At 57.8% G+C, this 55,143-nt stretch carries 46 protein-coding genes and 1 tRNA gene; 31 read left to right on the forward strand and 16 right to left on the reverse strand.

Annotated features, from left to right (window positions below; all coding sequences use genetic code 11):
* Together AC2FJE_RS22245 and AC2FJE_RS22250 are read left to right on the forward strand one after the other, a co-directional pair.
* A partial coding sequence (locus AC2FJE_RS22245) for a COG4223 family protein (RefSeq protein ID WP_496758347.1) occupies positions 1-1,110 on the forward strand: 1,110 nt, incomplete at its 5' end.
* A 10-nt stretch (positions 1,111-1,120) separates the two neighbouring features.
* The gene (locus AC2FJE_RS22250) at positions 1,121-2,635 is read left to right on the forward strand and encodes a heme biosynthesis protein HemY (protein WP_496761493.1); all 1,515 of its coding nucleotides are present in this window, start codon (positions 1,121-1,123) and stop codon (positions 2,633-2,635) included.
* 4 nt (positions 2,636-2,639) lie between these two features.
* Here AC2FJE_RS22250 and AC2FJE_RS22255 read toward each other — a convergent pair whose 3' ends face one another.
* The 5 genes from AC2FJE_RS22255 to AC2FJE_RS22275 all read right to left on the reverse strand — a co-directional run bounded on the left by AC2FJE_RS22255 (position 2,640) and on the right by AC2FJE_RS22275 (position 7,635).
* Positions 2,640-3,419 carry a citryl-CoA lyase gene (locus AC2FJE_RS22255; RefSeq protein ID WP_282121204.1) on the reverse strand — a complete coding sequence of 260 codons (780 nt, stop codon included), beginning with the start codon at positions 3,417-3,419 and terminating at the stop codon, positions 2,640-2,642.
* Entirely contained in the window at positions 3,416-4,603 is a 1,188-nt protein-coding gene (locus tag AC2FJE_RS22260; RefSeq protein ID WP_496758351.1) for a CaiB/BaiF CoA transferase family protein, read from the reverse strand. Before AC2FJE_RS22260 ends, AC2FJE_RS22255 begins: the two co-directional genes overlap by 4 nt.
* Positions 4,593-6,104, reverse strand: coding sequence for a tripartite tricarboxylate transporter permease (locus AC2FJE_RS22265; protein WP_058275183.1), 1,512 nt, complete (start codon positions 6,102-6,104; stop codon positions 4,593-4,595). The genes AC2FJE_RS22260 and AC2FJE_RS22265 overlap by 11 nt, the downstream gene beginning before the upstream one ends.
* 1 nt (position 6,105) lies before the next feature.
* The gene (locus tag AC2FJE_RS22270) at positions 6,106-6,588 is read right to left on the reverse strand and encodes a tripartite tricarboxylate transporter TctB family protein (RefSeq protein ID WP_058275184.1); all 483 of its coding nucleotides are present in this window, start codon (positions 6,586-6,588) and stop codon (positions 6,106-6,108) included.
* 69 nt (positions 6,589-6,657) lie between these two features.
* Positions 6,658-7,635: a tripartite tricarboxylate transporter substrate binding protein gene (locus tag AC2FJE_RS22275; RefSeq protein ID WP_058275185.1), complete on the reverse strand. Its 978-nt coding sequence runs from the start codon at positions 7,633-7,635 to the stop codon at positions 6,658-6,660.
* A gap of 108 nt (positions 7,636-7,743) precedes the next feature.
* Here AC2FJE_RS22275 and AC2FJE_RS22280 point away from each other — a divergent pair, with 108 nt between their 5' ends.
* The 11 genes from AC2FJE_RS22280 (at position 7,744) to AC2FJE_RS22330 (ending at position 19,428) form a co-directional block, all read left to right on the forward strand.
* Positions 7,744-8,412: a response regulator transcription factor gene (locus tag AC2FJE_RS22280; protein WP_282154090.1), complete on the forward strand. Its 669-nt coding sequence runs from the start codon at positions 7,744-7,746 to the stop codon at positions 8,410-8,412.
* Entirely contained in the window at positions 8,402-9,769 is a 1,368-nt protein-coding gene (locus tag AC2FJE_RS22285) for a sensor histidine kinase (protein WP_058275187.1), read from the forward strand. Before AC2FJE_RS22280 ends, AC2FJE_RS22285 begins: the two co-directional genes overlap by 11 nt.
* Complete coding sequence (locus tag AC2FJE_RS22290) at positions 9,748-10,752, forward strand: ABC transporter substrate-binding protein (RefSeq protein WP_282171102.1); 1,005 nt, start codon at positions 9,748-9,750, stop codon at positions 10,750-10,752. The genes AC2FJE_RS22285 and AC2FJE_RS22290 overlap by 22 nt, the downstream gene beginning before the upstream one ends.
* A gap of 142 nt (positions 10,753-10,894) precedes the next feature.
* A complete protein-coding gene (locus AC2FJE_RS22295) occupies positions 10,895-11,992 on the forward strand; it encodes an MHYT domain-containing protein (protein WP_282171101.1) in 1,098 nt (365 codons plus the stop codon).
* A 139-nt stretch (positions 11,993-12,131) separates the two neighbouring features.
* Positions 12,132-12,965 (forward strand): FAD binding domain-containing protein, encoded by an 834-nt coding sequence (locus tag AC2FJE_RS22300; RefSeq protein WP_496758358.1) that lies wholly within the window; start codon positions 12,132-12,134, stop codon positions 12,963-12,965.
* Between the two features lie 14 nt (positions 12,966-12,979).
* The gene (locus tag AC2FJE_RS22305; RefSeq protein ID WP_109313028.1) at positions 12,980-13,474 is read left to right on the forward strand and encodes a (2Fe-2S)-binding protein; all 495 of its coding nucleotides are present in this window, start codon (positions 12,980-12,982) and stop codon (positions 13,472-13,474) included.
* Complete coding sequence (locus tag AC2FJE_RS22310; protein WP_496758361.1) at positions 13,471-15,888, forward strand: aerobic carbon-monoxide dehydrogenase large subunit; 2,418 nt, start codon at positions 13,471-13,473, stop codon at positions 15,886-15,888. Before AC2FJE_RS22305 ends, AC2FJE_RS22310 begins: the two co-directional genes overlap by 4 nt.
* 103 nt (positions 15,889-15,991) lie before the next feature.
* The gene (locus AC2FJE_RS22315) at positions 15,992-16,858 is read left to right on the forward strand and encodes an AAA family ATPase (protein WP_282121211.1); all 867 of its coding nucleotides are present in this window, start codon (positions 15,992-15,994) and stop codon (positions 16,856-16,858) included.
* A complete protein-coding gene (locus AC2FJE_RS22320; protein WP_282154097.1) occupies positions 16,858-18,045 on the forward strand; it encodes a vWA domain-containing protein in 1,188 nt (395 codons plus the stop codon). Before AC2FJE_RS22315 ends, AC2FJE_RS22320 begins: the two co-directional genes overlap by 1 nt.
* 11 nt (positions 18,046-18,056) lie before the next feature.
* Entirely contained in the window at positions 18,057-18,869 is an 813-nt protein-coding gene (locus tag AC2FJE_RS22325; protein WP_496758366.1) for an XdhC family protein, read from the forward strand.
* 106 nt (positions 18,870-18,975) lie between these two features.
* Positions 18,976-19,428: an SRPBCC family protein gene (locus tag AC2FJE_RS22330; RefSeq protein ID WP_058279316.1), complete on the forward strand. Its 453-nt coding sequence runs from the start codon at positions 18,976-18,978 to the stop codon at positions 19,426-19,428.
* Between the two features lie 103 nt (positions 19,429-19,531).
* Here the strand turns inward: AC2FJE_RS22330 and AC2FJE_RS22335 are convergent.
* Positions 19,532-19,618, reverse strand: a tRNA-Leu gene (locus AC2FJE_RS22335).
* 198 nt (positions 19,619-19,816) lie between these two features.
* Between AC2FJE_RS22335 and AC2FJE_RS22340 the strand changes: the two genes are divergently transcribed.
* Positions 19,817-20,800 carry a complex I NDUFA9 subunit family protein gene (locus AC2FJE_RS22340; RefSeq protein WP_496758368.1) on the forward strand — a complete coding sequence of 328 codons (984 nt, stop codon included), beginning with the start codon at positions 19,817-19,819 and terminating at the stop codon, positions 20,798-20,800.
* Here the strand turns inward: AC2FJE_RS22340 and AC2FJE_RS22345 are convergent, their stop codons facing one another.
* The gene (locus AC2FJE_RS22345) at positions 20,801-21,604 is read right to left on the reverse strand and encodes an undecaprenyl-diphosphate phosphatase (RefSeq protein WP_108860464.1); all 804 of its coding nucleotides are present in this window, start codon (positions 21,602-21,604) and stop codon (positions 20,801-20,803) included.
* A gap of 229 nt (positions 21,605-21,833) precedes the next feature.
* On the opposite strand from AC2FJE_RS22345, the gene AC2FJE_RS22350 reads away from it, so the two are divergent.
* From AC2FJE_RS22350 to AC2FJE_RS22380, 7 genes are all read left to right on the forward strand, one after another.
* Positions 21,834-23,267, forward strand: coding sequence for an NAD(P)-dependent oxidoreductase (locus AC2FJE_RS22350; protein WP_496758371.1), 1,434 nt, complete (start codon positions 21,834-21,836; stop codon positions 23,265-23,267).
* A 26-nt stretch (positions 23,268-23,293) separates the two neighbouring features.
* Positions 23,294-23,728 (forward strand): GFA family protein, encoded by a 435-nt coding sequence (locus AC2FJE_RS22355; protein ID WP_109313051.1) that lies wholly within the window; start codon positions 23,294-23,296, stop codon positions 23,726-23,728.
* The gene (gene gltB, locus AC2FJE_RS22360) at positions 23,725-28,257 is read left to right on the forward strand and encodes a glutamate synthase large subunit (protein ID WP_496758373.1); all 4,533 of its coding nucleotides are present in this window, start codon (positions 23,725-23,727) and stop codon (positions 28,255-28,257) included. The genes AC2FJE_RS22355 and gltB overlap by 4 nt, the downstream gene beginning before the upstream one ends.
* A gap of 161 nt (positions 28,258-28,418) precedes the next feature.
* Complete coding sequence (mtgA, locus tag AC2FJE_RS22365; protein ID WP_496758375.1) at positions 28,419-29,153, forward strand: monofunctional biosynthetic peptidoglycan transglycosylase; 735 nt, start codon at positions 28,419-28,421, stop codon at positions 29,151-29,153.
* A gap of 58 nt (positions 29,154-29,211) precedes the next feature.
* A complete protein-coding gene (gene fzlA, locus AC2FJE_RS22370) occupies positions 29,212-29,877 on the forward strand; it encodes an FtsZ-binding protein FzlA (RefSeq protein WP_058275204.1) in 666 nt (221 codons plus the stop codon).
* A gap of 78 nt (positions 29,878-29,955) precedes the next feature.
* Positions 29,956-30,993 carry a tRNA epoxyqueuosine(34) reductase QueG gene (queG, locus tag AC2FJE_RS22375; RefSeq protein ID WP_496758377.1) on the forward strand — a complete coding sequence of 346 codons (1,038 nt, stop codon included), beginning with the start codon at positions 29,956-29,958 and terminating at the stop codon, positions 30,991-30,993.
* A 72-nt stretch (positions 30,994-31,065) separates the two neighbouring features.
* A complete protein-coding gene (locus AC2FJE_RS22380) occupies positions 31,066-33,069 on the forward strand; it encodes a hydantoinase/oxoprolinase family protein (protein WP_496761494.1) in 2,004 nt (667 codons plus the stop codon).
* A gap of 27 nt (positions 33,070-33,096) precedes the next feature.
* On the opposite strand, the gene msrA is transcribed toward AC2FJE_RS22380, so the two are convergent.
* Both msrA and msrB read right to left on the reverse strand, forming a co-directional pair.
* Positions 33,097-33,606: a peptide-methionine (S)-S-oxide reductase MsrA gene (gene msrA / locus AC2FJE_RS22385; protein ID WP_058275207.1), complete on the reverse strand. Its 510-nt coding sequence runs from the start codon at positions 33,604-33,606 to the stop codon at positions 33,097-33,099.
* Positions 33,603-34,052 carry a peptide-methionine (R)-S-oxide reductase MsrB gene (gene msrB, locus AC2FJE_RS22390; RefSeq protein WP_058279328.1) on the reverse strand — a complete coding sequence of 150 codons (450 nt, stop codon included), beginning with the start codon at positions 34,050-34,052 and terminating at the stop codon, positions 33,603-33,605. The genes msrA and msrB overlap by 4 nt, the downstream gene beginning before the upstream one ends.
* 145 nt (positions 34,053-34,197) lie before the next feature.
* Between msrB and AC2FJE_RS22395 the strand changes: the two genes are divergently transcribed.
* Entirely contained in the window at positions 34,198-34,719 is a 522-nt protein-coding gene (locus AC2FJE_RS22395) for a glutathione peroxidase (protein ID WP_496699971.1), read from the forward strand.
* Here AC2FJE_RS22395 and AC2FJE_RS22400 read toward each other — a convergent pair.
* Positions 34,695-35,582: a DMT family transporter gene (locus tag AC2FJE_RS22400; RefSeq protein WP_282171090.1), complete on the reverse strand. Its 888-nt coding sequence runs from the start codon at positions 35,580-35,582 to the stop codon at positions 34,695-34,697. The two genes, AC2FJE_RS22395 and AC2FJE_RS22400, sit on opposite strands and share 25 nt — an antisense overlap.
* 169 nt (positions 35,583-35,751) lie before the next feature.
* On the opposite strand from AC2FJE_RS22400, the gene AC2FJE_RS22405 reads away from it, so the two are divergent.
* Positions 35,752-36,960: a BCCT family transporter gene (locus tag AC2FJE_RS22405; RefSeq protein WP_496761495.1), complete on the forward strand. Its 1,209-nt coding sequence runs from the start codon at positions 35,752-35,754 to the stop codon at positions 36,958-36,960.
* Between the two features lie 182 nt (positions 36,961-37,142).
* A complete protein-coding gene (locus tag AC2FJE_RS22410) occupies positions 37,143-39,038 on the forward strand; it encodes an amidohydrolase (protein WP_496761496.1) in 1,896 nt (631 codons plus the stop codon).
* 99 nt (positions 39,039-39,137) lie between these two features.
* On the opposite strand, the gene AC2FJE_RS22415 is transcribed toward AC2FJE_RS22410, so the two are convergent.
* The 4 genes from AC2FJE_RS22415 to AC2FJE_RS22430 form a co-directional block, all read right to left on the reverse strand.
* Positions 39,138-39,425: an HU family DNA-binding protein gene (locus tag AC2FJE_RS22415; protein WP_039533371.1), complete on the reverse strand. Its 288-nt coding sequence runs from the start codon at positions 39,423-39,425 to the stop codon at positions 39,138-39,140.
* A 130-nt stretch (positions 39,426-39,555) separates the two neighbouring features.
* The gene (locus tag AC2FJE_RS22420) at positions 39,556-41,019 is read right to left on the reverse strand and encodes an AMP nucleosidase (RefSeq protein ID WP_496758392.1); all 1,464 of its coding nucleotides are present in this window, start codon (positions 41,017-41,019) and stop codon (positions 39,556-39,558) included.
* On the reverse strand, positions 41,016-42,818 hold the full coding sequence (ade, locus tag AC2FJE_RS22425; protein ID WP_496758394.1) for an adenine deaminase: 1,803 nt from the start codon (positions 42,816-42,818) through the stop codon (positions 41,016-41,018). Before ade ends, AC2FJE_RS22420 begins: the two co-directional genes overlap by 4 nt.
* A 144-nt stretch (positions 42,819-42,962) precedes the next feature.
* The gene (locus AC2FJE_RS22430; protein ID WP_108860449.1) at positions 42,963-43,838 is read right to left on the reverse strand and encodes a LysR family transcriptional regulator; all 876 of its coding nucleotides are present in this window, start codon (positions 43,836-43,838) and stop codon (positions 42,963-42,965) included.
* A 118-nt stretch (positions 43,839-43,956) separates the two neighbouring features.
* Between AC2FJE_RS22430 and AC2FJE_RS22435 the strand changes: the two genes are divergently transcribed.
* Positions 43,957-44,712, forward strand: coding sequence for a class II aldolase and adducin N-terminal domain-containing protein (locus AC2FJE_RS22435; RefSeq protein ID WP_496758400.1), 756 nt, complete (start codon positions 43,957-43,959; stop codon positions 44,710-44,712).
* A gap of 22 nt (positions 44,713-44,734) precedes the next feature.
* On the forward strand, positions 44,735-45,724 hold the full coding sequence (locus AC2FJE_RS22440) for a sterol desaturase family protein (protein ID WP_496699977.1): 990 nt from the start codon (positions 44,735-44,737) through the stop codon (positions 45,722-45,724).
* Here the strand turns inward: AC2FJE_RS22440 and AC2FJE_RS22445 are convergent.
* Entirely contained in the window at positions 45,721-46,662 is a 942-nt protein-coding gene (locus tag AC2FJE_RS22445; protein ID WP_472722444.1) for a GlxA family transcriptional regulator, read from the reverse strand. The two genes, AC2FJE_RS22440 and AC2FJE_RS22445, sit on opposite strands and share 4 nt — an antisense overlap.
* A gap of 78 nt (positions 46,663-46,740) precedes the next feature.
* Here AC2FJE_RS22445 and AC2FJE_RS22450 point away from each other — a divergent pair, with 78 nt between their 5' ends.
* From AC2FJE_RS22450 to AC2FJE_RS22460, 3 genes are read left to right on the forward strand one after another with little or no spacing between them, the layout of a single operon-like run.
* Positions 46,741-47,901: an acyl-CoA dehydrogenase family protein gene (locus tag AC2FJE_RS22450; protein WP_109313076.1), complete on the forward strand. Its 1,161-nt coding sequence runs from the start codon at positions 46,741-46,743 to the stop codon at positions 47,899-47,901.
* Positions 47,902-47,917: 16 nt separating this feature from the next.
* The gene (locus AC2FJE_RS22455) at positions 47,918-49,933 is read left to right on the forward strand and encodes an acetate--CoA ligase family protein (RefSeq protein ID WP_496761497.1); all 2,016 of its coding nucleotides are present in this window, start codon (positions 47,918-47,920) and stop codon (positions 49,931-49,933) included.
* Positions 49,930-50,709, forward strand: coding sequence for a carnitinyl-CoA dehydratase (locus tag AC2FJE_RS22460; RefSeq protein WP_108860445.1), 780 nt, complete (start codon positions 49,930-49,932; stop codon positions 50,707-50,709). Before AC2FJE_RS22455 ends, AC2FJE_RS22460 begins: the two co-directional genes overlap by 4 nt.
* A gap of 6 nt (positions 50,710-50,715) precedes the next feature.
* Here AC2FJE_RS22460 and AC2FJE_RS22465 read toward each other — a convergent pair whose 3' ends face one another.
* Positions 50,716-51,348, reverse strand: a complete 633-nt coding sequence (locus tag AC2FJE_RS22465) for a class I SAM-dependent DNA methyltransferase (RefSeq protein WP_496758404.1) — start codon at positions 51,346-51,348, stop codon at positions 50,716-50,718.
* A 90-nt stretch (positions 51,349-51,438) separates the two neighbouring features.
* Between AC2FJE_RS22465 and AC2FJE_RS22470 the strand changes: the two genes are divergently transcribed.
* Positions 51,439-52,284 carry an SDR family oxidoreductase gene (locus AC2FJE_RS22470; protein WP_496761498.1) on the forward strand — a complete coding sequence of 282 codons (846 nt, stop codon included), beginning with the start codon at positions 51,439-51,441 and terminating at the stop codon, positions 52,282-52,284.
* 269 nt (positions 52,285-52,553) lie between these two features.
* Positions 52,554-54,755, forward strand: coding sequence for a catalase/peroxidase HPI (gene katG, locus AC2FJE_RS22475; protein ID WP_496758409.1), 2,202 nt, complete (start codon positions 52,554-52,556; stop codon positions 54,753-54,755).
* Positions 54,756-55,143: the final 388 nt, after the last annotated feature.

Raw genomic sequence — 55,143 nt, forward strand, 5'->3', positions numbered from 1 at the left:
GAAGCCGAAGCCGAAGCCGAAGCCGAAGCCGAAGCCGAAGCCGAAGCCGAAGCCGAAGCCGAAGCCGAAGCCGAAGCGGCTGTGGAACTGACTCAGGAAGAGAACTCCGCGCCGCCGGAAAAATCGCATCGTGAAGAGTCGCAGCAGGAAGAAAAACGCAGTGGATTCGTCCCCGCTTTGCTCGGCGGTGTGATCGCTGCGGGAATCGGGTTTGCAGCGGGCAGCGCGGGCTTGTTCGGATCTGGCGATACAGATGCGCTTACGACGCTTGAGGCGAAGCTCAACGATCAGTCCACTCAGATCGAGGCACTGACAAAATCCCTGTCCGACACATCTGGCGTCGACAGCAAGATTGCAGCGCTGACCGATCAGGTGACACCGATCACAACCGATCTGGATACGCTCAAATCCAGTGTCGATGAACTGGCGGGCAAGATTGATCCTTTGGCCAGTCGCCTAAGTAAAATTGAAAGCGACGCGCTGACTCAAGGCGCGTCCCCCGAAGCGTCGGCAGCCTTTGAGGCCGAACTGAAAAAATTACAGGACTCACTGGCGGCGCAGCGGGCCGAAGTAGAAAAAATGGTGTCGGACGCACAAACGCTTGAGGCGAAAGCCTCGGCAGAGGCTCTGGCAGCGACCAACGCGGCGATCCTGTCGCGCCTGCATGGTCAACTGGATGCTGGTCAGCCTTACGCAGACCTTGTCGCCGAACTGAAGGTAGGCGGCGTTGATGTGCCTGAGGCGCTATCCGGCCCCGCCGATAAGGGTGTTGCAAGCGTGTCGACCTTGCGGGCATCGTTCTCACCCGCTGCGCGAACCGCGTTGGCGGAAGCACGGGATGCGGACAAAGCCACTGGTCTGGTGGCGTTCCTGCAGCGACAGACCGGGGCGCGTTCGGTCACCCCACAAGATGGCGATGGTCCGGATGCGATCCTGTCTCGTGCCGAGTCGGCTCTGTCCAGTGGCGACGTCTCAACGGCCCTGACCGAACTTAAATCCCTGCCCGAAGCGGCGCAGGCAGCTATGGCTGATTGGGAGCAGGCAGCCCAGGCGCGGGTTTCCGCGGTGGATGCCGCCAATGCGCTTCAGCCTAGCGTGAACTCGAACTGAAGGACCTGCCATGCTGTGGTCACTGTTTAAGATTCTAGTTTTTGTTGCGATTATCGGTCTTCTGGCCGTGGGTGCGGGTTCCCTCATGGAAACCAGCGGTGGTATACAGATCACAGCCGGCGGGACGGAGTACACTTTGGGGCCGTTGCAATCGGTCATCGCACTGGGCGTTCTGGTTTTTGCAGTTTGGCTTTTGTTCAAGCTGCTGACCCTGTTGATCGCCACGCTGAAGTTCCTCAACGGAGACGAAACCGCACTCTCGCGCTATTTCGATCGTAGTCGCGAGCAGCGTGGGTATCAAGCGTTGTCCGATGGTCTGATGGCGCTGGCATCGGGCGAAGGGCGCGTGGCTTTGAACAAGGCCACCAAGGCAGAGCGGCTTTTGAACAAACCCGAGCTGACCAACCTGCTGGTGGCTCAGGCTGCCGAGATGAACGGTGACACCCAAAAGGCGGCTGACACCTACAAAAAGCTGGTGACGGACAATGCAACCCGCTTTGTCGGTGTGCGCGGTATCATGAAACAGAAACTGGCCGAAGGGGATGACGAAACCGCCCGCAAACTGGCCGAAAAAGCGTTGGCCATGAAGCCGCGCCATCTGGAAACACAGGACATTTTGTTAGGTCTTCAGACCAAGGCGCAAGATTGGGCAGGCGCGCGGTCGACATTGACTGCCAAGTTGAAATCCGGTCACCTGCCGCGTGACGTGTTCAAGCGACGTGATGCTGTGCTGGCCCTATCCGAGGCCAAAGAGATACTGGACGAGAACGCCACGGTCGAACAGCAAGAGCGCGCGATTGAGGCGAACCGCCTGTCTCCTGATCTGGTTCCTGCGGCCGCAATGGCAGCGCGCGCTTACATTGAAAAAGGCAAACCGCGCAATGCGACCAAAATAGTGAAAAAAGCGTGGGAGGTGCAGCCGCACCCCGACCTCGCCCATGTCTTTGCAGAGATTGCGCCGGATGAAACGCCACATGAACGGATCAAACGCTTTACTGCGCTGACCCGCATTCACCCTGAGAATATGGAAACCCGTCTGATTTTGGCGGAGCTGAACATCGTGGCCGAAGACTTCCCCGAGGCGCGTCGCGCACTGGGCGATGTGGTCGAAAAGCAGGCGGATGCGCGCGGTTACACGTTGATGGCCGCTATTGAACGGGGCGAGGGGTCCTCGGACGCGGTAGTACAGGGTTGGCTGGCCAAGGCGCTGACTGCACCGCGCGGGCCACAATGGGTCTGCGACAATTGTCATGACATCCAGCCCGAGTGGGCTCCGGTCTGTCAGAACTGCAGCAGCTTTGACACGCTCAGCTGGCAAACACCGCAAACGCCGGAAATCGCAAGCGCGACGGGTGTCCATATGCTGCCTCTGATTGTTGGTGCGTTGGAAGACAGCAGCGAGCCGGAAGCTGAGGTCGAGGTTGAAGTGGAAGACGTCGAGGAACCGGTTGATCCCGAGATCATCGAATTGGATGTGGAACCAGTCCGCCCCGACGTCGAACCCGTGGTCGAGAAACAGGCCTGACGCGCTATTCCTCAGGCGAGTTCCTGACATAAGTCCAGCGGTACGTCGGAGGTGTGGGGCCTTTGTTGCGGCCACCTTGCTGCATTTGCTCCCACGCATGTGCCAGTATGCCGACTGACCGGGAGAGGCAAAACAAACCACGCGCAAGCGGTGGTTCGAACCCAAGCTCTGCGTAGATGACAGCCGTGGCCCCGTCGATGTTCATCGGGACGGATATGCCTTTGCGGCGTGCAAGCTCTGCCTCGATATCCAACGCGATTTTCCGGAAACGTCCGTCACACGCGCCGCGTTCTACGGCCTCAGCGACCAGAGCCATCAGTCGCGGTGCGCGTGGATCGGTCGGTGTGTGAAACCGGTGGCCGAAACCCGGCAGTATCTTTCCGTGGTCGTCGATCCAGTCGTCAATCGCTGCACCGATCCCGCCCGAGTGGGACCCGACAAAGTGATACAGCTCAACCGCCTGCTCACCGGCGCCGCCGTGGATGTCGCCCAGCATGTTCACCGCGCTGGCCATTGCGTTGTTCAAAGGCAAACCGCAGGTCACTGCCATCCGGGCCGTCGCAATAGAAGGTGCCTGTGGTCCATGATCCACCGCGGCAACCAGGGCCGCTTCGAACAGATTTGCCTGCGCGGGTAACGGGCGGCTGCCGCGAACCAGAAACCAGATCATTTCAGCGAAACTGAGGTTGCCGATCAGGTCCTCGATGGGTTCACCGCGCAGGGCGATGCGCCCGGGTTCCATGTCAATGATGGATGTGCTCCACCAGTCGGAAACATCGCTCATATCACACCATCCTTGGCCAACTCCTTGATCTCATCCGGTGACAAGCCAAGTTCGGACCAGATTGAATCGTTGTCCGCGCCCAATTCCGGCGGTGAGACTTTCGGCATTTTTCGCTGCCCGTCCATCACCACGGGGCTGCCTGCCAGCTGCATGTCCTCACTGTGCACCGGTAGCGTGCCGATCAGTCCCCGGCTGGCCAACTGCTCATCGGCCAAAGCCTCAGGCACCGTCAGAACCTGCCCGGTGGGTACGCCCAAGCCATTCAGTTCGCTGACCCACTCGCTCGCGGGACGCAATTTTAGGGATTTCTCCAGCTCATCCCGCAAAGCGTGGCGGTTTCGTTTGCGATCTTCGCGTGTTGTATAGTCAGGGTCATCCAGCAAGTCCTCGCGGCCAAGATGCCGGGCGAGGGCTTGCCATTGTTCATCGCGATTGGCGGCGATGTTGATCGGGCTGTCGGATGTGGCGAAGGTACCGGACGGTGCCGAGGTTGTGTTTTCATTGCCATGCGCGCCGGGCATCACACCGCCGACAAGGTAGTTGGACACAACCCATCCCATGGTCGAGATCACGGCCTCGGACATGGCAATATCCAGAAACGCGCCACGGGGATTTGCGTTCAATGCGGCACTCACCGCAAAGGCGGCCGTCAGCCCCCCGACCGTATCAGCCAGCGGATAGCCAACGCGGTAGGGTGCCGTGTCCGCCGCGCCGGTGATCGACATGACCCCGCTGATGCCCTGAACGATCTGGTCATAGGCCGGGTCGTCGCGGCGCGGACCGTCCTGCCCGAACCCGCTTATTGCGCAATAGATTAAGGCAGGGTTTTCGGTACGCAGAACGTCATACCCCAGACCCAACCGATCCATCACGCCGGGCCGGAAATTTTCAACCAGAACATCCGCCGTTTTCACAAGCTGCTTTAGCAGAGCCTTGCCTCGACTGGATTTCATATCCAGCGTGACCGATTTCTTCTGCGCGTTCTGCGCCAGAAAACTGACCCCCATACCGGCGTTGTTCCGGTCAGGATCAGCCCCCAATACACGGGCCAGATCACCGCTTTTGGGGCGTTCGACCTTGATCACCTCGGCCCCCATGAGGGCCAGTTGGTAACAACAATACGGGCCGGCCAGCACGTTTGTCAGATCAAGGACCCGAACACCCCTAAGCGGTTCAGTCCCCATCAGCCACACCAGCGGCCCGCGCCCGTGCACGACGTGCGCGGTAGCTGGGCAGCAGAACCAGCAGGACGGCAATGGCAAGCAGTCCCAAGGTCATCGGACGTTCCCAGATAAACGCGATGCCATCATACAGCTGCATCGAGCGCGAAAAGTTATCCTCCATCATGCCGCCAAGGATGAACCCGATCAGCAGGGGTGCCAGCGGATAGTCAGCGAACTTCAAGGCCGTTGCGCATACGCCGAAACCCACCAGGATCAGCAATTCGGTGGCATTGTTCTGCCCGATATAGGCCCCCATCAGTGTGAAGAACAAAATGAACGGGATCAAATAGTTGCGCGGAACGGCCAGCACTTTGGCGATGTAGGGGATCAGCGGCAGGTTCAGGATCAGCAGGACGAGGTTGCCAATGAACATCGACATGATCACCGCCCAGAAGATCTGAGGCTCATCCAGCATAAGACGCGGGCCCGGGGTGACGTTCAGGGCAATCAAGGCACCCAGCAGGATCGCGGTCGTCCCGGATCCGGGAATACCCAGTGTCAGCAGCGGCACGAAAGATCCGGTGCAAGCCGCATTATTCGCCGATTCAGGCGCGGCCAGGCCTTTGATCGAACCTTTGCCGAATTCCTCCTGCTCATCCTTGGGGGCAATGTTCCGTTCCACCGCATAGCCGAGGAAACTTGCAATTGTCGCGCCCGCGCCGGGCAGGACGCCGATAAAGAAGCCCTGCACCGATTGGCGACCGATGACCGGGGTGATGGCCTTCGCCTCGGCCTTGGTAATGCGCAGATCCTTGATCTTGCCGTCATCACCTTTCAGGTCCTTGGGTTTAAGCACCAGGAACAACGCTTCGGGCAGGGCGAACATCGCCATGGCCAGGGTGATGAAGCCAAACCCGGATTGCAGGTCCATGATGCCCATTGTGAAACGCGGAAGATTGAACAGCGCCCCCTCTCCGACGGTGGCCATGATCAATCCCATGGTCGTCATGATGATGGCCTTGGCCACTTGCCCCGAACCGGCAAAGGCTGCGATGGCCGAAAGACCTACCACCATCAGCGCGAAGTATTCGGCGGAATGGAACAGCAGAGCGACCGAAGACAGTGCCGGAGCAAAGACCATCAGCAAAATGGCACCGATCGTGCCGCCTGCGAAACTGGCGATTGCTGCGATGGTCAGGGCCTTGCCCGCCTTGCCCTGCCGGGCCATTGGGTAACCGTCAAAGCTTGAGGCCACGGTGCCCGCGACCCCCGGCGCGTTCAGCAGAATGGACGAGGTCGAACCGCCGAAGATCGCGCCATAGTAAACGCCTGCCAACAGGATCAGTGCGGCGGATGGATCGCCCATCGAAATAGCAACCGGGATCATGATTGCGATGATCGACATTGGGCCCAGACCCGGAAGCATGCCGATAAACGTGCCGATCAGACAGCCCGCGACAACCATCAGCAGGTTTTGAATTGAGAATGCCGTTTGCAGGCCGATCAGAAGTCCTTCAAGCATGTCAGCCTCCGAACACGCCCGGCAGGGGGCGCATATAAATTCCAAGAACTTCCTGAACCAGATACCAGACGGATCCGGTTGCCACGAACGCGACAGGCAGCATGATGTGCCACTTGCGTTCACCCAGAATGAAAGACCCGAGGATCAGGAAGCTGGATGTCGCGATCAGAAAACCGACCGGGCGCAGGCACAGGGCATAGACAACCATGAGCACCAGAAGAGAAATTGCCTGACCCAGATGATATTCCCCAAGTCTGCGGTAATCGATATCGGCCTCTTTGACCTCGCTCTTTTCAAAGCCAAGCAGGATGATCGAACACGCGACCACGCCTAGAATAGACAGCACCTTTGGAAATGTGCTGGGCCAGATCGGATTTCTCTGCATGAAAGGAGGAAGACTTCCGTCCATCGTGAACCAGGCGGTGTACCCATACGTTAGGCAAACACCCAATAAAATAAGCGCGATCCAGCGATCCAGCGCCATAACGTCCCCTCCCCTGTATCTTGGTTTTTTGGGACGGCAGAGCGACCAAACGCTCTGCCGTAGATTGCCTCAGAGGAAGCCCAGCTTCTTCATCAGGTCGCTGATCTGCTGTTCCTGACCTTCCAGAAACGCTTCGAAATCGGCACCCGAGTTGTGGATGTTGACCCAACCGTTACGGGCACGAACCTCTTCCCATTCGGGCGTGTCGTACATCTTGGCGATGGCTTGCTGATAGGCAGCCAGCTTGTCCTCGGGCAGGCCGGGGGCAGCAAAGAATCCACGCCAGTTCACGAAAGTGGTGTCGATGCCCTGTTCCTTCATGGTCTGTGCGTCAGGTGCTGCATCGACCCGCTCTTCTGCGGTTACGCCAATGATTTTAACCTCTCCCGCGTTGGCCAGATCGACAGCTTCGGAGAAACCGGTCGACAGTGCGGCGATCTCACCCGACAACAGGGCAGCCATAGCTTTTCCGCCCGCATCATAAGGGATGTATTTTACGCCCAGCGCGTCCTTGCCTGCAGCTTCCATGACCATTGCGGCGACCAGATGGTCCATACCGCCAGGTACCGAGCCGCCACCAATCGCGGTTGCGCCCGGGTCAGCGTCATAGGCGGCCAGCAGGTCCGCCATCGAGTTGATCGGGCTATCTTTGCCTACAACAATCGCTGCGTAGTCGCCGATTGTGCCCGAGACCAGTGTCAGGTCACGGAAGTTATGCGGGAACACACCGGTCAGCGAGCGGATCACGATGGGCGTCGAGTTGACCATCAGCGTGCCGTGGTTGCTGTCCGCGTTTTCAATCAGGAAGCCGATGGCTTTACCGCCGCCGCCGCCCGACATGTTCTCATAAGATGCCGTGCCGACCAGACCAGCATTGGTCAGGGCCTCGCCAGTTCCGCGGGCGGTACCGTCCCAGCCACCGCCGGCGCCGCCGGGGATCAGAAAGTGGATGCTGTCGACGACTTCTTCGGATGCGGCAGGTCCAACCAGACCAATTGCTGCAACAGCTGCGATCAGGGCCCGACGGCCCAGGTTAAATGTTGTCATTATGTCCTCCCATTTGACAACTGGCCGCTCAGCGGCACAGATTATCCTGCACCTAAACACGCCAACCTGACATCAACCTGTCATGCAAAAAGAAACTGATTTTCGCCCATGAAATTTCTGCTTGTCGAAGACAATCTCGACCTCGCGAACGCGATCAGTTCCCGCATGCAGCTGGATGGTCATGTTGTTGATCACGCAGCAAATTTAGAGGATGCGCGCGCCTTTGTTGCGACCGAAGAATACGACCTTATCCTGCTGGATATCATGTTACCCGATGGGGATGGCCGCGAGTTCCTAAGGCAGCACCGCGCAAGCCGTTTGGACACGCCGGTGATCGTTCTGACTGCGCGCAGTCAGGTTTCGGATCGAATCGGTTCGCTTGATCTGGGGGCGGATGACTACGTCACCAAGCCTTTCGATCATGCGGAACTTGAGGCCCGCTGCCGTGCTGTTCTGCGTCGGAAGTCCGGAAGCTCAAAGTCGACGATTGAAGTTGGCGGAATTATCTTTGATCCGGTTGCTGGTCATTTGACCGTCGATGGTGTCACGCTCTCCCTACGCAATCGCGAGTTGAGAATGATCGAGCTGTTCATAAACGCGCCGGGTCAGGTGTTTTCCAAGCAGAAGCTGGCGGACAGGTTGTTTTCTTATGATGACAACGTGTCGGACAACGCGATTGAGGTCTATGTCGGACGCCTGCGCAAGCATCTTGAAAAATCCGGCATGAAAATCACTACGTTGCGCGGGCTGGGATACAGGTTGGATCATGACGACTAGCCCAACTGTTTCGGGATCACTAAGAAATAGGCTGGTGTTGACGCTGATCGGCGGAGCGGCGGTCCTGGCGATCCTATTGTTCCTGACGGTGCGCAGTTATGCCGCAAAAGTCGCCCAACAGGGACAGGACGATATATTGGGGGCGTCCGTCTCGTCGATCCTTGATGCCGCAGCGCTTAGGGATGGTCACCTAGAGGTGGACATCCCCTATGCCGCGTTTTCCATGCTCAGCACGCCGTCGGATGACCGGGTGTTCTATGCCATTTATCAGGATGGAGAATTCTTGTCCGGATATGAGGATCTGAGCCTCGCAGACGGCCCGATTGAAGGCAGGTGGGCCTTTCAAACCGGTCAGGTCCGCGGCGAGCGTGTCCGACAGGTCAGCGCCAGCCGAACGCTGGTCGGTTTGGGCCGCCAGACCGAGATTGAGGTCGCGTTGGGGCAAACGCAGGACGCGTTATCCGACACGCTGGATCAGATTTCACGCAATGCAGCGTATTTGGGGATCGGGTTCTTTCTGCTGACCGCCGCGCTGTCATTCTGGGTGACATCATCAACGATCGGCCAGTTGAACAAACTGACGACCTCGGTCACACGCAGAGGTCCGCAGGATCTAAGCCCGTTCAAGAAACCCGTGCCAAAAGAGATGGCGCCGCTGGTGACGTCGCTGAATTCGCTCATGGGTCGTCTGGACCAATCGCTTAGCCAATCCGAGGACTTTATCGCCGAAGCCGCGCACCGGGTGCGAACGCCGCTTGCCACCGTCAGGTCTTATGCCGAGGCGACCCTTCACCGCGTGGAACGGGAAGACAACCGCGAAGCCTTGAAGGCCATGGTACGTGCCATCGACGAAAGCTCGCGCGCGGCAGGGCAGTTGCTGGATCACGCGATGATCACCTTCCGAGCGGATCATCTGGAACGGGAAGAGATTGATTTGGTCGTACTGATCCGCGATCTGGTGCAGCGCCTGATCCCGATTGCCGAAATGAAGGAGCTGACGCTTTCATTGTCGGGTGAGCCCTCGGTTCCTTACTCGGGCGACTCGATCCTGATCCAAAATGCTGTGCGAAATATGGTCGATAACGCGATGAAATACGCACCATCTGACAGCGCTGTTGAGATCACGATCATTGCACATCCCGAACCCCAGATTCAGGTGCGCGACTCGGGTCCAGGCTTTCCGCCTGATGAAATCGACACGCTGACGCGACGGTTCGAACGCGGACAGAACGCGGTTGGGACCATCGGGTCCGGTCTGGGGTTGACGATCGCACAGGATGTGGCAACGGCGCATGGGGGCGCATTGATCCTAAAGAACCGGTCAAAGGGGGGCGCATGCGTTATCTTATCGCTCTAGTTTTGTTGGTGGCTCCCTGCCTCGGATGGGCCGACGATTGGGAAGACCGTCTGGTCTTTAATGAAAGCGCCGAAGGTCCGCGCCTTCGGGTGATTTCCAGCACCGATACTGTTTTGTTCGCGCCGGTGATCGAGGGGTTTGTTGCGGAGAACCCCCGGATTAGTGTCGAATACCTCGTTTCCGGAACCGCCGACATCAACCGTCGAGTCCGCGCAACGCCCGATGCCTTCGATGTGATCATCTCGAGCGCGATGGACCTGCAGTTGAAACTGGCAAATGACGGCTTTGCCCTGTCTATCGACGATGTGCCCGTCCCGCACTGGGCGCAATGGCACCACAGCCTTTTCGCATTCACCTCGGAACCCGCGACAATCGTGATAAACCGAACCGCGTTTGAAGGGCAGCCCATCCCCCAGACCCGGCAAAGCCTGATCGAGGCATTGCGGAAACGACCCGAAGAATTTCGGGGCAAAGTTGGCACCTATGACGTTCGCCAATCTGGTCTGGGATATCTGTTTGCAACCCAGGATGCGCGCGCGTCTGAGACGTATTGGCGCTTGATGGAGGTTATGGGCGGCCTGGATGTCCGGCTTTATTGCTGCTCGGGCGAAATGATCAATGACCTAGCGGATGGCTCGATCCTGGTTGCTTACAATGTTCTGGGCAGTTACGCCGCCGTCCGAGCCGAGGGCAAAGACGCCCTTGAGGTCGTGTTACCGTCTGATTTTCAAACAATTATGATGCGCACAGCGATGGTTTCGAAAGCCACGCCAGAACCCAAAGCAGCTGAGTTGCTGCTGCGATACCTCGTAACTGAGCGGCCAGCAGTGGCTGAAGAGGCCAGCCCGCTTCCTCTTTTGCAGCCGAGTGATGGTTCTGACGGGCGCGAGACAATCGGACTTGATCCCGCGTTACTGACCTTTCTTGACGGGTTGAAACGAACAAAGTTTCTTTCTGCATGGGAAGATGCCGTTATTCAGTAATAAGACCGTCACCTAAGCCTGGTGGGTCGGTAAAAACCGAAACCAGCGCCGATGCTGTTGTAATTCCTTTTCAACATCAATTGTCGCAATCAATTCCGTTTGCTAACGTCACCCACGCGTCGGGGAGGGCGTGTAAATCCAAATGTTGGACTATTCTCATAACGCTTGGCTTGTGGCGGCGTCTCTCGCTGTTGCGATGATGGCAGGATTCACCGGCCTTTATCTAACGCATGGGGCCTCAAAACTGGACGATCAGAAACGCAAACTGGTCGTGGCGTTGGCTGCGATCATTCTGGGCGGTGGTATCTGGTCGATGCATTTCGTGGCCATGCTGGGCCTGCAACTGCCGATCCTGTTTTACTACGATGCTTTGATCACCCTGATCTCAGCGCTGGTCGCGATCCTGATGGTTGGTCTGGCGCTGCTGATCCTACATTTCCGCCCCCGCACGATGGGTACAATTGTCGGTGCAGGCGTGATCGTGGGTTTGGGGATTGTTGTTATGCACTACGTCGGCATGGCCGGGATGGAGCTGTGCCGCCCCGTTTACAATCTTTGGGACGTGGTGATTTCGACCCTAGCCTCGGTCGTTCTGTCGGTGCTGGCAATCTGGGTTGCCTATGATAACCGAACGCAACGCAACATTCTGCTGGGAACGGTGTGTTTCGGGTTGGCGGTCTTCACCATGCATTTTGTCGCCACCGGCCTGACTGATTTTGTCGCAAGCGATACCGCCGGTCGCGCCGGGCCGGCGCTAAACAATCAGGTGCTGGCGATGGGGGTCACTGTTTCCGTGTTCCTGATCTGTGGTGCATTCCTGCTAACGGGCATCACCTTCATCGAACCTGCGGCAGCAGACATATCGCCCAGCGCGCCGGAACCTGCCCGGGAGCCAGAGCCCACATTGCGGGCCGGGGTTCCATTTGAGCGGGAAGGACAAACCTTTTTCGCCCAGCCGTCCAATATCGCAGCCATCCGGGCCGAAGGGCACTACACCGTTCTCTATATGAACGCCGAGAAACTGTTTTGCCCGTGGTCCATTACCGAAGCTGAATCGCGCTTGGCGCCTGACGGGTTTTTGCGGGCTCATCGCAGTTATCTGGTGAATCCCAAACAGGTCTCGCGGTTCGAGAGGCACAAGGACAACGGCACCTGCTATTTCGATAGTGTCGATGCGCTAGCCAAGGTGCCGGTCAGCCGATCCCGCCTAACGGACATTCGCGAGGCGCTGGGCCTTTGATCGCAGCTCGTGCAGCGCATTCGCATTTCGTGAAATAAGCTGCGCTCTCCGTTTCCACTGGCTGGAGCGGATGGCTTCAGCGTCCTTTCCTTACCGCAGGTCCCCCAAGGCATACCGCTTGGACCCAGGGAGGAAAAACATGATACCAGCCGGATTTGAGTATCACCGGCCAGGCGATATCGCCTCGGCCATTGGCATTTTGCAGGAACACGGAGATGAAGCGCGCGTGATCGCGGGCGGGCACAGCCTGATCCCGATGATGAAGCTGCGCATGGCCGAAATGGGCCACCTAGTCGATCTGCAAGCTATCGAGGAGCTGAAGGGCATCGAGGTTGGTGCCGACACGGTTTCGCTTGGCGCAATGGTGACCCAGCATGAGCTGATCACTCATGACGGCTTGGCTACAGCCATTCCGTTGATCCGAGAGGCCGCGCTGCAGATCGCGGATCCTCAGGTGCGATATGTGGGAACTGTTGGTGGGAACGTCGCCAATGGTGATCCAGGCAATGATATGCCGGGGTTGATGCAATGCCTGAACGCGACGTTCGAACTGTCTGGCCCCGATGGTCGCCGCAGTGTCGCTGCGCGTGAGTTTTATGAGGCCGCTTACTTCACTGCGCGTGACGATGAGGAAATCCTGACCCGGATTTCGATCCCGGTGCCGGGCGCGGGTGTGGGTCAGGCCTATGAAAAGCAGAAACGCAAGATCGGTGATTATGCGACAGCGGCAGCTGCCGTGATGGTTGGCAATGGTCAGGCCTCGGTCGCGATGACCAATCTGGCGGACACACCCGTCTGGTCTGAAAGCGCAAGCAATGCGCTGGCGGATGGGGATGTCAGCGGTAGTGTCGCCGCGATGCTCGAAGCCATCGACCCGGTGGCCGACAATCGTGGTCCCGTCGAATTCAAGAAACACGTGGCCGCTGTGATGCTGCGCCGCGCCATCGAACGCGCGCAAAGTCGCGCGGATTGAGGGGAGGAACAACGATGTCAAAAATGCACGTAAAACTCACCGTGAACGGCAAGCAGGTCGAAGGTCTGGCCGAGCCGCGCACGCTGTTGATCCATTTCCTGCGGGAAGATTTGAAAATCACAGGCCCGCATATCGGATGCGAAACCAGCCATTGCGGGGCCTGTACCGTGGATATCGACGGCAAGTCCGTCAAGTCCTGTACGACCTTTGTGGCACAGGTGAACGGGGCCGATATCACTACTGTCGAAGGGCTGACCAATGACGACGGCAGCCTCGGGGTTCTGCAAGAGATGTTCCGCGAACATCACGGGCTGCAATGCGGCTTTTGCACGCCGGGCATGATCACCCGCGCGCATCGTCTTCTGCAAGAAAACCCGAACCCGACCGAGGAAGACATCCGCTTTGGCATGTCCGGCAACCTGTGCCGCTGCACCGGATATCAGAACATCGTCAAGGCGATCGCGGCATCTGCCGACATGCTGAACGCTCAGAAGGAGGCTGCGGAATGAACGACCAGACTCTGACCCCCGAAGAACGCGTCGCCAACCTCAAAGGGATGGGCAGTTCGCGCAAGCGCGTCGAAGATGTGCGCTTTACCCAAGGCAAGGGCAACTACGTCGATGACATCAAGATGGACGGGATGCTGTTTGGCGCCTTTGTCCGCTCTCCCTATGCCCATGCCCGCGTCGTCAGCGTGAACAAAGAGGCTGCGCTGGCGATACCTGGCGTTGTTGCTGTTTTGACTGCCGAAGACCTTGCGCCATTGGGGTTGCATTGGATGCCGACGTTGGCGGGCGACAAGCAAATGGTGCTGGCCGATGGCAAGGTTCTGTTCCAGGGTCAGGAAGTTGCTTATGTCATCGCTGAAAATCGGTATATCGCTGCGGATGCGGCCGAGTTGGTCGAGGTTGACTATGAAGAGCTGCCCGTTCTGACCGACCCGTTCGAAGCGCTAAAATCAGATGTCGTCCTGCGCGAAGACCTTGCGGGTCAGACAGAGGGTGCCCACGGTCCGCGTAAACATCACAATCACATCTTCACGTGGGAACAGGGCGACAAGGACGCGACCGAGGCTGTTCTGGGTGAGGCAGATGTCGTGGCCGAAGAGATGGTTTATTACCATCGGACCCACCCATGCCCGCTGGAGACATGCGGCTGTGTTGCCTCGATGGATAAGGTGACCGGCAAGCTGACGCTCTATGGCACTTTCCAGGCCCCGCACGCGATCCGCACCGTTGTATCGCTGATCTCGGGTCTGGCAGAGCACAATATCCGGGTTATCAGCCCCGATATTGGCGGTGGCTTTGGCAATAAAGTCGGCGCCTATGCAGGCTATGTCTGCTCGGTCGTCGCCTCGATTGTCACCGGCCAACCGGTGAAATGGGTTGAGAACCGGATGGAAAACCTGATGTCCACCGCGTTTGCCCGCGACTACTGGATGCAAGGCAAGATAGCTGCCACGAAAGACGGCAAGATCACCGGCTTGTGGTGTCATACCACAGCGGATCATGGTGGATTTGACGCCTGTGCCGACCCGACCAAATTTCCGGCTGGTTTCATGAACATCTGCACTGGGTCATATGACATCCCAACTGCTTATCTGGCTGTGGATGGGGTTTACACCAACAAGGCACCGGGCGGTGTTGCCTATCGTTGTTCGTTCCGGGTGACCGAGGCTGCGTATTTCATAGAACGGATGATCGAGGTACTGGCCATCAAGCTGAACATGGACGCGGCCGAGTTGCGCCGGATCAACTTCATCAAGGCCGATCAGTTCCCGTATCAGTCCGCGCTGGGCTGGGAGTATGACTCGGGCGATTACCACACCGCTTGGGACAAAGCGCTGAAGGCCGTGGACTATGAAGGTCTGCGGGCGGAACAGGCGCAACGGATCGAGGATTTTAAGGCTGGTAAGACTCGCAAACTGCTGGGCATCGGCCTGACGCATTTCACCGAAATCGTCGGGGCCGGACCGGTGAAGAACTGTGACATCCTCGGGCTGGGCATGTTCGACTCGTGCGAAATCCGGATTCACCCGACGGGTTCCGCCATCGCGCGGCTGGGGACAATCAGCCAGGGTCAGGGCCACGCCACGACCTTTGCCCAGATCATCGCCAGTGAGATCGGCCTGCCAGCCGATGACATCACGCTGGAGGAAGGCGACACCGACACCGCGCCTTATGGCCTTGGGACCTACGGGTCTCGGTCCACACCGGTTGCCGGTGCTGCGACAGCCATGGCCGCGCGCAAAATCCGCGCCAAGGCGCAGATGATCGCGGCCTATCTGCTCGAGGTGCATGACAATGATGTCGAATGGGATGTCGATCGGTTTGCCGTCAAAGGCGCGCCTGAGCGGTTCAAGACCATGAAAGAGATCGCTTTTGCCGCTTACAACCAGGCTATTCCGGGGCTGGAACCCGGTCTGGAGGCCGTCAGCTACTATGACCCCCCAAATATGACTTACCCTTTCGGGGCCTATATCTGTGTCATGGAGATCGACGTGGATACTGGGGAATGGGATGTTCGGCAGTTCTATGCGCTGGACGATTGCGGCACGCGGATCAACCCGATGATCATCGAAGGGCAGGTCCATGGCGGTGTGACCGAAGCGCTGGCCATCGCGATGGGGCAGGAGATTGCCTATGATGAGATGGGCAACGTCAAGACCGCAACGCTGATGGACTTCTTCCTGCCAACGGCTTGGGAGACGCCGAACTACACCACCGATCACACGGTCACGCCATCTCCGCACCACCCGATCGGTGCCAAGGGCGTGGGCGAGAGCCCAAATGTCGGCGGCGTGCCTGCGTTCTCGAACGCGGTACATGATGCGTTCCGGCCCTTTGGGTTGGTGCAAAGCCATATGCCGCATGATCATTGGCGGATCTGGAAGATCGCCAACGGGTTGGGGATGCACGGGTAAACGGTTTCGAACCGGCTGTTGCCGGTCCGACCGAACGGAGGGGGTTCTACCCCCTCCGAACCTCGCCCGGAATTTTTGGCCAGATGAAGATTGGATCCTGGTTTTGACTTTGAGTGACGTTCAGAACGGATTGGCCGCGCAGGGCTATGTTTCCGATGACCGGTTGGCGATGGCGCTGCATTTGGCACAGCAACTTGGGCGGCCATTGTTGTTGGAAGGTCCTGCTGGCGTTGGAAAGACCGAAGTGGCAAAGGCCCTGGCCGCGTGGCAGGACGCCCGGTTGATCCGGCTGCAATGTTATGAAGGGCTCGATGCCAGTCATGCCATTTATGAATGGAACTATCAGCGCCAGCTTCTGGCGATCCGAGCGAGCGAGGCGCAGGGTGGAACGAGTGAAACACAGCTTTTCTCAGATGAATATCTGCTGAAACGACCCTTATTAGAGGCTATTTCACAAGATGCCCCTCCGGTTCTGCTAATTGATGAAATTGACCGGGCCGACGAAGAATTCGAAGCGTATCTGTTGGAAATCCTCTCGGATTTTCAAATCACAATTCCCGAACTGGGTACAATCCCGGCGCGTTCAAAGCCCATCGTTATTTTGACGGCGAATGGCACGCGGGACTTGTCCGATGCATTGCGCCGCCGGTGTCTGTACAGTTTCCTCGACTACCCATCGCGTGAAACCGAAATGGCGATCCTGAAAGCCCGCATGCCTCAAGTTGAAGGGCAGTTGGCGCGCCAGATTGTTGGCGTTGTGCAGGCTTTGCGCAAAGAAGACTTGGAGAAGACTCCGGGCATTGCCGAGATGCTGGACTGGGCGGCAGCCCTTTCAGGATTGGGTGTCAACGACATGGCGCAGTCCCGCGAAGAGGTTCAGGCGACTCTTGTCTGTCTTCTGAAAACCGCAGCCGATTATGACGCGGCCCCGCCTGAAGTGATGGATCGCCTGATTGGAAAGGTGGCGTGATGCAGGTCACCCGGTTCCCTTCTCGTGCCTCTGGTCTGGCGGATCGCATGTCTGGCTTCATTGCACATTTGCGGATGAACGGGATGCGCGTCGGACCGGCTGAGACCGGGGATGCATTGGCGGTGCTGGCGGAAGTAGAGGCGACGGATTTGCCGCAGGCCAGACAGGCGCTGTGTGTCTTGTTGGCGGGTGACGCAGAGGACTGGCGACGGTTTGATGATCTTTTCGATGCATATTGGCTAAATGCAGGGAAACAACGGACCGGAGTGGCGCAAACCGCGCATGTTCGGGTGCAATCCGCCAAGCCGATGATCTGGCAGCAAGAAAGCCATGACATTCAGGAGTCCAGTTCCGATTCGGATCAGGACGCAACCCCTGATGCCGGCGACGGGGAGGCCGTGGGGAGAGACGGTAAGCTGATTGCGACCCGAACGGCCAACCTGTCGCGTCGGGATTTGCGTGAACTGATGGATGAAGACGCACTGAAGCAGGCCGAACAAGCGGCGACAGCGCTGGCGCGCGCCATCCGCGACCGCCGCTCGCGCCGGCGGAAAAAAGCGCTAAAGGGGCCTGCTCTGGACATGCGCCGAATACAGCGCGCTAGCCTTGCACGGGGCGGTGAGCCGATGGAACTGTATCGTCGCGCCCGCCCACCGCGTCCGATGCGGATCGTTGCACTGTGCGATGTAAGCGGATCAATGACTGTATACTCGCGCGTCTTTCTGGCTTTCCTGAAAGGCTTGATTGGCACAGGAACCGAAGCGGACGCATATTTGTTCCATACGCGCTTGATGCGCGTCACGGATGCGTTGCGCGACCACGATTCACTGCGCGCAGCAGGGCGGTTGTCGCTGATGGCCGAAGGGTTTGGCGGGGGCACGGATATCTCGGGCAGTCTTGAGCATTTTCTGAATGGGTATGGCGCGCGCGCACTGAACGGTCGGACCATCGTACTGATCCTGTCTGACGGGTATTGCAGCTCGGACCCGCAAGCGCTGGGCGTTGTATTGGCCCGGATTCGACGCAAGGCCCGGCGGATCGTCTGGCTGAACCCGCTGAAGGGCTGGCACGAATACCAGCCCATTGCCGCCGCAATGCAGGCAGCTGAGCCGTATCTGGACGCGCACCTGCCCGCAAATACGCTTGAGGCGCTGGCGGCGCTGGAACCGCAATTCCGTAAGCTGTGAAAGGAGCCCACATGGCAAGCTTCGACATATTCGACACGATTGAGCAGCTGCGCAAAACTGATGAAGCCTTTTGCGTGGCCACGGTGTTGCGGACTGCGGATGCAACTTCGGCGAAAGCCGGGGGCAAGGCTGCGATTACAAAAGATGGACGGATCCTGGGCAATTTGGGCGGGGGCTGCGTTCAACGTGCGGTTCGATCCTCGGCCCAGCAGGCGTTGGCCAGTGGTTCGCCGCAAATGATCCGGGTCAAACCTTCGGAAAAGGTGGTGAACATGGCCGATCCTGATGGCATTCAGACGTTCAAAAGCGGTTGCCCGTCCGGCGGCACTGTCGATCTGCTTGTCGAGCCGTATCAGCACGCACCGCGATTGGTGATTTTTGGCGAGTCGCTGATTGCAGAGGCACTGGCAGTCCATGGGGCACTGGCTGGGTTTCGCGTGTGTCTCAGTGACGCGTCAGAGACAGAAGGTGACTTTCAACGGTTCACTCTGGATTCCGTCCAAAACCTAGGGGTTGAGCCGCGGGACTTCGTTGTCGTGGCTTCGCAAGGACAGGGCGATGCCGCCGCCCTGGCCGCCGCTCTGCAAACGGACGCCAAGCGGGTGTCGATGGTGGCCAGCCATCGCAAGGCCGAAACGCTGGTGGCCAAGCTGATATCGCAAGGTTTGGACCCGATACGAGCTGCGCGGCTGAAGTCACCGGCAGGTCTGAACATCCACGCGATCGACCCGCATGAGATCGCCGTGTCGATCCTGGCTGAAATTGTGCTTTGGCGAAACAGTGACAAATCCAAAACGGAGTCCCATGATGAGAAACGTGCTTAAACGCCTGAGGTCCCTGTGGCCCGCGCGTCCCGAACAAACTCCGGAAGAGGCGACAGAGACCGCGCTTCTGGTATATCCAAGATGCTGTTGAACAAAGGAAAGTTGAATGGAACTGAGTGACGAAGTCCGCATCTCTGCGCCGCGGGATGTGGTTTACAAGGCTCTGAATAATCCCGAAATCCTGCAGGAATGCATCCCAGGGTGCGAAGAGCTGATCCAAAATTCACCCGAAGATCTGGAAGCCAAGGTGGTCTTGAAGATCGGCCCCGTCAAAGCCCGGTTTGCGGGCGCTGTGACGCTGGACACTGCCAATGCACCGGACGAGTTTTCCTTGACCGGGGAAGGCAAGGGCGGTGCCGCCGGATTTGCCAAGGGTGGTGCAGACGTGACGCTGACTGAAGATGGGGACGAAACCGTTCTGGCTTATACAGCCAAGGTCGAGGTTGGTGGAAAAATCGCCCAGCTGGGCAGCCGCCTAATCGCTGGTACGGCGAAAAAGCTGTCGGGCAAATTTTTTACCCGGTTTGGCGAAGTTGTTTCAGAACAATCCGTCACTTAAGGCGCGTGACAGGGCCGGTGAATGGACCGGCCCGCGTCAGATCACATCCCACGGAAACTCAATTCCGGTAAGAGAATATCAGTGGTTTGATTTTAAGGAGATTTGGTGCCCAGGAGAGGACTCGAACCTCCACGTCCATACGGACACTAGCACCTGAAGCTAGCGCGTCTACCAATTCCGCCACCTGGGCAGGTGTCGTGGAGGGGCGTTTAAGCCCACTGGCTGGAAGGGTCAACCAGATTCGGGAAGATTTTTGAAAGTTTTTTTCGCACATCCAAATTCAGTTTGAATTGGTTGGTCTTTTCACTGACGCGCGGCGTTATTGCGCCTTGTTTGACAAGCCTCAGAGCGCTAGATCGATAGAGGACCCACAAGCAGGAGCCATCTCATGTCGAAAATGGTCACGATTTACGGCGGATCGGGATTTGTCGGCCGGTATATTACGCGGCGCATGGCAAATGAAGGGTGGCGTGTCCGGGTGGCGGTGCGGCGCCCGAATGAGGCGATGTTTGTCAGGCCCTATGGTGTGGTCGGCCAGGTCGAACCCATTTTGTGCAACATCCGTGATGATGCCTCGGTCGCGGCGGCGATGCATGGGGCAGATGCGGTGGTGAATTGCGTCGGTGTTCTGAACGAGCTGCGCAAGAACGCCTTTGACGCGGTGCAGGCTGATGGAGCCGAGCTGATCGCGCGTTTGGCGGCCGAACAGGGCATTTCCCGGATGGTTCATATCTCAGCCATCGGAGCGGACGCCGAGTCCGACAGCGAATATTCGCGAACCAAGGCGCATGGTGAGGCCGGTGTGCTGACCCATATGCCAGATGCAATTATTCTGCGGCCGTCTGTGATTTTCGGAACCGAAGATCAGTTCTTTAATCGTTTTGCCGGGATGACCCGGATGGGACCTTTCCTGCCGCTGGTCGGAGCCGAAACCAAGTTCCAGCCGGTCTATGTGGATGATGTGGCCAAGGCCGCTGTTCAGGGTGTCCTGGGCCAAGCTGAAGCCGGTGTGTATGAGCTGGGCGGACCCGAGGTGAAAACCTTCCGCGCACTGATGCAGCAGATGCTTGATGTGATCCACCGACGCCGAGTGATCATCGGAATGCCCTTCTTTGTGGCCCGGATCATGGCGGGCGTGTTGGACATCTTGAAGTTCGTCAGCTTCCAACTGTTCCCGAACCACATCCTGACGCGCGATCAGTTGAAAAACCTGCGCCGCGACAATGTTGTGTCCGAAGGGGCCAAGGGGTTCGCGGATCTTGGGATCGAGCCAGCGACGTTGGAATCGGTGCTGCCAGATTACCTTTGGAAGTTTCGCCCATCGGGTCAGTACGACGACATTCAGAACTCGGCCAACAATCTGCGGACCTGATCAGCTATAGGCGATTACAAGCAGGATGGCGCCCAGGATCACGCGGTAGATGACATAAGGTGTAAAGCTGACACTACGCAACAGGCGCATCATCAGGGCCAGGGCCAGCAGAGCTGAAATAAAAGCAAAGAATGCCGCGATTGCCCCGTCTCGGGCCAATTGGGCGTCTGCTTCGCGGATCACGTCTACCGACAACAAAACGCCTGAGGCAAGAATCGTCGGGATCGACATCAACATCGCGATCCGCGCGCCATCCTCTCGCGTATAGCCCAGTTGGCGCGCGCCGGTGATCGTAATGCCTGATCGGGATGTTCCGGGTATCAGGGCGAGAACCTGCCACAGCCCCATGATCAACGCATCGCGCAGACCCCATTCGCTTGCTTCTTTGGTCTGTGGCCCTTTTTGATCGACCCAATACAGGACAAGGCCAAAAACCAGCATGGTCCAGCCAATGACCGCCATTGACCGGAAGGCCTCGATCAGGCCGGTTTTGAACAGGATAGCCCCGACAACCACTGTGGGAATCGTGGAGATGATCAGACCCATGGCCAGCTGCGCCTGTGGTGTGTCGACCCGGCCGGTCAACGCCCGGGGAAGACCGGAGACGGCCTGTTTCACATCGGACCAGAAATACAGAACCACGGCACCCAAAGTGCCCACATGCACGGCCACGTCGATGGCCAGACCTTGATCGTCCAGCCCGGTCAGGCTGGGCAGCAGTATCAAGTGACCAGATGAAGAGATCGGCAAAAACTCAGTGATACCCTGAATAATCGCCGCGAGAATCAATTGAAAAAGACCCATCTGCCCCGCCGTGTTGTGGTCACGTCTTTGTTTGCCCAATGGGTATAAGTGCTCTGTGGAAAAGGAAAGCGTGCATATAGGTCCGAATCGGAACTAAAAATCGCATTTAAATTCAAACGACCACTAAATTTCTCTCCAGTTTTCGAAATTAGGTCAGTACAGTTGACTTTTCATCCGATGTCGCATCTCTTAAAGAGACGTGACCAAGCCAATTCATGGAGTTTGACCCGTGGCCAAGCAACCGATGCTGAAATTTGTGCAGATCGACCGCGTCATGCCCGAAAAGCGTGCCGCCGATGACCGCAGAGAAGATTTTGATGAAATCTACGCCGAATTCGCAGCAGAAAAAGCCAAGGAACAAGCCAGCAGATGCAGTCAGTGTGGTGTTCCATACTGCCAGTCGCATTGCCCGCTGCACAACAATATCCCTGACTGGCTGCACCTGACCGCGACGGGGCGTCTGGAAGAGGCCTATCAAACCAGCCAAGCCACTAACACATTCCCCGAGATCTGTGGCCGAATCTGCCCGCAGGACCGTCTGTGCGAAGGCAACTGCGTGATCGAGCAATCGGGCCACGGCACGGTCACTATTGGCACGATTGAGAAGTACATTACCGACACCGCCTGGGACAAAGGCTGGGTGAAACTCACCGCTCCTGTTGCCGAGCGCAGCGAAAGCGTTGGCATCATCGGTGGCGGCCCCGGCGGCCTGGCTGCCGCGGACATGCTGCGCCGGGCGGGCATTCAGGTCACCGTCTATGATCGTTATGATCGCGCAGGTGGTCTGCTGATGTACGGCATTCCGGGGTTCAAGCTGGAAAAAGACATCGTGCAGCGCCGCAATGACCTGCTGGCCGATGGCGGAGTCGAGTTTGTGCTGAACTGCGATGTGGACGCCGCCAAGTTCGAAGAAATCCGCACCAAGCATGATGGGGTGATCATTGCGACAGGTGTGTACAAATCGCGCGATCTGTCCATGCCCGGCAGCGGTCTGGCTGGAATCGAAAAAGCCATCGATTTCCTGACTGCCTCGAACCGCAAAAGTTTTGGCGATGACGTCGAAGATTTCGACAATGGCCGCTTGAATGCCGAAGGCAAGAAGGTGGTGGTTATTGGTGGCGGTGATACCGCGATGGATTGTGTGCGGACCTCGATCCGGCAAGGTGCCACGTCGGTCAAATGCCTCTATCGCCGTGACCGGGCGAACATGCCGGGTTCGCAGCGCGAAACTCAAAACGCCGAGGAAGAAGGCGTGGTGTTTGAATGGCTGAGCGCGCCAAAGGGCTTTACCGGCGACGGCACCGTTGCAGGCGTGATGGTGCAGAAGATGCGTCTGGGTCAGCCCGATGCGACCGGCCGTCAGGCACCAGAGGTGATCGAAGGCGCGGACTATGTCGAAGATGCCGATCTGGTGATTAAGGCGCTGGGCTTTGAGCCCGAGGATCTGCCCGCCCTGTTCGGCCAGCCCGACCTGCCCGTTACCCGTTGGGGCACCGTCAAGGCAGCGTTCGAGACTGGCGCGACCGAGATGGACGGCGTCTATGCCATTGGTGACATCGTGCGCGGTGCCTCATTGGTGGTCTGGGCCATTCGTGATGGTCGCGACTGCGCCGATGCGATTATTGATCGCTTCAACGCCAAGGCTGCCATCGCAGCCGAATAACCCTAGCCCAGCGACAGGAGGGTCTGATGCCCGAATTGCAAGGTCAATGCATGTGCGGCGCGGTCACGGTGACCGCAACCCCGGCGCGGGATTCGCTGGGTGCCTGCCATTGTGATCAATGCCGTCGCTGGACCAGTTCGATGCTGGTAACCTTCGCGGCCGAGCCCGGCTATGCCGCCTTGGGACCGGTCAAGACCTACACCTCGTCGGAATGGGCCGAGCGGGCATTTTGCTCGGACTGTGGTTCGGCGCTGTGGTATCGGATCACTTTGCCGGGCGAGATGCACGGACAAACCCAAATGGCTGCCGGTCTTTTTGACGACACCGGCAACCCGCTGAAACTTGAACTTTACATAGATAAAAAGCCCGAGGGCTACGCGTTCGCAGGAGAGCGCCGGCAGATGACCAAAGCCGAGGTCGAAGCCATGTATGCCCTGCCGGAAGAAGGAGACAGCCAATGACCAAATATGATGCCGATTGGGTGCGGGCGGAAGAAGCCAAGCGCAAATGGATGGCCGAAAATGGTCTCTATTCCGAGGATGAAGAGCATTCTTCATGCGGCGTAGGTCTTGTGGTTTCGATTGACGGCAAAGCGTCGCGTAAGGTGGTGGATGCCGGGATCGACGCGCTTAAAGCAATCTGGCACCGCGGCGCGGTGGACGCAGACGGCAAAACGGGTGATGGCGCGGGTATCCACGTGCAGATCCCGGTTCCGTTTTTTTATGACCAGATCCGCCGCACCGGGCATGAGCCGCGACTGGATCAACTGATTGCGGTTGGTCAGGTCTTTTTGCCGCGCACCGATTTCGGTGCGCAGGAGCAGTGCCGGACCATTGTGGAAACCGAAGTCCTGCGTATGGGCTATTACATCTATGGCTGGCGTCATGTGCCGGTCGATGTGACCTGCTTGGGTGAAAAAGCCAACGCCACCCGCCCTGAGATCGAGCAGATCCTGATCTCGAACTCAAAAGGTGTGGATGAAGACACGTTTGAGCGTGAGCTTTATGTGATCCGTCGCCGCATCGAAAAGGCGGCATTGGCTGCCGGGATTTCAGATCTGTATCTTGCCTCGCTCAGCTGCCGATCGATCATCTATAAGGGCATGATGCTGGCCGAGCAGGTCGCGGTGTTCTACCCCGATTTGATGGACGAGCGCTTTGAAAGTGCCTTTGCCATCTACCACCAGCGATATTCGACCAATACGTTCCCGCAGTGGTGGCTGGCACAGCCTTTCCGCATGCTGGCCCATAACGGCGAGATCAACACGCTGAAGGGCAACATCAACTGGATGAAAAGCCATGAGATCCGCATGGCCAGCGGCACCTTTGGTGACTATGCCGAGGACATCAAGCCGATCATCGCAGGTGGTTCGTCGGATTCGGCGGCTCTGGACTCGGTATTCGAAGTTCTGGTGCGTGCGGGTCGTTCGGCCCCAATGGCGAAAACCATGCTGGTGCCGGAAAGCTGGTCCAAGCAGGCGGTCGAACTGCCGCAAGCCTGGCGCGACATGTATTCCTACTGCAACTCGGTGATGGAGCCGTGGGACGGCCCTGCCGCACTGGCGATGACTGATGGTCGTTGGGTCTGTGCGGGTCTGGACCGGAACGGTCTACGCCCGATGCGGTATGTCGTAACGGGTGATGGCCTGGTCATTGCAGGGTCCGAGGCCGGGATGGTGCCGATTGATGAGGCCACTGTGACCGAAAAAGGCGCCCTTGGCCCGGGTCAGATGCTGGCCGTCGATATGAAGAAGGGCAAGTTGTTCCGCGACACGCAGATCAAGAACAAACTGGCCCGTGCGCTGCCATTTGGCGAATGGGTCGGCAAGATTCACGATCTGGATGCCACGCTGGCAGGCGTGACCGAAACCCCGATTTTCTCGGGTGAAGAACTGCGCAAGCGTCAGATTGCAGCGGGTTATTCAGTAGAAGAATTGGAGCAGATCCTCGCCCCGATGGCGGAAGATGGCAAAGAGGCGCTGGCCTCGATGGGTGACGATACGCCCTCGGCGGTTCTGTCCAAGCAATACCGCCCGCTCAGCCATTTCTTTAGGCAGAATTTTAGCCAGGTGACCAACCCGCCGATCGACTCTTTGCGCGAATACCGCGTGATGTCGTTGAAAACGCGGTTTGCGAACCTCAAGAACGTGCTGGATGAGGACAGCAGTCAGACCGAGATTGTGGTTCTGGAAAGCCCCTTTGTCGGCAACGCGCAATGGGACAAGCTGGTTGAAAGCTTTGATGCACCGCTGGCCGAGATCGATTGTAGCTTTGAGCCCGGCCAAGGCGCACTAAGCGACGCATTAGCCCGTGTTAGAGCCGAAGCAGAAGAGGCCGTCCGATCTGGCGCTGGGCATCTGGTTCTGTCCGATATGAACTCGGGCGAAGGTCGTGTGGCGATGCCCATGATCCTTGCCACAAGTGCGGTGCACTCGCACCTGACCCGTCAGGGCCTGCGGACGTTCTGTTCGTTGAACGTACGCTCGGCGGAATGTGTCGACCCGCATTACTTTGCCGTTCTGATCGGTTGTGGTGCGACAGTGGTGAACGCCTATCTGGCCGAGGATTCGCTGGCCGACCGTATTGATCGCGGCCTTTTGGACGGGAGCCTGACCGAAAATGTCGCCCGCTTCCGCGAAGCGATCGATCAGGGCCTGTTGAAGATCATGGCCAAGATGGGAATCTCGGTAATCTCGTCCTATCGCGGCGGCCTGAACTTTGAGGCCGTTGGCCTGAGCCGAGCGATGGTGGCCGAATACTTCCCTGGAATGACCAGCCGGATTTCCGGCATCGGGGTTACCGGTATTCAGACCAAGGCCGAGGAAATCCACGCCAAGGCATGGGTCAATGGTCTGGACGTGCTGCCCATCGGTGGGTTCTACAAAGCGCGGAAATCGGGTGAGACCCACGCGTGGGAAGCGACCTCGATGCATATGATGCAGATGGCCTGTAACCGGGCGTCCTATGAGCTGTGGAAGCAATACTCGGCCAAGATGCAGTCGAACCCGCCGATCCATCTGCGTGACCTGATGGATTTCAAACCGCTGGGCAAACCAATCCCGATTGAAGAAGTGGAATCGATCACTTCGATCCGTAAACGCTTTGTCACGCCAGGCATGTCGCTGGGCGCGCTGTCGCCCGAGGCGCATAAGACGCTGAACGTTGCGATGAACCGGATCGGTGCGAAATCCGACTCCGGCGAGGGTGGCGAAGACCCGGCGCATTTCGTGCCGGAGCCCAATGGCGACAACCCGTCGGCCAAGATCAAACAGGTCGCCTCGGGCCGCTTCGGTGTGACAGCCGAATACCTGAACCAGTGTGAAGAGCTGGAGATCAAGGTCGCCCAGGGTGCAAAACCCGGTGAAGGCGGCCAGTTACCGGGCATGAAGGTCACCGACCTGATTGCACGTCTGCGTCATTCGACCAAGGGCGTGACCCTGATCTCGCCGCCACCGCACCACGATATCTACTCGATCGAGGATCTGGCGCAGCTAATCTACGACCTGAAACAGATCAACCCGCGCTGTAAGGTGACGGTAAAACTGGTGGCGTCTTCGGGCGTTGGCACGATTGCCGCCGGTGTGGCCAAGGCCAAAGCGGACGTGATCCTGATCTCGGGGCACAATGGCGGCACCGGGGCATCTCCGGCGACCAGCATCAAATACGCCGGTCTGCCGTGGGAGATGGGCCTGACCGAGGCACATCAGGTTCTGGCGATGAACAACCTGCGCGACCGCGTGACCCTGCGGACCGATGGCGGCTTGCGTACCGGTCGTGACATCGTCATGGCTGCGATGATGGGGGCCGAGGAATACGGTATCGGCACCGCTGCTCTGATCGCGATGGGCTGTATCATGGTGCGTCAGTGTCAGTCGAACACCTGCCCGGTCGGTGTGTGTACGCAGGACGAATCCCTGCGGGCAAAATTCACCGGCAACGCCGATAAGGTCGTCAACCTGATCACCTTCTACGCACAGGAAGTGCGCGAGCTGCTGGCCAGCCTCGGTGCGCGGTCGATTGACGATATCATCGGACGGGCAGATCTGTTGGCGCAGGTCAGCCGCGGTTCAGCGCATCTGGATGATCTGGACCTCAACCCGCTGCTGATCACCGTCGATGGTGCCCATAACATCGTCTACAACCGCGACAGAGATCGCAATGCAGTGCCCGATACGCTTGATGCGGAGATTGTGCGCGATGCTGCACGGTTCCTGAAAGACGGTGAGAAAATGCAGCTGTCCTATGCGGTTCAGAACACGCATCGGACCGTGGGCACGCGAGTGTCCAGCCATATCGTGCAGAATTTCGGGATGCGGAACACGTTCCAGCCGGACCACTTGCACGTGAAACTGCAGGGCTCGGCCGGTCAGTCGCTTGGGGCCTTCGCGGCCCCGGGTCTAAAGCTCGAGGTGTCGGGTGATGCCAACGACTATGTCGGTAAAGGCCTGTCCGGGGGCACAATCGTCGTGCGTCCGCCGCAGGTCAGCCCCCTGAAAGCGGACGAGAACACCATTATCGGCAACACCGTTCTTTACGGCGCAACCGATGGACACCTGTTTGCGGCTGGCCGCGCGGGTGAGCGGTTTGCGGTTCGGAACTCGGGCGCCACTGTGGTGATCGAGGGCTGTGGCTCGAACGGCTGTGAATACATGACCGGTGGTATCGCGGTGATCCTGGGTGGCATCGGTGCCAACTTTGGCGCAGGCATGACGGGCGGTATGGCTTATCTGTACGACCCCGAAGGCAAGGCCCGACAGCTGATGAACATGGAAACGCTAGTGACCTGTCCGGTGACCGTCGACCATTGGGAAGATCAGTTGAAATCGCTGATCGAAACACATCAGGCTGAAACCAACAGCCGCAAGGCCGCTGACATTCTGCAACATTGGGAGGTCGAAAAGGCCAACTTCCTTCAGGTTTGCCCGAAAGAGATGCTGAACAAGCTCAGCCATCCTCTGACAACCGAGGCAACTGCTGTTCCCGCCGAGTAAGCGGAAATAGTTAGACTAAATCAGAACCCCGCGTGTCACCAAGGACACGCGGGGTTTTCAATTTACGGACCGGCCTTGCTTAAGATTGCATACCCGCGCAACGCTCAGATCAGGCAAGATAAACCGTTCCAAACCCGGCCACAGCGTCGTATAGCAACAAAATGGCAAGAACAGCAGCGCGCAAGTCGAGCAAAAAGAAAAGCAAGGCGTCAAAGTCAAAAAGGCCACTGATCCCGCGGATTCGTCGTTGGGTCACACGCGCCGCTTTGGGTGTCGTGGCCTTCATCGTTGGGTTGGTCCTGCTGTACTCGGTGGTCAATCCGCCGGTGACTCATACGATCTGGTCAGAATGGCGACGATTGGGAAAGGTTGAGCGTGATTGGGTGCCGATAGAGGAAATTGCCCCGGTTATGGGCAGATCTGCTGTCGCCGCCGAAGATGCCAATTTCTGCCTGCATTGGGGCTTTGACGTTGAAGCAATCCGAGATGCGCTGGAAGATGGCGGCAGCCGGGGTGCCTCGACCATTACCCAGCAGGTCGTGAAGAACGTGTTCCTGTGGCAGGGGCGCAGTTGGGTGCGCAAGGCGCTTGAAACGTCGATTACGCCCGTCGTCGAAATCTTCTGGAGCAAACAGCGGATTCTGGAGGTCTATCTGAACGTTGCCGAGACCGGACAGGGGGTCTTCGGGGTCGAAGCGGCAGCACAGCGATACTATGGAACGAGTGCGTCTAAGTTGTCGTCGGTTCAGGCGGCACGGCTGGCGGCGATCCTGCCGTCCCCTCGCAATAGATCCGTCACAGACCCATCGGTTCGGACCCGCAGACGGGCGGCATCCATACTGGATGGGGCGGCCACCATCCGCGCAGATGGTCGCGCGGATTGTTTCGAGGATTGAAACCCTATGCCCCTCAAGGCTAAAGCTGGGGGGTATTCACTGGTTCGATTGGAAGATTATGGCGCGTCTGTTTCATGTTCCCCTGTCCCCGTATTGCCGCAAGGTGCGCCTGTCGCTTGCGGAAAAGAAGATCGAGGTTGAGCTGGTCGAGGAACGATACTGGGAACAAGACCCGGATTTCCTGCGCCGCAACCCTGCCGGAAAAGTACCGGTATTGCGTCTTGATGGGCAGGTCATGGCGGAGAGCGCCGCCATTTGTGAGTATATCGAAGAAACCCGCCCTGAACCTCCGCTGATGCCCAAAAAACCTGAAGCGCGTTACGAGGTACGGCGTCTGGTGGGGTGGTTTGATGACAAGTTCCATCACGAAGTGACATCGAGACTGCTGTATGAGCGGGTGAACAAGAAGGTGACGGGCGAGGGTTATCCCGACAGCAAAAACGTCAAGGCAGGCGCGAAGGCGATCAAGTATCATCTGGATTATATGGCATGGCTGCTGGATCACCGTCGCTGGCTGGCAGGTGATCAGATGACATTGGCTGATTTTGCAGCTGCCGCACATCTGTCTGCGCTGGATTACATCTCGGACGTAGATTGGAACCGTTCTCAGGCGGTCAAGGATTGGTACGCCAAGATCAAGTCGCGACCCGCGTTCCGATCGATTTTGGCGGATCAGGTGCCAGGGTTCCGGCCACCGCCGCATTACGCCGATCTGGATTTCTGATAGGGTGAGGGTTCAGGGGGCTGTCGGCCCCCTCTTGGCCCGGTGGGCCAATTCACCCCCTAGGATATTTGCAGCCAGATGAAGAGCGGATCAGGTCTAAAAGAAAAGGTTGTGGCGCAGGCGCTGAGCGAGGGGTTTGTATCCTGTCGTATTTGCCGACCTTGGGATGTGCCCGAAGTACCGCCGCGTCTGAAGGCCTTTCTGGATGCCGGGTATCACGGGCAGATGGGGTGGATGGCCGAGCGGACCCATTGGCGCGGCGATCCGGCCGCATTGTGGCCCGAGGCGCGGTCGGTGATCATGTTGGCCGAGAGCTATACGCCCGAGCATGATCCGACTGATGTGTTGAACCACCCGGACAAGGCGGCGATTTCTGTTTATGCGCAGAACAAGGATTACCACGATCTGGTCAAAAAGCGGCTGAAACGGCTGGCGCGCTGGCTGATTGCGGAAGCCGGTGGAGAGGTAAAAGTTTTTGTTGATACCGCGCCTGTGCCAGAGAAGGCTTTGGGCCATGCGGCAGGGCTGGGCTGGCAGGGAAAACACACCAATCTCGTAAGCCGCGACTGGGGAAATTGGGCCTTTATAGGCTCTGTTTTTACGACGTTGGACCTGCCTGCAGACATGGCTGAAACTGACCATTGCGGTAATTGTCGAGCTTGTTTGAGCGCCTGTCCGACGGAGGCGTTTCCCGCCCCGTATCAGTTGGATGCGCGGCGTTGCATTTCGTATCTGACGATCGAACATAAAGGGCCGGTTGACGAAGAGCTGCGCCAAAAGCTGGGAAACCGGATTTACGGATGCGACGATTGTTTGGCAGCGTGCCCGTGGAACAAATTCGCCATCGCAGCGAGCGATGTGCGGTATGCCGCACGTGATGATCTGAAAGCGCCACCGCTGTCCAAGCTTGCTGTGTTGGATGATGCGGCGTTTCGGGCCAAGTTCTCGGGCTCGCCGATCAAGCGGATCGGGCGGGATCGGTTTGTGCGCAATGTGCTTTATGCGATTGGCAATTCGGAACAGTCGGATTTGATGCCCGTCGCGCAGTCGCTTGCCGATGATCCTGACCCAACGGTGGCGGACGCCGCGCGCTGGGCGGTGAAACGATTATCGTAAGTGACGCAAACAGGCTGGACGTGTCGGTCCAAACCGCTACACCCGTGAACAGCGAACAGGAAGGAGATCCCGATGGCGTTGGCTTTGGGGGTGGATACGGGTGGAACCTATACGGATGCGGTGCTGATCCGGGACGAGAAAGAGGTGATCGCCTCGGCCAAATCCCTGACAACGCGCGCTGATCTGGCCATTGGGGTTGGTCAGGCGATCTCGGCAGTGTTGGATCAAGCACAGGTGTCGCCGGAGCAGATCTCAATGGCGTCTTTGTCGACGACGTTGGCAACGAATGCCTTGGTCGAAGGGCAGGGTGGTCGAGTCGCACTGATTTACATCGGGTTCAAGGAAGCAGACCTTGAGAAACATGGGTTGCGCGATGCGCTGAAGGGTGATCCAGCGCTGGTGATTGGCGGTGGGCATAGCCACGCCGGGGGTGAGGCTGCTCCATTGGATGTCGATGCGTTGGAAGCATTTTTGGCGTCGCACAAAGATGTTTCTGGGTTTGCGGTTGCCGCGCAGTTCGCAACGCGGAACCCGGCGCATGAATTGCATGCCGCGCGTGTCATTGCCGAGAAAACCGGGGCTCCGGTAACGTGCTCTCATCAGTTGTCGGCCAAACTGAACGGTCCGAAGCGCGCGGTCACGGCGGTTTTGAACGCACGTTTGATTGGCATGATCGACCGTTTGATCGGGCGGGCGCAGGATCGGTTGATTGATCTGGGGATCACGGCCCCGATGATGGTTGTGCGTGGTGACGGCGCGCTGATGAGCGCAGAACAGGCGCGGGAGCGGCCGATTGAAACCATCCTTAGTGGTCCTGCGGCCTCGATCGTCGGTGCAAGCTGGCTGACTGGGGTTCAAAACGCGCTGGTGTCAGATATTGGCGGTACGACCACCGATGTCGCGCTGATCCGGGACAGTAAACCGGCGATTGATCCGGCAGGGGCGCAGGTCGGCGGATTCCGTACAATGGTTGAGGCCGTGGCGATGCGGACCCACGGTTTAGGCGGTGACAGTCAGGTGCATGTGGTCACCGAAGGGCTGGGTGGCGGTGTGTTTTTGGGGCCGCGACGGGTGCTGCCGGTTTCCCTGATTGCCGCCGAGGCACCTGAGGTCGTTCACGCCGTTCTGGATACCCAACTAAGGGCGACGACTGTCGGTGAGCATGACACGCGGTTCGCCCGCCGTGTTCCCGGCATCAACGCCGACGGGTTGGGTGCGCGCGAAGAGTCGCTGTTGGAGAGGCTGGGCGAGAACGTCATGCCCCTAAGTGACCTGCTGCGCACCCGTATGGAGAACGGAGCTTTGTCGCGTCTGGTGGATCGCGGTGTCGTTCAGGTTTCGGGTGTGACGCCATCGGATGCCAGCCACGTTTTGGGCCGATTGGATGTCTGGGATGCGGAAGCAGCCCACAAGGCACTGGAGCTGGTTGCGCGCAAGCGGGTGGGGACTGGCGACAGGTTGGCCGCCACCCCGGAACAGTTGGCGCAGATGATCGTAGATCAACTGACCGAACAGACATCTTTGACCTTGTTAGAGACCGCTTTTGCGAAAGAAGCCGAAGGATTTGGTCTTCCGCCTGCCGACCTGGCTCGGCATGTCCTGATGCAGAAAGGGCTGGAGCGGCATCGCGGTTTGCTGGCGCTGGACGCATCGCTGAACGTGGATGTGGTAGGTCTTGGCGCTTCGGCCCCAAGTTACTACCCGGCCGTCGGGGATCGTTTGCATTGCACTATGATCCTGCCGCAACACGCAGGCGTGGCCAACGCGATTGGGGCAGTTGTTGGCCGGCTTACGTTGCGCAGATCGGGAACGGTGACGTCCCCGTCCGAAGGGCGCTACCGGGTTCATCTGGAAGAAGGGCCGCAGGACTTCACAGAATCCGACAAGGCGCTGGCGTTGCTGGAAACGGTTCTGAGGGATCAGGCCGAGGGTGCAGTGCGACAGGCCGGAGCAGCAGATATCCGGGTGGTTGTCGATCGCGACATCCGCACTGCGCGCATCGAAGCGCAGGACGTGTTTGTCGAAGCGATGATCACGGTCGAAGCCAGCGGGCGCCCAAGGATGGCGTCTGGTTAGGCCCCCGCTAGTAAGGGGGCCAACCAGTTACTCAGCTGCGTCGCGTTTGGGCAGAACCCAATCGGGGCGTGGGAAGTGGCAGGTATAGCCGTTGGGGATACGTTCAAGGTAATCCTGATGTTCAGGTTCGGCTTCCCAGAAATCGCCTACGGGTTCGACCTCGGTGACGACTTTGCCCGGCCAAATACCGCTGGCATTCACGTCGGCAATCGTGTCTTCGGCCATCTGTTTTTGCGCAGAATTTACATAGTAAATGGCCGAGCGATAGCTCATTCCACGGTCGTTGCCCTGACGGTTCACTGTTGTCGGGTCATGGATCTGAAAGAAGAACTCGAGCAGGTCGCGATAGGTGATCCGCGAGGGGTCGAAAATGATTTCGATCCCTTCGGCATGAGTGCCGTGGTTGCGGTAGGTGGCGTTGGGTACGTCGCCGCCGGTATAGCCGACGCGGGTGCCAGACACACCGGGTAGCTTGCGGATCAGGTCCTGCATGCCCCAAAAGCAACCTCCGGCAAGAACAGCGCGTTCAGTGGTCATTGGATGTCCTCCACATGGATCAGGTATTCGCCATACCCTTCGGCCTCCATCTCATCGCGATGAATGAACCGCAATGAGGCAGAGTTGATGCAGTAACGCAGCCCGCCGTGTTCGCGCGGGCCGTCGGGGAACACATGCCCCAGATGACTATCCCCATGTTTCGAGCGGACCTCGGTCCGGATCATGCCAAGCGTGCGATCTTCGATTTCTTCGACATGCTCGTGCACGATGGGTTTGGTAAAGCTGGGCCAACCGCACCCGGATTCGTATTTGTGGGCCGAGGCAAACAGCGGTTCGCCCGAGACGATATCGACGTAGATACCCGGTTCCTTGTTATTCAGCAGTTTTCCGGTGCCGGGGCGTTCTGTACCGCTGCGTTGGGTGACGTGGTATTCTTCGGGTGAGAGAGCGGCAATGGCCTCGGGGTCTTTGGTGTAGCGGGTCATGGCTTCTCCGGTGTTGATGTGACTTGGGCCTTTATTTGGGCATACTGGCGCGGAAATCAAAATCATATTTCAATCGGCTCGCGTTCTCGTGCAGGTGATCCGAATGCCAGACGCGTACGTAATTCACAATAAAGGAGGTGACGCCATGTTCAGACTGCTTCTGTTATCCGTCCTATTGCTGGTTGCCCGCGTGGTTCAAGCAGCACCTTTGACCGGTGAATTTGTCTCGATCGACGGTGGCACTTTGTCCCTTGAGGATTGGCGAGGCAAGCCGGTATTGGTTGTGAACACGGCATCCCATTGCGGGTTCACAGGGCAATACGCTGGCTTGCAAAAGATCCATGACATTTATGCTGATCGAGGTCTCGTGGTTTTGGCCGTCCCTTCGGATTCGTTCAATCAGGAATTAGGCACGGCGGCAGAGGTCAAACAGTTCTGCGAGATGAACTATGGCTTGACCTTGCCCATGACCGACATCACGTCGGTAAAGGGCGTTGCGGCCCATCCGTTCTACCGTGCGGTTGCTCAGCAGACGGGATTCGTACCCAAGTGGAATTTCAACAAGATCCTGATAGATCCAGCGGGTGAAGTGATTGCGACCTATGGGTCGAACGTCAAGCCGGATTCACCGAAACTGTTGCGTCAGGTTGAGGCCTTGCTCCGCTGATCGGTTTGCCGGGACAACTGCACCGCAAGAATACCCAGCGTTGTGACACCGACACCTACTGCATCCATGGGCCCAAGTTTTTCGCCCAGGAAAACTGCGGCGACGGCCACACCAAACACCGGGTTCAGAAAGTGAAAAGTCGCGGCCCGGATCGCGCCGATCCTGTTCAACAGCAGGAACCAGATCAGAGTGGCTAACAGTCCCGGGAACAGCGTTGTATAGGCAAACGCCAGAACCCACGGACCGTTAGGGTGAATATAGATCGTCTCGAATATGGGGGCTGCGAGGAACAGAATCGCCGCGCCCACAAGCATCTGAAGTCCGACCACCATCATGAAATTGCCGCCGGAGGTTGCCCCGCGCACAGCCAAGGTCGCAAAGCTGAGCGCAAGTGCCCCAAGCCCGCATAACATGACGCCAAACAGGTCTGCGCCCGCGCTTATCCGGCTGCTCATGATCAACGCGACGCCAGCGAAACCGGCCAGCAACCCGAACACGCCCAACGGTCTAAGTTTTTCGTGTAAAAGAGCCCAGCTGGCCAGCGCGACGATCAGGGGCATTGTTGATGCAATAATCGCCGCAACAGACGCCTGTACGGTCTGCATTGCGTAGAAATTCAGACCCAAATAAAGGGCATTTTGGCATATTCCGAACAGGATGGTCGCGTACCACTGCGGGCGGGTCAGCCTCCAGTTTTGGCCCATGGCCCACGCAATCGCGACGCCTAGCAGCCCCGAAATTAGAAACCGCAATGCCAGTGAAAACAGAGGCGAGGCATCGGCGACGATAATCCGCGCCGAGGTAAAGGCTGACGACCAAATGAAGGCAAATGCCAGCCCCATGGCTATGGCGCGCAGATCCATGGTGACCCTTTCCCAAACGCCGCGACTGTTCCCGAATTATTTGAAACGCGCAAGCGCCGCGCGTCAAAATAAACACAGGTTTCGCCTGTTGCATTCAGCATTGGCAGTTTTGTTGATTGACCAGTCAATTAAAGCTATACGATCCGCACTCTGACTAACCAAGGGAGGAATGTTGGTGCTTTTGGAGTATATTCTGTCTTTCGGCGTCCTACTGGCATTGGGCCTGGTCGCTTTCTTCGTTGTGAAATGGTGGAACCTGCGTTGTGTGGGCGTCACGCCAGTGCATCTGTTCACCTTCATTGCGATCCTGTTCACATCCGGTCTGGATGTCGGCCTGATCATGTTCCCGCTGACCGAGTTTGGCGGCTATGCCGAGGAACCAGCCTATGCCTTCGCAAACCCGCTGGCCATCGAGTTCGGCTTCTGGGGTTTCCTAATCTGGGCCTTCTACTTCCTGACAGCGTTCTATTTCTGCGTCATCGAACCCCGCGTGAAGTTCTTTGAGATCCCGCTGGTCAAGCTGATCAACAACGTGGTCATCATTGGCACCTGCGCCTTCACCGCCAGCCTGTTCCTGATCTACCTGCCCGGCTATCTGCCCGAGGTTGGAGATGGCGAATCCGTGGTCACCACTTTCTATGTCATCGTATTTGTTGTCATTCTGGCGGCGGCTTATTCGTCAACCGACCTGAAATACGTCCGTATCCTGTCTGTGGGTTCGACTATCCTGTTCCTCACGCTGATCCTCGGAATGTGGATTGCCGCCGGCATGGGCATGACCGGAATTGTTGAAACCGGCAGCAATATCGGTGCCTATTTCGCCAATCTGCACAAGTTCGTGTTGCCGCTGACTGATTATCACGCCTTCTACCTGTTCTGGTGGTTTGCGTGGTCGATCATGATTGGCCAGTTCACCTCGCGCTTTGTTGGTGGGCTGAAAACCTGGCAATTGCTGGCGGCGCTGCTGATCTTCCCGTCGATCCCGTTGGCGATCTGGTTTACCGTTCTCTACTACTATCACCTGAACGGCATCAGCACCGCGGGCATCACCAACATCGCGATGGTGATCGTGGGCGTGACCTTTGTGATCAACTCGCTGGACTCCCTGATCCGCCTCTATACCGACAACCTGAACCTGACAGTCGAGCGGTTCGGCAAGGCGATCTACGTCGCAGGCAACGTCGCATTGTTGTTTGTCCTCACCCTGCTGTTCCAGAGCCAGTGGCTGCAGATCCAGTGGATCGGAGCCGTGGTCGTCGGTCTGTACTTGGCCTGTGTGATCTATATTCTGATCACCAAGCGCAAAGAGGTGCTGAGCATCGATTCAATGCCGGAAGATCGTGATCTGGACTTCCATAAGGTTGAGACTGTTCACTAAGCCAAAACCTGAATTTCGACAGGCGGCGGATGCGCCGCTAAAAATCAAACCCCGCAGAATGTTCTGTGGGGTTTTTTCGTGTCAGAGCGAGACAATGAATGAAATTCAGATAATGTAATGGAAGTAGTTCATTTTTTGAATCCGAATTCCATTCCAACCGTACTGTCTGAAGGAACTTCACTATGAAAGATATCGGCCGCCGGAGATTCGTGGGTGCTGGAATTGCTTCTGCTGCAACTTTGACGCCCTTGCAGCATGTTTTGGCGGAAACCGGATCATTGCAGGATATCGGCGGATCGATAGTCTCGCTGCCTCAGGCAACGATCTACACTGCGCGAGAAATCATCACGCTGGATGATGCGCGCCCTACGGCCGAAGCGGTTGCTGTTGTCGGTGACAGAATTCTTTGGGCGGGAACACTGGAAGATGTACAGCGCGTATTAGGCGACCAGCCTTACGAAATTGATACGACGTTCGCTGATAACGTGATCGTTCCTGGGTTTATTGCACAACATGACCATCCGGTGCTTGCTGCCCTAACAATGTCGTCAGAAATCCTCGCAATTGAGGATTGGGTTTTGCCGAGCGGAACCGTGCCGCGCGTCACAGACAAACAAGAATTCATGGAGCGTCTTGCCAAAGCGGAATCTGAAAAGTCGAATCCAGACGAACCTTTGCTTAGCTGGGGGTATCATCCGGCATTTTACGGCCCGTTGACACGTTCTGACCTCGATACAATCAGTGAAACACGTCCCATTCTTGTTTGGGCGCGCTCATGTCACGAGATGGTACTGAACTCGGCGGCTATGGAGCGTGGCGGTGTCACCCGGGACAAGTTCGAAACTTTCAGCCCGTCAGCAAAAGAGCAAAGCAGTTTTGAAGAGGCGCGGTTTTGGGAACAGGGCCTGTTCGCAGTTTTGCCTAACATCGCGAATATGGTCGCAACCCCCGAACGCCTGCGATCCGGCCTGGAAATCACGCGCGACTATATGCACGCCAAAGGCATTACCTTCGGCAATGAGCCGGGCGGGATTCTTTCTGAGCCGGTTCAGGACGGCGTAAACGAAGTCTTCTCGAACCCGGACATGCCATTTCGCTGGTCATTTATCGTGGATGCAAAGTCGATGGTCGCGACCTATTCGGATGATGCGCAAGTCATTGCTGAAACCGAAAAGCTGGCCTCTTGGTATGGTGGCATGACAAGTCTTGCGCCAAAGCAGGCAAAGCTTTTTGCAGATGGCGCAATTTATTCGCTGCTGATGCAGGTTCGTGATCCTTATCTTGATGGCCATGACGGTGAGTGGATGATGGACCGCGATTTGTTTGAACGTGCGTTCCGCATTTACTGGGACGCGGGCTATCAGATTCATATTCACGTCAATGGTGATGCCGGACTTGATCGGGTTCTTGATACGCTCGAATCGAATCTACGCCGGAACCCAAGATATGATCACCGCACCGTATTAGTGCATTTTGCTGTCAGCGCTTCGGATCAGGTCGAACGGATCAGAGCGCTGGGAGCCATCGTCAGCGGGAATCCATATTACGTTACCGCGCTGGCGGATCAGTACTCAAAAGTTGGTCTTGGCCCGGAACGAGCGGATTCGATGGTTCGCTTAGGCGACTTATCACTCACCGGAATTCCATGGTCGTTGCATTCCGACATGCCGATGGCACCTGCTGACCCGCTTTTTCTGATGTGGTGTGCTGTCAATCGAGAAACCACGTCCGGTCGCATCGCTGGCGCGGATCAGAGGGTGCCCGCTGAAATGGCGCTTCGCGGAGTTACAATCGAGGCGGCTTACGCCCTCAGGCTGAGTGATGAGATCGGAAGTATCGAACCAGGCAAAAGGGCTAACCTGACTGTACTGGATGAAAATCCCCTCAGTGTGGACCCGGCGATGATCCGCGACATTAATGTTTGGGGAACCGTTATGGAGGGGCGTGTTCTTCCGGTTGGTGAGCGAACGCAAAAAGCCTCACTTACGCCGACGCTGGCTCCGAATTCTCTAGCTGATGAAGAGGTCAACCGAGCAATGCTGAACCATGCGCTCAAGGTTGTTCATACCCATCTGTGAAAGTGGGCATACTGGTGCTCTGATTAAGTCAATTGAGATCAGGCAAAGAAAAAGGGCCCCCAAGCGGCGGCCCTCAATCGTTTGCAGTGAAAGCTGAGGTCAGCCGTTCACGCTGTCCTTCAGAGCTTTCGCAATGGTCATTTTGACCACTTTGTCCGCTTCTTTCTTGAACTGCTCGCCGGTGGCGGGGTTGCGCACCATGCGCTCGGGGCGCTCGCGGCAGTAGATTTTGCCAACGCCAGGCAGGGTCACTGCGCCGCCGGCTGAAACTTCGCGGGTGATCAGGCCGGTCATGGCCTCCAACGCTGCGTTCGCAGCTTTCTTGTCGGTTCCCATTTCCTCAGCGAGAGCAGCCACCAGCTGAGTCTTTGTCATAGGCTTTGCCATTTCTTGGTCTCCTTAACGTGCCCGATACATAGGGCCTCACCGCGTAACTGTAACGGGATATTGTGGTCGAACACAACGAATAGTAGCGTCGAAAACCCTAAAAATATGGGGAAATCGTTGCTTTTTTGCGTCAGAGAAAGGCTGTTTCGTCGAATGAACGCAATTTCCGGCTGTGCAGACGCTCTAACGGCATGCCGCGCAGATGTTCCATCGCCCGAATTCCGATTGCAAGATGGCGACTGACCTGGGTGGTATAAAAGGCAGATGCCATGCCCGGAAGCTTTAATTCGCCGTGTAGCGGTTTGTCAGAAACACACAACAACGTGCCGTAGGGAACCCGGAACCGATAGCCATTTGCGGCGATGGTTGCGCTTTCCATATCCAGTGCAATGGCGCGGGATTGGCTGAGCCTTTGCACAGGGCCGGATTGGTCGCGCAATTCCCAGTTGCGGTTGTCGACCGAGGCGACGGTGCCTGTGCGCATGATCCGCTTAAGCTCGTATCCTTCCAACTCGGTGACCTCGGCCACGGCGCTTTCCAGCGCGACCTGAACCTCGGCCAGCGGCGGGATCGGAACCCAGACCGGCAGGTCATCGTCCAGCACCTTGTCTTCGCGCAGGTAGGCGTGGGCCAGAACGAAATCCCCCAGCGCCTGCGTGTTGCGCAACCCGGCGCAATGGCCGACCATCAGCCACGCATGAGGTCGCAGCACCGCGATATGGTCAGTGGCCGTTTTTGCGTTCGAAGGCCCAACGCCGATATTGACCAGCGTGATCCCGGACCCGTCCTCGCGTTTCAGGTGATAGGTCGGCATTTGCGGTAGCTTCAGCGGTTGGACCAACTCTTCCTCAGAGCCTGTGATCTCGACATTCCCGGTCGAAACAAAGCTGGTGTAACCGCTGTTTGGATCGGCCAATTGGGCGCGCGCGTAATTCTCGAACTCAGAGACGTAGAACTGGTAGTTCGTGAACAGGACATGGTTCTGGAAATGGCTGGGATCCGTCGCGGTATAATGCGCAAGCCGGGCCAGTGAATAGTCGACGCGTTGGGCAGTAAACAAGGCCAGCGGGCCGGCTTCATCTTCGTGGTCGTACACCCCGTTGACGATATCATCGTTGGTCGTGGTCAAGTCGGGAACGTCAAAGACATCGCGCAACGTGAATCCGGCCGCGCCCTGTTGCGGGACGTGCAGATCGGGATTGTTGGCAACCGCGAAATGCACCGGGATCGGTGTGTCGGACGGCCCAATCGTAACCGGCTGATCATGGTTCTTGATCAGCAATGCGATCTGCTGGGTCAAATAAGACCGAAACAAATCCGGTCGCGTAACGGTCGTGGCATGAATGCCGGGTTCTGAGACGTGGCCAAAACTCAGGCGGCTGTCGACATGTGCATAGGACGACGTTCTGATACGAATTTCCGGGTAATAGGCTCTGAACCGCGCAGTTGGTGCGCCGTGTTCAATGGCTGCCGAGAAACTGTCGCACAGAAAGCGGGTTGCTTGTTCATAGAGCGCTTCCAATCGAGCGACCGCCGCTTTGGGGTCGGTGAATTGTTCCGGTTTAGGTGCGTCGGGTGTTTTTATTATTGTCATGCAAGTGGTTCCAGAAGATCAATCTTTTCAAAAGTGCGCACATCCACCAGACCCAGGTCAGAAATCCGGAGTTCCGGAATCACGACCAGTGCCAATAGTGAGTGCTGCATATATGCGTTGTTGAGGGTGCACCCGCAGGCCTCCATCGCGGCAACCATGTCGTCGGCTTTGGCAGCAACCTGTGATGCAGGGCTGTCAGACATCAGGCCCGCAATGGGCAATTCGACCAGCGCCAGTTCTTCCCCATCGCGGAAGATGGTGATGCCACCACCCACCTCGGCCAGCCGATTTGCGGCCAGTGCCATCTGTTCGCGATCCGTGCCGACTACGATCATGTGATGACTGTCATGTGCCACGGTCGAGGCCATGGCCATTTTGCCCTGATATCCGAATCCGGAAACGAAAGCGTTCGTCACGCCGCCCGTCGCCTGGTGCCGTTCAACCAGCGCGATCTGGCAGACATCGTCGTCGCCCTCGACCAATCCTTCGATGATCGGCAGTTCAGCTTTCAGAGCTTTGGTCGGAGCCTGGTTTTCCACCACGCCGATCACGTTGGCCTGCACGCGGTTTGCCCCTGCAGGTGCTTGAATTTCGAAATCAGCAGCGGTCAGGGTATGCCCCAGATGCACGGTGTTCCGGGCGGTATCAGGCCAATTGAGGTGCGGGCAACCCACGGTAATTTTACCGTTCTCAGCCACGATCTGACCCCGCGCAATCACGGTTTCGATGGGTAGTTCTTTCAGGTCCGAGCTAAGGATAATATCCGCGCGCCGCCCCGGTGTGATCGAGCCGATCTCACGTTCCAGCCCGAAATGGGTCGCCGTGTTGATCGTCGCCATTTGCAGGGCAATCAGCGGATCACATCCGCAAGCGATGGCGTGCCGAACCACGCGATTCATATGGCCGTCATTAACCAGCGTGCCTGAGTGGCAATCGTCGGTGCACAGGATAAAGTTGCGCGGGTCCAACCCTTTTTTCGTGACCGCAGTGATCTGGCTTTCCACGTCATACCAGGCCGAGCCCAGCCGCATCATCGACCGCATCCCCTGCCGAACACGTGCGATCGCGTCTGCCTCGCAGGTACCTTCGTGATCATCCGCCGGACCCCCAGCAACATAGGCGGCAAAATCAGGCCCTAAATCAGGCGAAGCGTAGTGTCCTCCTACGGTTTTCCCGGCGCGTTGCGTTGCGGCGATTTCCGCTAGCATCTTTGGGTCGCCATTGATGACACCGGGAAAGTTCATCATCTCGCCTAAGCCGATGATGCCGGGCCAGTTCATCGCTTCGGCCACGTCTTCGGCGGTGATTTCGTACCCCGTCGTTTCTAGTCCCGGCGCAGATGGGGCGCAGGACGGCATCTGGGTAAAGATGTTCACCGGTTGCATCATCGCCTCGTCATGCATCATGCGCACGCCGTCCAGGCCAAGGACATTTGCAATCTCATGCGGGTCGGTGAACATGCTGGTGGTTCCATGCGGAATGACAGCGCGGGCAAATTCAGCCGGGGTTAGCATGCCCGACTCGATATGCATATGCGCATCACACAGGCCAGGGATCATATAACGCCCGGTGGCCTCGATGACCTGAGTCTCTGGGCCGGCGCAATGTGATGCATCGGGTCCGACGTAAGCGATGCGCCCATCAGCGATCGCAATGTCATGGTTCGGAAGGGTTTCGCGGCTGTGCACATTTACCCAGATTCCGCCGCGAATGACCGAATCTGCAGCTTCACGACCTGCGGCTACGGCAATCAGACGGGGGGCGACATCGGGCCAACTAGGGAAGGGTGTGTGTTCCATGGCCCAACTTTCCCGAATGCGCAGGAAGGTTCAACCCCTTGTGAACAGGTATCATCAAACCGTCACGCAGCGCGTCAGCGCTGCACTGTCCAACCAGAAGAGACGCCCGGCAGGGCATCGATGATGGGCGGGAGCAAGCCTCGGTTATTTCTGTGTATCATGCTCCAGCTCGCGGCGAACCCAATTGGCAAACGCTATAGCACCGGGGCTTTCTTCGGCGCGCGGTGACAGAAGCAGATAATAGGCTTCAGGCATGGGTGCGCGATGGGCGAACGGGGCTACTAAACGACCTTGCGCAATCAGGTCACTGGCAATTGTGTCATGCGCCAGACACAGCCCTCCGCCAGCCATGGCTACGGACAGGCTGACCAAGTAGGTGGTCGAATAAGTAATTGCAGGATTTTCCCAATTTAGACCCTGTTCCTCGGTCCACCCCAGCCAATTCGACAGAAGGTTTGAGCAGTCAAAAAGCGGGTGCTGTTGCAGGTTGTCCAACGTCACGTGATAGCCCGGCGCACAGACTGGGTAATAATGATCCGTTCTCAGCAATTCGGTCCTAACCGTATCTGACGGCCGTAGTGAATAACGGATTTCCACGGCGGCCCCTTCGGCCATTTCGCGCGGCTCCCAAAGCTCAGTAAAGATATTCAGTTGCACCTCGGGATGCTGTACCCGAAATTTCGGCAGTCTGGGCGCCAACCAATTCACGGCAAAGGTGATGTTGCTTTGAACCTGAACCGCGTTCTGCTGGGCGCCGGTCACGGCCTGAGTTCCACGTACCAGTGTCCGAAATGCCTCGCGCACCACCGGAAGATACGTGATGCCCGCTTCGGTCAGTTCCAACGCACGTGGTCGACGCAAAAACAAAGGCTGGCCAAGGTACCCTTCCAAGGACTTGATCTGCTGGCTGACCGCGCTTTGCGTCATGTTCAGATCCCGGGCTGCGCCGGTAAAGGACAAGTGCCGCGCCGCTGCCTCAAACGTGCGGAGCCAACCCAGCGGAGGAAGTGGTTTTTGCATGCGTATAACCTTGCCATTAGTTCAGCTAATGGAATAGTTGCGTTTTTTTCGTTGGTCAATTTTTGACGCTACAGGCACGATTTCCGAAAGTTCTCAGCTATCCGCAAAGGAGCCCGGAATGACTGTTACAAACCTGCGCGCCAATATCGACCACTGGGCCGAACGAGTTGATCTGGCTGCAACCTTTCGCTGGGTCGAGCGATTGAACATGCACGAAGGCGTTGCCAATCATTTCAGCCTTGCGGTGAACCCGGAAGGTACGCAATTTTTGATGAACCCGAACCAGATGCACTTTGCACGGGTCAAAGCGTCAAATCTGCTGTTTCTGGACGCAAATGATCCCGATGTGATGAACCAACCCGGTGCCCCGGATCCGACGGCTTGGGGTCTGCACGGATCAATCCACCGCCACTGTCCGCATGCGCGCTGTGTGATGCACGTGCATTCGATCTTTGCGACGGTCCTGGCATCGTTGGCGGATAGCACCTTGCCCCCGATCGATCAGAACACGGCTACTTTCTATAACCGGTATGTCATCGATCAGGAATTCGGAGGCCTCGCCTTTGAGAGCGAAGGTGAGCGCTGTGCATCCATGCTGTCGGACCCCAAGAAAAAGGTCATGATCATGGGCAATCACGGTGTTCTTGTGATCGGCAGTGACCCGGCAGATGCCTTTAACAGGCTTTATTATTTTGAACGCGCAGCGGAAACCTACATCCGAGCGCTGCAGACCGGCCAGCCATTGCGCGTCCTGCCAGATGAGATTGCCGAAAAGACTGCCCAAGAATTGGAAGACTATCCCGATCAGGCCCAGGCTCATCTGCGAGAGATCAAGGCCATATTGGACGATGGCGGCTCTGACTACGCCACATGACAACCTTATCAGGGTAACGACCATGTCTGACACTACACAGAATCCGGAATCCGCCCGCTGGCACTATCATCCTGAAGGTCCGGTGGGGTTAAACCCCTTGTTCAATTGGCCACCACGTCCGTCAGCCGTGCTGAAATGGTACAGCGGGGCGTGGCTGCAGATTACGGCATTGACCTTGTGCCTTGCGCTGGCGGTTACCGCCTATGCTATCTTTTTCCCGTCCTTGGAAAGTATGCAAAGCTTTGCCCCGGGTTGGATGTTTCGCATTTGGCTGCTGAACATGGTGCCCCAGATACTCGTCGCAGGTGGGCTGCACTGGTGGCTGTACATGCGAAAAGGGCAGGGCATGTACAAAAAGTTCGACCGCCGCGACCTGACCCGCAACAATGGTACGTTCACATTCCGCAATCAGGTTCTGGACAATATCTGGTGGACGCTGGGCAGCGCGATGACCGTCGCGACCGTTTATCAGTGGATCATCTACTGGGCGATGGCCAACGGCTATGTGCCAACCATCACGTGGTCCGGCGCGCCGGTCTGGTTCGTTGTGTGGATGGTGTTTATCCCGATGTGGTCAGGTCTGCACTTTTACTGGGTGCACCGGCTGGAACATCACCCGAAGCTCTACAAATACGTGCATGCTGTGCATCATCGAAACGTGAACATTGGGCCTTGGTCGGGAATCTCGAACCACTGGTACGAGAACTTGCTGTACTTCACGACCTATTTCATTCACCTGATCGTGCCGTCGCACCCTTTGCATGTACTGTTCCACGCCTCCTTCCAGCAGATCAGCCCCGTGTTGTCTCATTCCGGGTTTGAAAAACTAAAGGCCGGAGACACGGATGCCGCCCGTGCCGGTGATTTCTTTCACCAGCTTCACCACCGGTATTTTGAATGCAACTACGGCACCTCTGAAATTCCGTTCGACAAGTGGTTTGGCACATATCATGACGGATCGGCCGAGGCGACGACCCGGACAAGGGCCTACAAGAAACAGATGTATACCTAGCTGGCCCGAAGCGCGCGCGGCGTGACCCCGAATTCGGCTTTGAAGGCACGGGTCAGGGCGCTGGGGTCGTCATAGCCCGCGCGCAGGGCAACCTCACCGATGCTCAGGTCGGTTTCTGCCACCAGTTTGCGCGCAAGATTCAGGCGCAGGCGGCGGTAAACCTGCGCGGGACCCGCGCCCAGCTCGGACTGCATGCGGACGGACAAGGCTTTCTGCGATCGGCCAACCCGGCTTGCGATTTCGGACACTGGCAAGGGGATCTCAAGGTGTTCCTGCATCAAGGCCAGCGCCTTGTTCACGTAACCGCTGGTCGCGCCGGCACCGCCCGCATGCGAGCGCGCTGAATCGCGGGTCATGAACAGTTGCGACACTTCCAGCGCCAGGGCCTGTCCCTGATCCCGTGCAATCAGATGAAGCACCAGATCAAAGGCCGCCATGGCCCCGGAACAGGTGATGCGATTGCGGTCGATGACATAGCGCTCGCGGTGGGCTTCGACATCGGGGAACCTTTCTGTAAATCCGGTCAGCTCTTCCCAGTGTATCGTGGCGCGATGCCCGTCCAGCAGCCCTGCTTGAGCCAAAAGCCAGCTGCCAGTGTCGAGGCCCGCCAGCACTTTGAACCGCTGATCCGCAGAACGCAGGCCTGAAAGAGTGCGCCACCCGCCATGCGTGCGGAATCCATAAGATGGCATGACCATCAGCATGTCCCCACTGGCGATCTGGAGTGGGCGATGCGGCGCGACCTGCAGCCCGGATGAGGATGTCACCGGACCACCCTCCAACGCAAGGAACTGCCAATCGTACAAATTACGTCCGGCCAGAGTGTTTGCAGCGCGCAGCGGCTCGACCGTGTTGGCCAGGCAATGGTTCGAGAATCCGTCGAACAGAAGAACCCCGATTTGCTGCGGTGCAGAGGGTGATTTAGTCCATTCTTGCATGGTAAACTTCTATTTCTGCACGTTTCAAATGACAAGCCGCGTCAGAATATGCCGCAACGCCAGATGTGGAGACGCCCGATGCAATATGGATTGTCCGACGAACAAGAGATGATCGTCTCTACCGTTCGCAGCTTTGTGGAAAACGAAATCTACCCGCATGAGGCGCTGGTCGAGCGCACCGGCGAAGTCCCGGAAGAGATCGCGGATGAGATCAAGCGCAAGACGATTGAACTGGGTTTTTATGCCTGTAATTTTCCCGAAAGCGTCGGTTGTGCAGGGTTGAACCATCTGGAGTTCGCGCTGGTCGAACGTGAGCTGGGCCGCGGGTCCATGGCGCTGAATCACTTCTTCGGGCGTCCTCAGAACATCCTGATGGCGTGTGAGGGCGAGCAGGTCGAACGATACTTGATGCCCGCCGTGCGTGGCGAAAGGATGGACGCGCTGGCAATGACCGAGCCCGGTGCCGGGTCAGATGTTCGTGGAATGAAGTGCGCCGCGGTGCGGGATGGCGGAGACTGGGTGGTCAATGGCACCAAGCATTTCATCTCGGGCGCGGAGCACGCGGATTTCATCATCGTTTTTATCGCGACCGGCGAGGATCAGACGCCAAAAGGCCCCAAAAAACGCATTACGGCGTTTCTGGTGGATCGCGGAACGCCCGGTTTCACCATCCGGGACGGGTACAAATCGGTCAGTCATCGCGGTTACAAGAACATGGTTCTTGATTTCGATGATTGCCGTCTGCCGGACGCCCAGGTTCTAGGTGAGGTTGATGGCGGCTTTGAAGTGATGAACACCTGGCTTTATGCGACCCGTATCACGGTTGCTGCCATGTCCGTAGGCCGCGCACGCCGCGCTTTCGACTATGCGCTGGACTATTCCGCCACGCGCGAACAGTTCGGCCAGAAGATCGGCAAGTTTCAGGGCGTGTCCTTCCAAATCGCAGATATGATCACCGAGATTGACGCGGCGGACTTGTTGACGTTGGCTGCAGCCGACCGTCTGGACAAAGGGCTGCCCGCAAATCGCGAAATCGCCTCGGCCAAGCTCTATGCCTCGGAAATGCTCGCGCGAGTCACCGATGCTGCCATTCAAATCCACGGCGGCATGGGTCTGATGGACGATTACCCGCTTGAGCGGTTCTGGCGCGACGCGCGGGTCGAACGTATCTGGGACGGGACCAGTGAAATTCAGCGCCACATTATCAGTCGCGATCTTTTGAGGGCACTCGGTGCGTGATGGAGGGGGCCGCCTGATGTCTTCCCTGTCACGCGTTTTGCACCCCACATCCATCGCTGTGATTGGCGGCGGCGCCTGGTGCGTCTCAGTGATCGAACAGGCCCGGAAATTCGGGTTTCAGGGCGACATCTGGCCGGTCCACCCAAAAGCCGGTCAAATCGCGGGTCTGAGTGCTTTTGCACGCCTTGAGGACCTTCCAGCGGCCCCCGACGTAGCCTTTGTTGGCATCAACCGTCATGCAACGATCGAGACTGTCGCGGTCCTTTCGGCCATGGGGGCCGGGGGCGCAGTGTGTTTTGCCTCGGGATTTACCGAAGCGCATGCCGAGGACGATCAGGGTGCAGATTTGCAGGTCCGTTTGGTGCAGGCCGCAGGCGAGATGCCGATCCTCGGGCCAAACTGTTATGGCTTCGTCAACGGGCTAGACCGTGCCGCTGTTTGGCCCGATCAGCACGGCATGCGACCGGTAGATCGCGGTGTGGCGATCCTGACGCAAAGTTCGAACATAGCGATCAATATGACGATGCAGCGCCGGGCCTTGCCGCTGGCCTTTATGCTGACCAGTGGGAATCAGGCGCAGACCCATCAGGCCGACATCGCCTCGGCCCTGTTGGATGATGACCGGATCACAGCGATTGGCGTCCATATCGAGGGGTTCGGTGACCTGCGCAAATGGGAGGCGCTGGCCAAAAAGGCTCGGGATCGTAACGTGCCGATTGTTGCGCTGAAAGTGGGCCGGTCCGCCCATGCACAGGCGGCGACGATTTCCCATACAGCCTCGTTGGCGGGTGGTGATGCGGGCGCGCAGGCATTTCTGGATCGCCTTGGGATCGCGCGTTTGGATGACATTCCCAGTTTCCTGGAATGCCTCAAGCTGCTGCACGTGTCCGGGCGGTTGGATACGAACGGCTTGGGATCGATCAGTTGTTCGGGTGGTGAGGCAAGTCTGGCGGCCGACATGGCCGAGGGGCGCGACCTGCACTTCCCGCCGTTGTCGCAAGCACAAAAAGCTGACCTGCGCGATGCCTTGGGACCGATGGTAGCACTGGCGAACCCGCTGGATTATCACACCTATATCTGGCGGGATACGCAGGCCATGACACGGGCGTGGTCCGCAATGATGAACCCTGAACAGGCCCTGACTATGGCGATTCTCGACTATCCGCACACGGATGCGACCGATTGGGAATGCGCCACGCAGGCTGCGTTGAACTGCGTTGCTCAGACGGGGCGTCCCTTTGCGGTAACGGCGACACTGCCGGAGCTTTTACCCGAAGACGTTGCACATCGATTACTCGATGGCGGTGTTATCCCTTTTGCCGGATTGCACGAAGCGCTTGCGGCAATTGAGGCGGCCGCGCGGCCGCAAGCAACGGAGGCCGAACCGGTCCTGTTGCCCTCGGATACCGTTGCAGATCACGTTCTGACCGAAGCAGAAGCCAAGCAGGCTCTTGCGGAATTCGGTGTTTGTGTGCCGCACAACGTTGTGGTGACGCCGGATCTGGCGAAACAAGCCTCTGCCGCGCTGACTGGTCCTTTTGCGATCAAGGGCGTCGGGTTGGCGCATAAGTCGGAACATGCGGCCGTGCGCCTTGAGGTTCACGCGGACGCCGTGGCTGAAGTCGCGGCGGAAATCGGAACCGAAGAGGTCCTTATTGAGGAAATGGCTGTTGGCGGCGTGGCAGAATTGTTGGTCGGCGTGACCCGAGATCCGGCCCACGGGTTCGTTCTGACGCTGGGTGCAGGGGGTGTGTTGACTGAAATCCTGCGCGACACGGTTTCACTTTTGATCCCATCCTCTCGCACCACGGTGAAAGAGGCGCTGGGTAAATTGAACTGCGCCCCTTTGCTGGGGGGATATCGCGGCAAACCAGCGGCAGAGATTGAGGCCATCCTGGACGCTGTCGATGCGGTGCAGGCCTACGTCATTGCCAATGCATCCCATGTCAGCGAAGTTGAAATAAACCCACTGATCTGCACACCGGACCGTGCCATAGCGGTGGATGCTCTGATCCGAAAGGCAAGTAAATGAACCCGGTCAAAACCAAGCGCGATGGCGCTATTCTGGAAGTCACTTTGGACCGTCCCAAAGCGAACGCGATTGATTTGGCGACCAGCCGCGTCATGGGCGAGGTGTTTCGTGACTTCCGTGATGATCCTGATCTGCGCGTCGCAATCCTGACCGGGGGTGGAGAGAAGTTCTTTTGCCCCGGCTGGGATTTGAAAGCAGCCGCTGACGGAGACGCAGTCGACGGAGACTATGGCGTTGGTGGCTTTGGCGGGCTGCAGGAACTGCGGGACATGAACAAGCCGGTCATCGCAGCCGTCAACGGGATTGCCTGCGGCGGCGGGTTAGAATTGGCCCTGAGCGCCGACATGATCCTTGCTGCGGAACACGCCAGTTTTGCGCTGCCGGAAATCCGCTCAGGCACAGTGGCCGATGCCGCAAGTGTCAAACTGCCAAAACGTATTCCGTATCACGTGGCGATGGAACTGCTTTTGACCGGACGCTGGTTCGACCCGCATGAAGCGAAGAACTGGGGGTTGGTGAACGAAATCGTTCCAGGTGATCAGTTGATGGATCGGGCATGGGAACTGGCGCGTCTTTTGGCCAGCGGCCCGCCCTTGGTTTATGCCGCGATCAAGGCAATCGTACGCGATGCCGAAGATTCCAAATTTCAGGATGCCATGAACCGGATCACCGGGCGGCAATTGCCGACGGTTGATACCCTCTATGGCTCTGAAGACAATCTGGAAGGCGCCCGCGCTTTTGCTGAAAAGCGTGATCCTGTGTGGAAGGGGCGGTAAGTCGGCCTAAGCGCGGTCGAACAGGGCTATCAGCGCTGTGTCATCCTTGTTGGGGCCAGATGCAAGATCGCCATAGATGCGAACTTCGGGCAGGGTCAGGTTTCGAATCTGGCCTTGCGCTAACCGGTGCAGGGCTTCGGCAAATCCCAGCTTTTCATAATGTTGGGCATTGATCGACAGCGCGAATTGAGCACCGGGGCGGGCCGCACGCAGCAGTGCAGTCAAAGCTTCTGGCCCGAGGTGGCCATGGGTGAACGAACCGGATGAAACGATTCCGGAGTAACTATCGCGCGGCACCGGGATGCCTTCGTTCAGATCGGCCTCAATGGCGTCGCGGTAGATATCCTTGCGCATGGCCTGATCCAGCATCTCGGCGCTGATATCGGTGGCATCTATCGGTCCCACACCCAGCCGGGCCAGAACCGCGCCGCACAGGCCAGTGCCTGCACCTACATCAAGCACAGGCCCTTGCCCGCCGGCGCCGACAAAGGCGCGGGCGGTATGGATGTGCAGCTGATAGTCCTCGCGCGTGGCAAAGCCTTCGTCGTAATCCCCGGCCCATTCAGCATAGAGACGCTTGTGGTCTTCCGGGGAATCCAGCGCGTAGGCGGCATGCAGGTCTGGTGTTTTGTCACTCATACCCAAAAGAAAGGCGCATTGGGGGATTCGAATCAAGTATCCTTGGCAGAGTTCTTGCATCTGGCGAAATTGCGGATCATCTAAGAGCGTATGACAGGCACACTATTTTCCTTCGGTCACGGGTACTCGGCGCAGGCCTTGTCCCGTCAGTTGCAACCCCATGGTTGGCGTATCTTCGGCACGACGCGTGATCCGGCCCAATCGCCGGTGGTCAAAGCATCCGGCGCAAAGCCGGTGACCTGGCCGGGGCAAGTGCCGCAGCTGGATGGGGTGACGCATCTTTTGATCTCGGCCGCGCCAAACGCGGACGGAGATCCGGTTCTGGCTGCATTGGCAGATGAGATTGCCGAACGGGCGGCGCAATTCAAATGGGTTGGCTATCTGTCGACCACGGCCGTGTATGGCGATCATCAGGGCAACTGGGTCGACGAGGCCACCCCCGCGACGCCAACGGCGCAACGCGGCAGATGGCGGGTGCAGGCGGAAGAGCAGTGGCAGAACGTTCCCGGTTTGCCTACGCACATCTTTCGCCTTGCGGGCATCTACGGTCCCGGTCGCGGGCCGTTTTCCAAGCTCAAGCGTGTGGGTATGCGACGTATCATCAAGCCGGGGCAGGTCTTTTCCCGAATTCATGTCGCCGACATTGCCCAGGTTCTTGCCGCGTCCATGTCTGCGCCTAATCCGGGGGCTATTTACAACGTGTGCGATGATGAACCCGTCCCACCGCAGGATGTCATCGCCTATGCGGCCGAATTGCAGGGATTGCCATTGCCGCCCGAAGTACCGTTTGACGAGGCCGACATGACCCCCATGGCGCGCAGCTTTTACAATGAGAACAAGCGGGTCAGAAACGATCGGATCAAGGATGAGCTGGGTGTGAACCTGATGTTTCCGAACTATCGGGTCGGATTGAGGTCGCTGATGACCGGTGACTGAGCTATCGGCCTGATTTCGGGCGATGCGCCCCGGATGCTTAGTGATAGTTTTTGGTTATCAGAACCATCCATAAAGAAAACTTATTTGCATGGTTCGAATTTGCTAGGTCTGGCGGCGACAAGACAAGAGTCGCCGATACCTTTGACAGAATGCGCGCAATCCAAGCCGCGCATCTAAAAGAGGTAAAAGTGTCATCTATATATGTTCTTGATCGCCCGCGTTTCTCACCGCGCGAACGAGCCGGATTTTAGCCAGGATTGGAGATCGACATGGACGGAAGTGATAACCCCAAAACGGGCGGATGCCCTGTAATGCACGGCGCAGGAACCCGGTCAAACCGGGATTGGTGGCCGAACCAGCTGAACCTTTCGATCCTACATCAGAACGCGCCCGCGTCGAACCCGCTGGGGCCTGATTTCGACTACGCTGAAGAATTCAAGAAGCTGGACATGAAGGCGCTGAAAGAAGACCTGTACGCGCTGATGACCGATTCTCAGGATTGGTGGCCTGCCGACTATGGTCATTACGGCGGTCTGTTCATCCGGATGGCCTGGCACAGCGCCGGTACATATCGCACGGCGGATGGCCGTGGCGGTGCCTCGACCGGGAACCAGCGCTTTGCGCCACTGAACAGCTGGCCGGATAACGGCAACCTTGATAAGGCGCGCCGTCTGCTGTGGCCGATCAAGCAGAAATACGGCAACCAGATTTCCTGGGCCGACCTGATGATCCTTGCCGGCAATTGCGCCATTGAATCCATGGGCGGCAAAACATTTGGCTTTGCTGGTGGTCGCGCAGATATCTGGGCGCCAGAAGAAGACATCTATTGGGGTTCCGAAACTGAGTGGCTTGCCCCCACCGACAACCCGCACAGCCGGTACACTGGTGAGCGCGACATGGAAAACCCACTGGCCGCCGTTCAGATGGGCCTGATCTATGTGAACCCCGAGGGCCCGGATGGTGAACCAAACGTGCTGGCCTCGGGCCGTGATATCCGCGACACCTTTGGCCGGATGGCGATGAATGACGAAGAAACCGTCGCATTGGTGGCTGGTGGCCACACCTTTGGCAAGGCGCACGGCGCGGGCGATCCTGATCTGGTCGGCCCCGAACCCGAAGCGGCCCCGATCGAAGAGATGGGCCTTGGCTGGATCAACAAGTTCGGCTCGGGCGTGGGTGACGATACCACGACCTCGGGCATCGAGGGCGCATGGACCGCAAACCCGATCAAATGGGATAACGGCTATTTCGACCTGTTGTTCGGATACGAGTGGAACCTGACCAAAAGCCCCTCGGGCGCATGGATCTGGGAACCGATCGGTGTCAAGGAAGAAGATATGGCCCCGGCGGCCGGCGATCCGACCAAGAAGGTCAAAACCATGATGACCACCGCCGACATGGCGATGCGCATGGATCCGATCTATGGCCCGATCTCGAAACGCTTCCACGAGAACCCGGAAGAGTTCGCAGATGCCTTCGCGCGCGCCTGGTTCAAGCTGACCCACCGCGATATGGGTCCGCGTTCGAACTATATCGGTTCGGAAGCCCCGACCGAGGAGTTGATCTGGCAGGACAACGTGCCTGCGGTGGATCACGATCTGGTCGATGCTGCAGATGTTGCGGATTTGAAAGCCAAGATCGCTGCATCCGGTCTGTCGGTGTCCGAGCTTGTTTCGACCGCGTGGGCGTCGGCCTCGACATTCCGTGGGTCGGACAAGCGCGGTGGTGCCAATGGAGCACGTATCCGTCTTGCGCCTCAGAAGGATTGGGACGTCAACGAGCCAATGAAACTGTCCAAGGCGCTGGATGCGCTGACAGGCGTTCAAGAAGCGTTCAACGGCGCGCAGTCAGGCAACAAGAAAGTGTCGCTGGCCGACCTGATCGTTCTGGCCGGTGCCGTCGGCATTGAGCAGGCTGCCAAAGCTGGCGGTCAGGATGTCGAGGTTCCGTTCACCCCGGGCCGCACCGATGCATCGCAAGAGCAGACCGATGTGGACAGCGTCGCAGTCCTGGAGCCTGCAGCAGACGGATTCCGCAACTACCAAAAGGCCGAATACACCGTCTCTCCCGAGGAGTTGCTGGTCGACCGTGCACAATTGTTAACCTTGTCCGCGCCAGAGATGACGGCACTTGTCGGTGGCCTACGTGTTCTGGGCGCCAACTTCGGTGACGCCAAGCATGGGGTGTTCACGGATCGTGTGGGTGTACTCAGCAATGACTTTTTCACCAACATTTTGGACATGGGCACCGAATGGAAACCTGCCGGCAAGGGCGTCTATGAAGGTCGTGACCGCGCCAGCGGTGAGGTCAAATGGACCGGTACACGCGTCGATCTGGTCTTCGGTTCCAACTCGCAACTGCGGGCGCTCGCCGAGGTCTACGGTCAGACGGGTGCCGAGGGTAAATTTGTCTGCGACTTTGTCTCGGCCTGGAACAAGGTGATGAACGCGGATCGTTTTGATCTGAAGTAAATCGACGATCATCGCAGAGATAGCGCCGCCCGAGGGGACTCGGGCGGCGTTTTCTTTGGGTCGGATCCCGCAGGCATACCAACCATTGGGTACGATTCCGCCTAAAGCTCTGACAAACCCCCGCATCACGCAGCGCCCGATCGAGTTTCTTACCCAAATTATTAAGCTAACTTATTGTTTTCATTAATATTGGCGAGTTTCAGCAGAGAAATGTGAAGTTTTTTCAAAATGGGGGTTGCAGGTCCCAGACCTAATCCGTAAATACCCCTTCACCGGCGCTGCTGAGGCGGCGCTGACGGGTCGGAGAGACGGCCGGACGCATCGGAGAGACGGTGGGCATCTTAGGGAATGATTTAGGCGGGCGCGCTGATGTTATTGGCGCAACGGT

This window comes from Ruegeria sp. CDSC002 (assembly GCF_059610905.1).

What these genes read in the sequence shown, in the direction of transcription:
- AC2FJE_RS22250 (WP_496761493.1), top strand. Translation starts at nt 1,121, where the DNA reads ATGCTGTGGTCACTGTTTAAGATTCTAGTTTTTGTTGCGATTATCGGT.
- AC2FJE_RS22255 (WP_282121204.1), bottom strand. Translation starts at nt 3,419, where the DNA reads ATGAGCGATGTTTCCGACTGGTGGAGCACATCCATCATTGACATGGAA.
- AC2FJE_RS22260 (WP_496758351.1), bottom strand. Translation starts at nt 4,603, where the DNA reads ATGGGGACTGAACCGCTTAGGGGTGTTCGGGTCCTTGATCTGACAAAC.
- AC2FJE_RS22265 (WP_058275183.1), bottom strand. Translation starts at nt 6,104, where the DNA reads ATGCTTGAAGGACTTCTGATCGGCCTGCAAACGGCATTCTCAATTCAA.
- AC2FJE_RS22270 (WP_058275184.1), bottom strand. Translation starts at nt 6,588, where the DNA reads ATGGCGCTGGATCGCTGGATCGCGCTTATTTTATTGGGTGTTTGCCTA.
- AC2FJE_RS22275 (WP_058275185.1), bottom strand. Translation starts at nt 7,635, where the DNA reads ATGACAACATTTAACCTGGGCCGTCGGGCCCTGATCGCAGCTGTTGCA.
- AC2FJE_RS22280 (WP_282154090.1), top strand. Translation starts at nt 7,744, where the DNA reads ATGAAATTTCTGCTTGTCGAAGACAATCTCGACCTCGCGAACGCGATC.
- AC2FJE_RS22285 (WP_058275187.1), top strand. Translation starts at nt 8,402, where the DNA reads ATGACGACTAGCCCAACTGTTTCGGGATCACTAAGAAATAGGCTGGTG.
- AC2FJE_RS22290 (WP_282171102.1), top strand. Translation starts at nt 9,748, where the DNA reads ATGCGTTATCTTATCGCTCTAGTTTTGTTGGTGGCTCCCTGCCTCGGA.
- AC2FJE_RS22295 (WP_282171101.1), top strand. Translation starts at nt 10,895, where the DNA reads ATGTTGGACTATTCTCATAACGCTTGGCTTGTGGCGGCGTCTCTCGCT.
- AC2FJE_RS22300 (WP_496758358.1), top strand. Translation starts at nt 12,132, where the DNA reads ATGATACCAGCCGGATTTGAGTATCACCGGCCAGGCGATATCGCCTCG.
- AC2FJE_RS22305 (WP_109313028.1), top strand. Translation starts at nt 12,980, where the DNA reads ATGTCAAAAATGCACGTAAAACTCACCGTGAACGGCAAGCAGGTCGAA.
- AC2FJE_RS22310 (WP_496758361.1), top strand. Translation starts at nt 13,471, where the DNA reads ATGAACGACCAGACTCTGACCCCCGAAGAACGCGTCGCCAACCTCAAA.
- AC2FJE_RS22320 (WP_282154097.1), top strand. Translation starts at nt 16,858, where the DNA reads ATGCAGGTCACCCGGTTCCCTTCTCGTGCCTCTGGTCTGGCGGATCGC.
- AC2FJE_RS22325 (WP_496758366.1), top strand. Translation starts at nt 18,057, where the DNA reads ATGGCAAGCTTCGACATATTCGACACGATTGAGCAGCTGCGCAAAACT.
- AC2FJE_RS22330 (WP_058279316.1), top strand. Translation starts at nt 18,976, where the DNA reads ATGGAACTGAGTGACGAAGTCCGCATCTCTGCGCCGCGGGATGTGGTT.
- AC2FJE_RS22340 (WP_496758368.1), top strand. Translation starts at nt 19,817, where the DNA reads ATGTCGAAAATGGTCACGATTTACGGCGGATCGGGATTTGTCGGCCGG.
- AC2FJE_RS22345 (WP_108860464.1), bottom strand. Translation starts at nt 21,604, where the DNA reads ATGGGTCTTTTTCAATTGATTCTCGCGGCGATTATTCAGGGTATCACT.
- AC2FJE_RS22355 (WP_109313051.1), top strand. Translation starts at nt 23,294, where the DNA reads ATGCCCGAATTGCAAGGTCAATGCATGTGCGGCGCGGTCACGGTGACC.
- gltB (WP_496758373.1), top strand. Translation starts at nt 23,725, where the DNA reads ATGACCAAATATGATGCCGATTGGGTGCGGGCGGAAGAAGCCAAGCGC.
- mtgA (WP_496758375.1), top strand. Translation starts at nt 28,419, where the DNA reads ATGGCAAGAACAGCAGCGCGCAAGTCGAGCAAAAAGAAAAGCAAGGCG.
- fzlA (WP_058275204.1), top strand. Translation starts at nt 29,212, where the DNA reads ATGGCGCGTCTGTTTCATGTTCCCCTGTCCCCGTATTGCCGCAAGGTG.
- queG (WP_496758377.1), top strand. Translation starts at nt 29,956, where the DNA reads ATGAAGAGCGGATCAGGTCTAAAAGAAAAGGTTGTGGCGCAGGCGCTG.
- AC2FJE_RS22380 (WP_496761494.1), top strand. Translation starts at nt 31,066, where the DNA reads ATGGCGTTGGCTTTGGGGGTGGATACGGGTGGAACCTATACGGATGCG.
- msrA (WP_058275207.1), bottom strand. Translation starts at nt 33,606, where the DNA reads ATGACCACTGAACGCGCTGTTCTTGCCGGAGGTTGCTTTTGGGGCATG.
- msrB (WP_058279328.1), bottom strand. Translation starts at nt 34,052, where the DNA reads ATGACCCGCTACACCAAAGACCCCGAGGCCATTGCCGCTCTCTCACCC.
- AC2FJE_RS22395 (WP_496699971.1), top strand. Translation starts at nt 34,198, where the DNA reads ATGTTCAGACTGCTTCTGTTATCCGTCCTATTGCTGGTTGCCCGCGTG.
- AC2FJE_RS22400 (WP_282171090.1), bottom strand. Translation starts at nt 35,582, where the DNA reads ATGGATCTGCGCGCCATAGCCATGGGGCTGGCATTTGCCTTCATTTGG.
- AC2FJE_RS22405 (WP_496761495.1), top strand. Translation starts at nt 35,752, where the DNA reads ATGTTGGTGCTTTTGGAGTATATTCTGTCTTTCGGCGTCCTACTGGCA.
- AC2FJE_RS22410 (WP_496761496.1), top strand. Translation starts at nt 37,143, where the DNA reads ATGAAAGATATCGGCCGCCGGAGATTCGTGGGTGCTGGAATTGCTTCT.
- AC2FJE_RS22415 (WP_039533371.1), bottom strand. Translation starts at nt 39,425, where the DNA reads ATGGCAAAGCCTATGACAAAGACTCAGCTGGTGGCTGCTCTCGCTGAG.
- AC2FJE_RS22420 (WP_496758392.1), bottom strand. Translation starts at nt 41,019, where the DNA reads ATGACAATAATAAAAACACCCGACGCACCTAAACCGGAACAATTCACC.
- ade (WP_496758394.1), bottom strand. Translation starts at nt 42,818, where the DNA reads ATGGAACACACACCCTTCCCTAGTTGGCCCGATGTCGCCCCCCGTCTG.
- AC2FJE_RS22430 (WP_108860449.1), bottom strand. Translation starts at nt 43,838, where the DNA reads ATGCAAAAACCACTTCCTCCGCTGGGTTGGCTCCGCACGTTTGAGGCA.
- AC2FJE_RS22435 (WP_496758400.1), top strand. Translation starts at nt 43,957, where the DNA reads ATGACTGTTACAAACCTGCGCGCCAATATCGACCACTGGGCCGAACGA.
- AC2FJE_RS22440 (WP_496699977.1), top strand. Translation starts at nt 44,735, where the DNA reads ATGTCTGACACTACACAGAATCCGGAATCCGCCCGCTGGCACTATCAT.
- AC2FJE_RS22445 (WP_472722444.1), bottom strand. Translation starts at nt 46,662, where the DNA reads ATGCAAGAATGGACTAAATCACCCTCTGCACCGCAGCAAATCGGGGTT.
- AC2FJE_RS22450 (WP_109313076.1), top strand. Translation starts at nt 46,741, where the DNA reads ATGCAATATGGATTGTCCGACGAACAAGAGATGATCGTCTCTACCGTT.
- AC2FJE_RS22455 (WP_496761497.1), top strand. Translation starts at nt 47,918, where the DNA reads ATGTCTTCCCTGTCACGCGTTTTGCACCCCACATCCATCGCTGTGATT.
- AC2FJE_RS22460 (WP_108860445.1), top strand. Translation starts at nt 49,930, where the DNA reads ATGAACCCGGTCAAAACCAAGCGCGATGGCGCTATTCTGGAAGTCACT.
- AC2FJE_RS22465 (WP_496758404.1), bottom strand. Translation starts at nt 51,348, where the DNA reads ATGAGTGACAAAACACCAGACCTGCATGCCGCCTACGCGCTGGATTCC.
- AC2FJE_RS22470 (WP_496761498.1), top strand. Translation starts at nt 51,439, where the DNA reads ATGACAGGCACACTATTTTCCTTCGGTCACGGGTACTCGGCGCAGGCC.
- katG (WP_496758409.1), top strand. Translation starts at nt 52,554, where the DNA reads ATGGACGGAAGTGATAACCCCAAAACGGGCGGATGCCCTGTAATGCAC.